Source organism: Phaeobacter italicus (assembly GCF_001258055.1).
GTDB lineage: Bacteria > Pseudomonadota > Alphaproteobacteria > Rhodobacterales > Rhodobacteraceae > Phaeobacter > Phaeobacter italicus.
Window position 1 is genome coordinate 1 of record NZ_CVRM01000006.1, and the last position, 53,030, is coordinate 53,030.

Sequence of the window (53,030 nt, forward strand, 5' to 3'; positions counted from 1 at the left end):
ACATTGGACCAGCGCGCAGCGAACGGCAGCTCTCCGCCCCTCTTGCCTAGAGGCTTCGATGCTGCGAGCGCAAAGATCATGTCCGCTTTGGGCTGTTCGCACCTCAAACCACTCAAAGCACATAGGCCAACCAGCAGCTCCCGGATAGAACTCAAAACAGACCTCCGCAGCCCGCAGGGGGCGTTTTTGGCCTGCGCTGGGGGGCGGGGGTTAGGCGTCTTTTGCGAGGGCCTTGACCAGGTCGGATTTGGACATGGAGGAGCGGCCCTCGATGTCCTGGTCCTGGGCCATGGCGTAGAGGTCGTCTTTGGTTTTCTGCTCCAGCGCGGCGGTGGAGCCTTTGGCGCGGCCGTTTTCGTCGGTGGCGGCGTCGATGGCGTCGAGGAGGCCCTGTTTCGTCATGGAGGCGCGGCCGGTGATGTCGAGATCGCGGGCGCGCTCCATCAGCATGTCCTTGGTTGGACCATCTTCCTTGATCCTGGCGACCTTGTCGCGCACGTCGTCCGGCTGATCGACGAATTGGCTGTCGCCCTGCTTTTTGTCCCTGGTTGAGCGGGCGTATTCGTCTTTGGTCAGCAGCATGCGGACCTTTCGGGGGAGTTAGCGTTCGCCGGATTGCGCGGAGGGGGCGCCGGATTTGGTGCCCCAGTCTTCCTCTGTCCATTGGTGGAGGTCGGTGTCCTCCTGGTCGGGGCTGTCGTCGGTGTAGCCGCCGCCGCGTCTCTTGTATTCCTGCACCGCGAGCTGTGCCTTGCGGGCCGACCATTGGCCCGGCTCGCCGCCCTTGTCGCTGGCGGTGATTTCGTCTTTCACGTCTTCCCACAGGTCGGGGTCGGTTTTTTCGGCTGACGACATTTCAGCTGCCCTCTGCCTGTGCGTCATGCTTTAGCGGGTCGTGGCCCCAGTTCATCAGGGAATAGCGCCAGGGGGAGTGTTCGGTGGCTTCCTGCGGGCCACCTTGCGCGCGGTGACGTTTGATGTAGCCCACGACGGTGGCCATGTGGTCCCACTGGCTGTCGCTCAGCTCTGCCTTGTTGGTACGCTTGATAGAGACGATGCGGCGACCGGATTTGTGGCCGGTGCTTTCGCCGTTGTCTGTGTCGCCGACGGATTTGGAGCGCTCGGTCTCAAGCCAGTCTTCCAGCTCGGCCGGGGCCATGTTGACGAGCGCGCGCCATTCCTCCCAGATCTGGTCCTTGGATTTTGCCGACGACATCACCGTTCTCCTGTTTGGGTCTGCAGGCCCAACGCCCGCCCGGCGGAGGAGTTCCGCGTTTTGCGCCTGTTTTGCGCAAAGATAGCCCTCGGGTCAGGGCCCTAGATCGGCAGGTCGAGCGTGGCCTTTTCGGTAGAGACAACAATCGATGTGCGGAATTTGCGCACGTTCTTGTCGGCAAAGAAAAAGCGATGGGTGAAGGTTTCGTAGTCGGCCATGTCCTTGGCGACGACAATCATCACGAAATCCGCGTCTCCGGCGATGCAGTAGAAATTGGTGACCTGTCGATCTTCGCGGGCCTTGCGCTTGAAGGCGTTGATCTGGTCAAGGCGGTCGCGTTCCAGTTCGACAGAGACGATGGCGGTGACGCCGAAGCCCAGTTTCGCCTGATCGAGGACCGCGACCTCCTTGCGGATAAAGCCGCCGTCGCGCAGCGCCTTGAGGCGGCGCTGCACCGAGGCGGTGGAGGCGCCTATGTGCTCGGCCATGTGCTGGATCGTGGTGCGGGCGTTGTCTTGCAGCAGGGCGAGAAGTTTGTGGTCGAGGTGATCCATGATCGTATGGTGTCCTGATGTGTGCAGTTTGTGATGCTATCAGATCATAATTGACTGAAATGATCTGTTCTGTCGATCACCTGTTCTGCGTAACCTGCGGGGCATGAAACATGGTGTATTTGCAATTCTTCCCCTGGCCTCTGGTGCGGCGGTCTATGGTTTTGCCTTTGGGCTGCTGGCTGCGCAGGTCGGATTCCCCTGGTGGGGTATTTCCCTGATGAGCGGGCTTGTCCATGCAGGGTCTTCGCAGATCGTGGCGGTAGAGCAGTTCGCGGGCAGCTCTGCTGTGCTTGGGGCGGCCTTTGCGGGGGCGGCGCTGAACCTGCGGTATATCGGGATCGTGGCCTCGTTGTCTGACATTCTGAGCGGGCTGTCGCTGCGGATGAAGCTGGTGGCCATCCATATCACCGGCGACGAGAACTGGGCGCTGACCATGGCAGAGCGGGCCAAGACCCCACGTGTTGGGGCAGAGTTCCTGCTGGGCTCGGGGATTGTCATGATTTCGGTCTGGACGGTGTCGACGACATTGGGGGCCGTTGCAGGGGCAAGCCTGCCGGATCTGGACCGGTTTGGTCTTGGGTTTGCCTTTACCGCGGCCTTTATCGCGATGGCGCGGGGGATGTGGCGTGGGGCGCAGAACCTGCTGCCCTGGGCCGTGAGCCTTGCAGGCACCCTTGCCGCTGTCCAGCTTGGGGCGCCAAAGGCCTATGCCATTGTTGCAGGCGCCTGTCTTGGTCTGGTGGTGTCCGGGCTTGTCCGGCGAAAAGAGAGGGTGGTTGCATGACGTTGTCCCATTGGATGTTGATCCTGCTCTTGGCGATTGCGGCATTTTCGATCCGGGTTCTGGGCCTGTTTGCGGGTGATGCCATCCGGACATCCCGTTTTGCGTGGGTGCTGGATGATGTGCCTGGGCTGTTGGTGGTGGCGCTGGTTGCGTCCTCGCTGGCGGGGCAGTCGGCGGTGACATGGGCGGCGGCTGCGGTGGCGCTGGGCGTGGCCTATGTCACCAATCATGTGATCCTGACCATGTGCGTTGGGGGGCTGGCCTATGCTGGCCTGGCGTCTGCGGGGCCGATCTGGGCTGCGCTGCACTGAAGCCACGCTGCGAGAGGCCGGGCGCGGTGGTGGTTTTTGGGGGGAATCAACAGAGGCTGGGCCGCAAATCCGGATCTGGTGGTTCAATTCGCCCGCTTTGGACGGCGCTTGTGCGTCGATATCTTGTGGAAAAGCGGGGCTGAGGCCGGGTGCGGCGAAAAACCGGTTCCACTGCCGCCACTGCCTCGTTATACGGAGCGTCGGTTTCAACCAGCATGCAAAGGACCTGAGATGGCCAATGTTGTGGTAGTCGGCGCCCAGTGGGGTGACGAAGGTAAAGGCAAGATCGTGGATTGGCTCAGCGAGCGCGCTGATGTGATCGCACGTTTCCAGGGCGGCCATAACGCCGGTCATACGCTGGTGATTGACAGCAAGGTCTACAAACTGCACGCGCTGCCGTCTGGCGTTGTGCGGGGTGGCAAGCTTTCGGTCATCGGCAATGGTGTGGTGCTGGACCCCTGGCATCTGATCAAGGAGATCGAGACCGTGCGCGCCCAGGGCGTGGACATCTCTCCTGAGACGCTGATGATTGCGGAAAACACCCCGCTGATCCTGCCGCTGCACGGCGAGCTGGACCGGGCGCGTGAGGAAGCGGCCTCCAAGGGTACCAAGATCGGCACCACCGGTCGCGGCATTGGCCCGGCCTATGAGGACAAGGTGGGCCGTCGTGCGATCCGCGTGGCCGACCTGGCGGATGAGGCGACCCTGGTGGCGCGCGTTGACCGCGCCCTGCAGCACCATGATCCGTTGCGCAAGGGTCTGGGCATCGAAGCGGTTGATCGCGACGGTCTGATTGCCCAGCTGAAAGAGATCGCCAAAGAGATCCTGCCTTATGCGGCACCGGTCTGGAAGGTGCTGAACGAAAAGCGCAAAGCGGGCAAGCGGATCCTGTTCGAAGGGGCGCAGGGCGCGCTTTTGGACATTGATTTCGGGACCTACCCGTTTGTGACCTCCTCCAACGTGATTGCTGGTCAGGCGGCAACGGGCGTGGGTATTGGTCCGGGCTCCATCGATTATGTGCTGGGCATCGTGAAGGCCTATACCACCCGTGTGGGCGAAGGCCCGTTCCCGACCGAGCTGTTGAAGGATGACGGCACGCCGGATGCGGATGGCGAGCGTCTGGGCACCCGTGGTCATGAATTCGGCACCACCACCGGCCGTCAGCGTCGCTGTGGCTGGTTTGATGCCTGCCTTGTGCGTCAGACCTGTGCGACCTCTGGCATCACCGGCATTTCGCTGACCAAGCTGGATGTTCTGGATGGGTTTGAAACCCTGAAGATCTGCGTGGGTTATGAGCTGGACGGCGAGCGTCTGGATTACCTGCCGACCGCTGCCGACCAGCAGGCCCGCTGCACCCCCATCTATGAAGAGATGCCGGGTTGGAGCGAGTCGACGGAAGGCGCGCGCAGCTGGAACGATCTGCCTGCCAATGCGATCAAATACGTGAAACGTGTGGAAGAGCTGATCGAATGCCCGGTTGCGCTTTTGTCCACCAGCCCGGAGCGGGACGACACCATCCTGGTGACGGACCCGTTTGCTGACTGATGTCGGATAAACCCGCATTGAGCTACAAGGCCCGGCGGCGCTGGGCGCTGGTGATCCTGCTGATCGGCATGCCGCTTTATATCGTGCTGGCGGTCAACGTGATCAGCTGGCTTGACCGGCCGTCGCTGCTGGTTGAGCTGGTGGTCTATGTGCTGCTGGGGGTTCTGTGGATCCTGCCGTTCAAATTCGTCTTTCGCGGTGTCGGCAAGGCGGATCCGGATGATCCCGACCAGGATCAGGGCTGAGGCGCGGAGCTGCGCGCGGGGAGAGGGGCGCTGCCCCTCTTGACCTTGCGGTCAATTCACCCGGGAGTATTTCGGGAAAGATGACGGGCGATTGGCCCGGACGTGAAAAAGGCGGCCTTTGAGGCCGCCTTTTTTGCTGTGGTGTTATGGGTCTCAGGGGCAGAGGTCAGCCTGCGGCGCGGTTGCCGGGCTGGAAGCCGATCTGGCCTGACGCGGTGAAGCGGCCGTTGTCGGCGCGTTCGATTTTGCCCTCGCGCAGGAGCTGGCCAAAGCTGCGCAGCCCGTCTTCGCGGTTGAACTCGGTCCCGTCGACGCCGCGGACCTTGTTCATCAGCTGCGGGCGGGAGAAGTGATCGCGCCCTTCGACGAAGCTCATGTAGGCGGCTGCTGCCTCAAGCAGTTCGCCCAGTTCGACGGCGCCTGCCTCTTGTGCGTAGGCGGCAAATCCACCTTCGCTGCCGCTGTTGCGGGGCTCTTCGGCGAGAACGGCAGCAGAGACCCGGCGCGGGCGCACGGGGGCGGCTGCGGGAGTTTCGGTTTCGTCAATGCGTTGTTCCTGCACCAGTTTCAGCGGTGCCGGGCGGCTGATCTGGGCGCCAGGGCGGCGGTCGCTGCCGCTGTCGGCGCGGCTGCCGGGGCGACGGGGACGCACAACGCTGGCAAGATCGTCGCGATAGACCTGCGCGTCATCTTCCTTGTCCAGACTGCCACCGGCAGAGCGTTCGGCAGAGGCTGCCGCCATCACCGCGCGCAGCTGGCTGTAGGTTTCGCGCTGATCGCTGGTTTCGGGGTCTTCCAGCTTGGCATCGGTTGCAGCCATCAGTCGGGCGATGTCGCTGTCGGCGGTGCTGGTCGGGCCGCGCTTGGCGGGTTCATCCAGTGCGGCGGGCTGGCGGCCGGGGATGATGCTCTTGGCGATATTGCCAAGATCGAGCGGCGCGGGGCGTTTGGCGACGGGGGTGTCGTCGTGGGTCTGCTCCGCGTTCTCCTGCATGTCATCGTCGTCATCGAGAGCCGCGAGATCGACGCTGTCGTCGTCAAGATCGTCGAGATCCTCTGCCGCTTCCGCGTCGTGCTGCGCCACATCTGTCAGATCGATGTCTTCGCCCAGCAGCTCGGCCTCGACGGCGGCGAGTTCGGCCATCAGGTCGGCTTCGTCGTCATCGGAGAGGCTGCTGTCTGCGTCAGGCTGCAACTTGGCGCGTTTGCGCGGAGCGGGGGTGTCTTGTTCCGAAACCTCGGGGCTCTGGCTGTCGTCGTCCAGTTCTTCAAGGGCGCCTGCTGCCATTGCGGCCTCCAGATCGGCGCGTTTGATGCGGGCGATCCGGGCGGTGCGGCGGGGGCGCTCTGGGGTGGTTTCGGCGGCAGGTTCTGCGGTGTCCTCGGCGTCGTCCTGCGCCTCGTCCTGCGCAAAGAGGCTGTCGTCTTCGTCGCTGTCATCGTCCAGAACGGAGATGGGATCGTCGGCAGAGAGGTCTTCGTCTTCTGCGTCGTCGAAATCGTCACTGGCCGTGTCGTCGCTGTCCGTGTCGTCGCTGGCGATCAAGCTTGGGCTGTCGGCGAAGAAGGCATCGGCCTCGGCGGGGGCGTTGATTGCAGCGGCGGTGGAGGTGCTGGCCAGATCAATCCGGTCAAGTGCGGCGGCAATGGCGTCATCGGTGGCATCATCAATGCTGTCGTCGCCGTCGAGCTCTTGGTTGGTTTCCGGCTCTGCGTCGATTGCGTGATCGGCGGATAGAGCGTTCTGGATGTCCTGCAGCGCCTCTTCGCGCACCTGGTCGGCGTGCTGGTCTTCGGTGAAGTCATCGCTTGGTGTCTGGGCCACAACCGCACGGATGCGGCGCAGTTTGGCGGCGATGCTTTCGGGAGAGGCGGCGGGTTTCGGGGCCGGTTCGGCGACGTCTTCGGCGACGGGCGTGTTGGCGTCCGCTGTCAGATCCTGGGCCTGATCCTCTGCGATCTCCTCCGGGATGTCCTGTGCTGCGGGCTCGGCCTCTTGTGCCGGGGCTGCGTGCTGGACGGGGGCAGTGGTCTGGACGGGGGTTTCGGCTTGGACTGGGGCGACGTCTTCGATCGGGGCGGGGGCGGCGGCTGCAGGCGCCGGCGCGGCCGCCGGTTCCGGCTGAGCAGGAGCCGGTTGCGGGGCCGCGGGCGCGGGCAGGCCAGTGGCCGCTCGCAGGTGAATGCCTTCGGTGCTGGTGCGCGCTTCGACCTGGCGGGCGATTTCCTTTTGCGCAATCCGTGCCAGCATATCCGCGTCGGGTTGCGGCGGCTCTGCGCCGAAATAGCGGTCGTCTGCGGCCAGATCGCGGAAATACTCTGCGATGGCCTGCATCGTGCCAAAGGAATCTTCGAACCCTTCCAACGTGCAGGAAAAGGTCCCGTAGGAAACCGTCAAAACCTTGTTATTCTGTACCATCGGATAGGTGTCCTCGCCAAAGTCAGTGCCATTCATATTCATGGCGCAGGGGGTCAAATTCCGCCCGAATCCGTGCAATTGATCGTATCATTTTGTGTTCAGATTGTGGTCTGTTTCCTTTTCTGCGAGTAATTCCGCCATGACAGAGGTTATTGTTGATCGTCGCCAGCCGGTGACATTGGTCGGGGCTGGGGCGCTTGGCGCGCAAGATCTGGCGCTTTCGCTGGGGTTGGCGCCGACGTTGGTGGCGGCTGATGGGGGCGCGTTGCATGCGCTGGAGGCAGGCCATCTGCCGGAGGCGGTGATTGGCGATCTCGACTCGCTGCCGCAGGAGCTGCGCGCAGATATCCCGGCGGGGCGGCTGCATCATGTCAGCGAGCAGACCACAACCGATTTTGACAAGGCGCTGCGCATGATCCGCGCACCACTGGTCATTGCTGTCGGCTTCATGGGCGGGCGCATCGACCATCAGCTGGCAGGGTTCAACACGCTGCTTCAGCCCCATCCCAGCCCTTGCGTGCTGCTGGGTGCACAGGAGGTGGTGTTTCACCTGCGCGCGCCTTTCTCGCTGCCGATGGAGGCAGGAGAGGTCGTCTCTTTGTTTCCGATGCAGCCGGTCCGGGGGCGGTCCGAGGGGCTGGAATGGCCGATCGACGGGCTGGAGCTGGACCCGATGGCGCGTATCGGCACGTCAAACCGCGCGACAGGTCCGCTCAGGCTGGAGGCGGACGGTCCGGGGTTGTTGGTGATCTTGCCACGGGCGCGGCTGGCGGATGTGGTGGCCGCGCTGGTCTAGTTGCTGGCGCGGTTGTGCGGGCCGGCTGGGGCTGACGGTCAGACCGCGGGTTGTTCCGGCGCGATGGGCGGATCCTTGAGCAGCAGCACTTCGCGATCCGCGGCGGCTTGTCTCAGCTGGATCTGGCGTTCGCGCAGGATCACAAACAATCCGGCGGCGATGGTGATCAGGATCCCCAGAGCGGCGAGGCCGTTTGGCAGCTCGTCAAAGATCCACAGGCCGATCAGGGCCGCGACGGGGATTTCCAGATACTGCATGGAGGCAAGGGTGGCGGCGGGGGCGTAACGCAGGCTCCATGTCATCAGGAGATGAGCCGCCGTGCCAAGAAGGCCAATGGCCGCCAGAAGGGCCCATTGATCTGCGGTGGGGGAAACGATGGCAAGGATCGGCAGATCCGTCGCCGCGCCCACGGCAAAGACAGGTGCGAGCAGACCGCAGGCCATCGAGCCCGAGACCGCCTGCAGGCTGATCGGGTCGGTGTCCTTGGCGATCTGGCGGGTGACCAGCATGAAGAAGGCAAAGATCACCGCCACCATCAGTGGCCAGAGCGCGTGCCAGCCGACGGCCACAAAGCTGGGCTGGATCACCAGAAGCGTGCCACCAAAACCGACGATGCAGGCCAGCAGGCGCACCATGCCGACCTCTTCGCCCAGAATGAATTTGCCGAGAAACAGCATGATGAAGGGCATCACGAAGGCAATCGCAACGGCATCTGCGAGGGGCAGATACTTGAGACCGGTGAACATCGCGCCGATGCCCGCAATATGCAAGAGCGTGCGCACGAAGGTCAGCCGCAACACCCGGCCCTGCATGCGCCAGACGCGGCCAGTGGCGAGGATGAGCGGCGCCAGCAACAGAACCTGCGCGGCAAAACGGACCAACAGCAGCTGACCCAGAGGGATATGCGCCCCAAGAAGTTTGGCCACCGCATCCCCCATCGGGGCGGTGATACAGAAACCAAGCATCAGGAGGATGCCAAGGGAGGGGCGATCATGTGTCATTGCGCCACGCTAGGGCGCTGGCGGGTGTGGTGCAAGCTGGAGTTGCGGGGAGCGGAGGAACGTTGCGTTCATCGGGCGTGTCGAACGCCGGGCAGGAAGGCGCATTTGCGCCTTCCTCAGGTCACGTCAGGTTCTGACAGGTCGTCGACCTCAGCAGTTGGGTACGTTCACGGCCAGACCGCCAAGCGAGGTTTCCTTGTACTTGTCGTGCATGTCGGCACCGGTCTGGCGCATGGTCTCGATGCAGGCGTCCAGTGGCACAAAGTGCTGGCCGTCGCCGCGCAGGGCGAGCGATGCGGCAGAGACCGCCTTGATCGCCGCCAGGCCGTTGCGTTCGATGCAGGGGACCTGCACCAGACCCTTCACGGGGTCGCAGGTCATGCCGAGGTGGTGCTCCAGTGCGATCTCAGCCGCGTTTTCCACCTGTTCAGGCGTGCCGCCCATCACCGCGCAGAGACCGGCGGCAGACATCGCGGAGGCCGAGCCGACCTCTGCCTGGCAACCTGCCTCGGCGCCGGAGATCGACGCGTTGTATTTTACAAGACCGGCGATGGCGGCGGCGGTCAGCAGGAAGTCCTCGACGTGGCTTTCCGAGGCGCCCGGCACATGGTCAAGGTAGTAGCGGATCACTGCAGGCAGGGTGCCTGCCGCGCCATTGGTCGGCGCGGTGACGACCTGACCGCCGGCCGCGTTTTCCTCGTTCACGGCCATCGCGTAGACGCTCATCCAGTCGTTGATCGTGTGCGGGGCGTTGATGTTCATGCCGCGCTCTGCGAGCAGGGCATCATGGATGCCTTTGGCGCGGCGGCGCACGTTCAGGCCACCGGGCAGGATGCCGTCGCGCGACAGACCGCGGTTGATGCAGTCGTTCATCACCTGCCAGATACGCGCGGTCCCTTTGGCAAGGCTTTCGGGACAGCCGCGTGCGATTTCGTTGGCGCGCTTCATGTCGGCGATGGACTTGCCGCTGGATTTCGCCATCTCCAGCATTTCGGCTGCGGATTTGAAGGGGAAGGGCACCGGGTCGCCTTCGTCGGTGGCCTTGCCTGCGGCGAGTTCTTCCTCGGTCACGACAAAACCGCCGCCGATGGAATAGAACACCTGACGCAGGGTGACGTCGCCCTGGGCGTCGGTTGCCATCAGGATCATGCCATTTGCGTGGCCCGGCAGCGCGTGATCGTAGTCAAAGATCATGTCGGCCTTGGGGTCGAAGTGCAGCTCGCCCAGACCTTCGGGGTGCATTTTGTGGGTTTTGTCCAGCTCTGCCAGAAAGGCCTCTGCCTTTTCGTCGTCGTAGTCCTCGGGCACAAAGCCGCCGAGACCCAGGATGGTGGCGCGGTCGGTGGCGTGGCCGACGCCAGTGAAGGCGAGCGAGCCGTGCAGCGAGGCGCGCAATCCGTGGAATTCAAACGGTGAGGCGCGCATCATGTCGAGGAACCGCGCGGCGGCCACCATCGGCCCCATGGTGTGGGAGGACGACGGGCCGATGCCCACTTTGAACATGTCAAAAACGGAGAGGAACATTAGGTGGCTGATCCTTCTGAGGGATTTGCGTAAGAGGGCTGTGTGAACGGGGTGGGGCCGAGCCCCTCTGCCTGAGCGGCGGTTGCGGTGCTGGGGCGCTGTTCCAGCTGTGCCAGCGCCGCCGCGAGGGCGGGTGTTGCGGTGATGTCAAACCAGCTGCGATCCCACGTGCTGGGATAAAGTGCCATCCAGCGCATCATGCAGGCAAGATACAGCAGCGGCGCAGTGGGCGTGAGGCCATCCTCGGCGTCCCGCCAAAGAAGGTCGGGATTGGCGGTGCACTCACGATCGATGTTTTCCAGATGCACCTTCAGGCGGGCGCAAATGCCGTCTTGCAGCGCGGTCTGTTGGGTAGGGTCGCTGCCGATGTATTTGTCCGGATAGAACAGGATCCGCAGATCGGCGTGAACCGTGTTGGAAAGGTGAAACAGCCACTTGAGCGCATGGGCGCGGCGGGGGCTGTCCGGGGTCGGCATGAGGCCTGCCTCTGGGTGGCGGTCGGCCAGCCACAGCAGGATCGCGGCCGTTTCAAAGATCGCCCCGTCTGGGGTTTCCAGAACCGGGATCAGACCTGCCGGATTGAGCGCCCTGTAGGCGGCTGACTTATGCGCAGCTGCGCGCCGATCGACCAAAGCGGTCTGATAGGGCTGGCCCATCTCTTCCAACGCGAGCCGGATCACCAGCGAGGCGTTGTCGGGGGCATAGTGCAGGCGGTAGCTGTCCATCATGGAACCATTCTAAGGTGTCTGATGGCAGGGGTAACGCCCGTTTCCGACGTTTCCAATAGGAAACACGCATTCTGGCTGCCCCCGGCGCCAATTTGCCGGAGGAGCCTGGGTTTGCAGCCTCAGACCGCAGGGGGCGCCTTGGTGGCGGCGGGTTGCGTCGGTCCGAAGGTTTCAAAGTGGATCCGCCCTGGTGCGATGCCGGATGCCTCAAGCTGTTGGCGCAGGCTGCCGATCATTGCGGCCGGTCCACAAAGCATGAAATCCGCCTCAGTTGCCCCATCGAGCGTGAGCAGCTCTGCTGCGGTGATCCTGCCGTGGTGGTCATAATCGTGCCCCAGTCTGTCGGAGGGGTCGGGATCGCTGAAATAGCGCAGCTGGCGGGCATTGGGGGCGGATGCGATCAGCGCGGCAACTTCGTTTCGCAGGGCGTGGTGGCGTCGATTGCGCGTCCCGTGGATATAGCAGACCGGGCGGTCGGGCTGTTGCGCGAGGGTTTCGTGCAGCATGGCGACCATAGGGGTGAGGCCGACGCCTGCACTGACCAGGAACAGCGGGCGTTCTGACACTGGGCGGGTGAAATCGCCGGAGGGTTTGCCAACGCGCAGGGTGTCACCGGCTTTGAGGGTGTCGTGCAGCAGGCGAGAGACCTGGCCTTGGGGTTCGCGTTTGATCGACAGCCGGTAGTGCCCGCTGGCATCCGACGCGCCAGAGAGCGAATAGCTGCGGCTGGCCGGGATGTACTGGCCCTCGATGTCCACCTCGACAGGCAGATGTTGCCCGGCCTTGAAGGGCGGCAGCGGCTTGCCATCCTTTGCGCCCAGATAAAAGGAGGTGATTTCAGGCGTTTCCTCCTCGCGGCGCAGGACCTGCAGCGCGCGGGTGCTGGTGATCCCGCCGGACCAGCGCAGGGACAGGGCATTGGGCCGTTCCACCACGGCGTCGATGTCCACCTCGATCATGCGCCAGGCGGCGGGGTCGTGGCTGTTTTCCGGGCGCCAGTTGACATGGGCGCGCCCGCTCACATGCAGCAGGCTGCCGGTTTCAAAGTCGACAAAAACGAGACCCACCCGTTCGTCGGTCAGGATATTGCCGATGGTGTTGAAGAAGTTGTTGCCAGAGTAGTCCGGAATGGCGAGCCGGGTGGGGCTGGCGACATGCACAAAACCCGGCGCGCCGCCCCGGTGTGACGCATCATAGCCGCGCGACGGCACGTCTGCGCCCTTTTGATGGCCGGAGCCGATGAACAGCGTGTCGGCGCGGCTGATCTGTCTGATCTGTGCGCTGCGCAAGGTGGCGCTGTGCCGGACCGGTTTTGGCGCGGCAGCGACCCGCCGCCAGCTGCGTTCGTGGATATACTGCGGACAGTTGCCAAAGGTCTGGCGGATGTCGATGCCGTAGCCTGCCGTGGTCTTGCGGATATGACCGCTGAAGCGGTTGCGGCGGCGACTGTGCAATTCGATCCCGACCACGCCAATGTCCGTGCCTGCCTCAAAGGCGGCTGCGAGCGGATCTGCGGGGGCGATATGGGTGTCGAGAGATAAGGATTTGGCATTGGGCGAAGTGATGAAGCCCTCGGCCCCATCGACCAGCGTGACCCAGGTCTGGCCCGCGGCATCGGCGCCAGCCATGACGAGGAACGGCAGGGAGGTATAGAAATCGCGGTGCTGGGCAGGCATGTGGTCGCGGATGAAGCCACCGGCCCAGGCCGCCACATTCCCGGCACCGGCGCGTGCCTGCGCCTCCAGTTCCCCGGCGTGAAAGGGATTGGGGGGCTGGGTCACATTCAGGGCCTTGTCCATTGTCACGTCTCCTGTGGTTTGGGGAGTGTTGCGGGGTGGGGAGTGTTGTGGGGTGGAGGCCCTGTGTCGGACCCAAAGGCGCGGGCCAGACACAGGGGCAGTTTTTGTTGTGGGGATGCCGGGGAAGGATCAGGCCAGTTCCGGCACCTCGGATGCGACCATGGGGACAAAATTGTCCTCTGCTTCGATCCGGTTCAGCCAGGCGCGCAGATTGGGATAGGGGGCCAGATCCACGCCGCCTTCCGGTGCGTGTGCGATATAGCTGTAGCCTGCAATATCCGCGATGGTGATGGTTTCGGCTGCGAGCCAGTTGCGGCCGTCCAGGTGGGTTTCCATCAGTTTGAACAGGTCATGTGATTTGGCGATGGCTGCTGCGTGATCCAGCTGCGCGCCAAACAGAGTGACCAGGCGGGCAGAGCAGGGGCCGGAAAAGATGTTGTCGGCGGCAATGGTCAGCCAGCGCTGCACTTCTGCTGCGGTCTTTGGGTCTTCGGGCAACCAGTGCGACCCTTTTGCGTAGGTCTGGACCAGATAGACCAGAATGGCGTTGGAATCGGACAGGGTATAGCCGCTGTCGTCGATGGCGGGAACTTTTCCGAAGGGGCTGATCTTGAGGTATTCCGGGGCTTTGTGCGCACCATTGGCCATGTCGAGGTCAATGGTTTCATAAGGCAGGCCGAGAAAGGCCAGAATCAGTTCGACACGGTGGCAGTGGCCGGATTTTGGATTGCGGTAGAGTTTGATGGGGGTCATGGGATGTCCTGTTCTTTGAGGTCTTTGGGTCAGCGTTGAAATTCGGCTGGGCCGCAATGTGGTGGCCCCTTGGTGATGGGGGAAAGGTAGTTTGCCCCGATCTGCGAATGAATATACTGTTTGCGAAAGGCATTATTTCGCGAAGTGATGGTAATATGGATCGATTGCAGAGCCTCGAGGTGTTTGTTGCGGTGGCCGAGGCGGAGAGTTTTGCCGCCGGGGCGCGGCGGATGGGGTTGAGTGCTCCGTCGGCGACGCGCGGGGTGAATGCGCTGGAGGCGCGGTTGGGCGCACGCCTGTTTACCCGCACCACCCGCAGCGTGCGTCTGACTGATGTGGGACGCCGCTATCTTGAGGATGCCCGCCACATTCTGGCGCAGATGCAGGCGGCAGATGATGCCGCAACCGGCGCGGCCTCCAATCCGGTTGGTCAGCTGCGCATTACCTGCCCGAATGAGTTCGGCCGCATCTATGTAACACCGATCCTGACCGAGTTTCTGGACACCTATGCAGGTGTCAGCGCCGAGGTGGTCATGGTGGACCGGATTGTGAACATGGTGGAGGAGGGGTTTGATCTGGCGGTGCGCATCGGAGAGCTGCCTTCCTCGGGGCTGACGGCTGTGCGGGTGGGGCAGGTGCATCGGGTGGTCTGTGGATCGCCTGCGTATCTTGCGGCGGCGGGGACGCCCCTGACCCCGGCTGATCTGTTGCAGCACAAGGTGGTGTCTGCCTCGCCCATCAGCCCGGTCTCAGAATGGCGCTTTGGCGGCGAGCTGCGCGATGTGGTGCGGCTGCGCCCGCGTCTTGCGGTGACAAGTGTTGCGGCGGCGATCGAGGTGGCGCGCCGGGATTGGGGGTTGTGCCGGGTTTTGTCCTATCAGGTCGGGCCGGATCTGGAGGCTGGCCGATTGGTGCGGGTCTTGCAGGATCACGAACCGGCGGCGCTGCCCATTCATCTGGTCCATGCAGAGGGGCGGCGGGCGCCTGCCAAGGTGCGGGCCTTTATCGATTTTGCCAAGGCGCGGCTGCAGTCGGTGGCGGTGTTGCGCTAGGGACAGGATGCCAGATCAATGCATCCTGACCCTGGGGGCTGTGCGACAGAAGCGGCGAGGCGGAGGGGAAAGTTCGTCGCCGCGGCGCAAATCTGGCGCAAAAGCCCTGAACCTGCAGGTGCTTGCGCTGTTCCATCTCGCACGATGCACCGAAGTGGCCTATAGGTAAGCCAAGGGAGCCCATGCCCATCTATCCACGGAGACCTGCCATGACCGGAGAGCTGTCGCCCATCGACAAGGCCAAATTTGTCGCTGCCAAACGTGCGGCGGAAATGGTTGAGGATGGTATGCGGGTTGGCCTGGGGACCGGATCAACGGCCGCCTGGCTGGTGCGGTGCCTGGGGGAGATGGTGCGCAGCGAAGGTCTGCGTATCAAGGGGGTGCCGACCTCGACCCGGACGGCAGAGCTGGCGCGCGAGGTCGGGATTGATATCATCTCTCTGGATGAAGCCAAATGGCTGGATCTGACCATTGATGGTGCTGACGAATTTGACGGGGATCTGAACCTCATCAAGGGTGGTGGCGGTGCGTTGTTGCAGGAAAAGATTGTCGCCACCGCCTCGGACCGGATGGTGGTCATTGCCGACAAGGCCAAGGAAGTCGAAACCCTTGGGGCGTTTCCGCTGCCGGTCGAGGTGATCCCCTTTGGCTGGCAGACCACGCAGGCGCTGGTGGAAGAGACGCTGGTTGCGATGAATGTGATGGGGCGCAAGACCACGCTGCGCATGAATGGCGATGCCGCCTTTGTGACGGATGAGGGCAACCACATCCTTGATCTGCACCTCAATCGCATCGGCAACGCCCGCCAATTGGCGCTGGTGATGAACCAGATCCCCGGCGTGGTCGAAAATGGCCTGTTCATCGATATCTGCGATACCGTTGTGGTGGGCTATGGTGATGGCAAGGTCGAAGTGCGCGACATCAACGAGGGCACGATTGAAACTGACCGGCTGGAGTTCATGGAAAGCGACAATCTGTTTGCAGATCTTGGCGACTGAGCCGCCGCGCCTCGACGCTGCGCACTCAATGCATCCCGACCTTAACTCTCTTGCCATTCAGGCAGCGGAAACAGCCGGTCATAAGCCCAGTTAAAGACCAGCGCGTAAACCATGTAGAAGGCCGCAAAAGAGATATCGAGCACAAAGGCCTGCCAGAGGGTGATCTGCAGATACCAGGCAAAGAACGGCATCAGGACCACCAGAAGGCCCGCCTCGAACAGGATGGCGTGCAGGACGCGAACGGGCGGCGATTTCTGGGTAGACCCGCTGATCCGGCGCATGACGCGATCAAACAGCTCGTTATAGGCATAGTTCCAGACCGTGGCGAGGGTCGCCGCCACAATGGTGGCCACGCCGATTGCTTCAACCGGCATGTGAAACAGCCAGGCACCAAGGGGAATGATCAACAGCAGGGCCAGAATCTCAAAGCTGAGGGCGTGGCGGATACGGTCGAGGGGGGATCTCATGACGACCTTTCGATTTTTTCTGCGGGTCGTCCCGATAAAAGATCACATGACCGGGTCGTCCCGATCACGGGCAGACCGGCGCGGTCTGCGGGCCACAAGATGACGCCGGGGCGGGCGGCTTTCAAGAGGGATGTAGGTGTAAAAGCGTAAGGATGGGGCTGAGAAATTTTCACGCGACCTTCACGGTTTCGCGATTAAACCACTCCAAACCATTTGAAACCTCGTCAGAACACCCCACCTGCGAGACTGGCAATTCGCATCGCGCTGTGGGATACCTCGCGCAAGACATAAGAAGGGCGACGGAAATGAGCTTTGATTACGATCTCTTTGTCATCGGTGGCGGCTCCGGTGGGGTACGGGCAGCACGTGTGGCGGCCGCAGGCGGCGCCAAGGTCGCCCTCGCAGAGGAAGACCGCTATGGCGGCACCTGTGTGATCCGGGGCTGTGTGCCCAAGAAACTGATGGTGTTTGCTTCTGAGTATGCCTCTGTGGTTGAGGACGCCCAGGCCTATGGCTGGGACATCACTGCGGGTGATTTCAACTGGGATGCCTTCAAGGGCAAGCTGCACAACGAGCTGGACCGGCTGGAAGGGATCTATCGCAATCTGCTGAAGAACTCTGGTGTGGAGAGCTTTGACCAGCGCGCCAAGCTGGCCGATGAACACACCGTCGAGCTGGCAGATGGCACCAAGAAGACCGCAAAGCACATTCTGGTGGCGACGGGTGGCTGGCCGTCGATGCCTGATATCAAGGGGGCGGAGCTTGGGATCTCTTCGAACGAGATTTTCCATCTCGACAAGTTGCCGGAAAATATCCTGATCGTCGGTGGCGGCTATATCGCCTGCGAATTCGCGGGGATCATGAACGGGCTTGGCGTCAAAACCACGCAATATTACCGCGGCGCGCAAATCCTGCGCGGCTTTGACGATGAGGCGCGGGGCCTGGTGTCCGAAGAAATGTGTCAGGCAGGCATCGATCTGCACCTTGGCACCAATGTCCTGGAGATGCGCAAGGAAGGCGACAAGATCTGGGTCAAGGCGACAAACGGCGACGAGACCCTGTTCGATCAGGTGCTGTTTGCCACTGGCCGCAACCCGAATGCGGACAACCTTGGCCTTGAGGCGCTGGGCATCGAGCGGGACCGGGCAGGGGCCATTGTGGTGGATGACTACAGCCAGACGGCCGTGCCCTCGGTTTATGCGATCGGCGACGTGACCAACCGGGTGAACCTGACGCCCGTGGCGATCCGTGAGGGCATGGCGTTTGTCGAAACGGTGTTCAACGGCAATCCGACCAGCCCCGACCACGACCTGATCCCGACTGCGATTTTCACGCAGCCGGAGATGGGCACCGTGGGGCTGAGCGAAGAAGACGCCGCCGAGCAGGAAGCGATCGAGGTTTACGCAACCTCCTTCAAGCCGATGCAGCAGTCCTTTGCCGGTCGTGCGCAGCGGGTTCTGATGAAGCTGATCGTCTCCAAGGAAACACGCAAGGTGCTGGGCTGTCACATTGTCGCGCCGGGCGCGGGTGAAATGATCCAGCTTGCGGGGATCGCCGTAAAAATGGGCGCAACCAAAGAAGATTTCGACCGGACAGTGGCGGTTCACCCCACCATGTCGGAAGAATTGGTGACGATGAAGACCCCTGTGCGGACGGCTTGATTTTTCAAGAAGAAACCACAGGTACATAACACGAGCCGCGATGGGCGGCGACTAAGGGATTGGAGACATATGGCGGGCAACAATGGTGGCCCCTGGGGGGGCGGAGGCTCTTCTGGCGGTTCTGGCAACAGAGGCAACAATCAGGGCGGTGGGGATGACAACCGCGGTGGCGGCGGACGTCGCCCCGAAGATCCCCAGATCCCCGAGATCGACGAGCTGGTCAAAAAAGGTCAGGAACAGCTGCGCGTTCTGATGGGCGGTCGTAGTGGTGGTGGCAACTCCGGTGGCGGCCGTGGCGGCAACTCTGGTGGGGGTGGCCCCATGTTCACCAAGGGCACTGTTGCGCTTGGTGCGCTCGCGGCAGCGGCGTTCTGGGCCTACATGAGCTTTTACTCGGTCAAGACGGAATCCCGTTCTGTCGAATTGTTCCTCGGTGAATATTCACAGACCGGCCAGCCGGGTCTGAACTTTGCGCCCTGGCCGTTTGTCACCTACGAGGTGATCCCGGTTCTGGTGGAACAGACCGAAAATATCGGTGCTGGTGGTCGTGGCTCTGACGCGGGTCTGATGCTGACCGGGGATGAAAACATCATTGATGTGGACTTCCAGGTGGTCTGGAACATCAATGATCCGGCGAAGTTCCTGTTCAACCTGCGTGATGCGCGCACGACCATTGCGGCTGTGTCCGAATCCGCCATGCGCGAGATCATCGCCCAGTCTGAACTGGCGCCGATCCTCAACCGTGACCGGGGTGTGATCAGCGACCGCCTGAAGGAACTGATTCAGTCCACTCTGGACAGCTACGACAGCGGCGTGAACATTGTGCGGGTCAACTTTGATGGAGCGGATCCGCCGGATCCGGTCAAGGATGCCTTCCGCGAGGTCCAGTCTGCTGGTCAGGAACGCGACCGCCTTGAGAAACAGGCCGACGCCTACGCGAACCGCAAACTGGCTGCGGCACGCGGTCAGGCAGCCCAGACCCTGGAAGAAGCCGAAGCCTACCGCGCCCAGGTTGTGAACCAGGCGCAGGGTGAGGCGTCTCGCTTTACTGCCGTTCTGGAAGAATATCAGAAGGCACCCGAAGTGACCCGCAAGCGTCTGTATCTGGAGACGATGGAAGAGGTTCTGGGCCGCGTCGACAAGATCATCCTTGATGATACTGCCGGTGGCGAAGGTGGTCAGGGCGTCGTTCCTTATCTGCCGCTCAATGAACTGCGTCGGACGGAGAACCAGTGATGAACAAATCGACATTTATTCTGCCGGTCATTGTTGTCGCTTTGATCGCGGCGCTGTCTGCGGTGTTCATCGTGGACGAACGCGAAAAGGCGCTGGTGCTGCGCTTTGGTCGGGTTGTGGACGTCAAAGAAGACCCGGGTCTCGCCTTTAAGATGCCGATCATCGACGATGTGGTGCGCTATGACGACCGTATCCTCAGCCTTGAGGTCGGCCCGCTGGAGGTCACCCCGCTGGATGACCGCCGTCTGGTGGTCGATGCGTTCTCGCGTTACCGGATCGCTGATGTCCAGCGCTTCCGCGAAGCGGTCGGCGTGGGCGGTGTGTCCGCTGCGGAAACCCGTCTGGACAACATCATGCGCGACCAGACCCGTGAGGTTCTGGGTACCGTGAGCTCGAATGACATCCTGTCGTCCGATCGTGCGGCGCTGATGCTGCGGATCCGCAACGGCGCCATCGCAGAGGCGCGCTCTCTCGGGCTTGAGGTGATCGACGTGCGTTTGAAACGGACCGACCTGCCGCAGGCCAACCTTGAGGCGACCTTTGCGCGGATGCGCGCAGAGCGGGAGCGGGAAGCAGCAGACGAGATCGCCCGCGGTGAAGAGGCCGCGCAGCGTGTGCGTGCGCAGGCGGACCGGACCGAGGTCGAGCTGGTATCTGATGCGGAACGTGAAGCCGAGGTCATCCGAGGTGAGGCCGACGCTGAGCGCAACGGCATCTTTGCCCGCGCGTATGGCGCCGATCCGGAGTTCTTTGACTTCTATCGCAGCCTGAACGCCTATGCGAAATCGCTTCAGGGGGGCAATTCCTCTCTGGTGCTGTCGCCGGACAGCGAGTTCTTCAACTACCTGAAGTCCTCGGACGGTGCGGCGCGCAGCGGTCAGTAAGACTGGCAACAGGCGGTCATCAGACCTGACCTTTCGTCAGGCAGACAATACAAGCAGGGGCTGGCCAATGGCTGGCCCCTTTTTCGTGACCGTGGGGTCAGGCCCCGAAACCGGGATTTCCACCTGCAAGTTCAATGGCTAAGCCCGTCGCGTTGGCAAGGGTTTGCTCATCCCACAGTGAATAGTTCCGCAAAGGAAGCTCACTGGGTTTCACTTCAATTTGAATACGTGCAACATTCATTGTGAGGTTTTTTTGGAACACTACATTAACGGCCATAGCCGACATGGTGCGACCCCACTCCGGAAGAGCAGGAAGACAGAGCTCCGGTCCAGGTGATCCCCATGCGGCATGGTCATAATGCGACAACTAAGGAGTAGTTTCGTGCAGCCACAGGTTACATCCAATTCCATCACGAGCGGAGCCCTGCGCCCACTGGCGCTTTTGGGTTCGGCGCGCGTGATGCTGCTGGCAGGGCTCGCCATGATGATGGTGCTGGCGCAGGTTGCCATTGCACAGGCGCGTCCCGATAGTCTTGCGCCACTTGCTGACAAGGTCAGCCCCGCCGTGGTCAATATCACCACAACCACCGTCGTCGAGGGCCGCGCAGGGCCGCAGGGCATCGTGCCCGAAGGATCCCCGTTCGAGGATTTCTTTCGTGAATTCCAGGATCGCAACGGTCAGGGCAACCGTCCGCGCCGTTCCTCTGCGCTGGGGTCCGGTTTTGTGATCTCCGAAGATGGCTATATCGTCACCAACAACCACGTGATCGAAGAAGCCGATGAAATCGAGATCGAGTTCTTTCCGGGCGATGGCCAGCCTGCGCAGCCGCTGCCTGCAAAGGTCGTGGGTACTGATCCCAACACCGATATCGCACTGCTGAAAGTTGACGCGCCGATGCCGCTCAGCTTTGTGAAATTCGGCGACAGCGACATTGCCCGTGTTGGTGACTGGGTGGTGGCCATGGGCAACCCGCTGGGTCAGGGCTTCTCTGTTTCGGCGGGGATCGTGTCTGCGCGCAACCGCGAATTGTCGGGTTCTTACGATGACTACATCCAGACCGATGCCGCGATCAACCGGGGCAACTCTGGCGGACCGCTGTTCAACATGGATGGCGAGGTGATCGGCGTGAACACTGCAATCCTGTCGCCCAATGGTGGCTCCATCGGTATCGGTTTTTCGATGGCATCCAATGTCGTGACCAAGGTGGTCGATCAACTGCGTGAGTACGGTGAAACCCGTCGCGGCTGGCTCGGCGTGCGCATTCAGGACGTCACCAGTGATGTTGCCGAAGCCATGGGCATGGACAGCGCCAAGGGTGCGCTGGTGACTGATGTGCCGGAGGGCCCGGCCAAGGACGCAGGTCTGTTGGCTGGCGATGTGATCCTGTCCTTTGACGGCGCTGACGTCGAAGACACACGGGGTCTCGTGCGTCAGGTTGGCAACACCGAGGTGGGCAAGGCCGTGCGCGTCGTGGTCTACCGCGAGGGCAAGACCGAGACCCTGCGTGTGACCCTGGGGCGCCGTGAAGATGCGCAGCGTCAGGCCGGAGCCGACACCGGTAGCGAGATCGCACCGGACACCCGCGAGAAGGAGCTGCTGGGTCTGACGGTGAGCCGTCTGAGCGATGATCAGCGCAGCGAGCTGAACGTGCCGGAGGGCACCGATGGTTTGGTCATCACCGGCGTTGATGAAACATCCGAAGCCTTTGAAAAAGGGCTGCGTGCGGGCGATATCATCACCGAAGCAGGCCAGCAGAAGCTGTCCACCATTGCAGAGCTGGAAGACCGCATCAGCGAAGCCAAGGAGGCAGGCCGCAAATCGCTGCTCCTGTTGGTGCGCCGGGCGGGTGAGCCACGTTTTGTGGCCCTGAACCTGGCAGAGTAAACCAGCCCAAGGGCATTCGGGGGCAAACCCCATTCATGACACGACAAAAGGGCCGGGCGGCAATGCCTGGCCCTTTTGCGTCGGGGCCTGTGCCGGTCAGGGGCCCAAGTGCCCCCAGCCTTTGATCCTGCGGAATACGGCTATCACGCAGGCAGGATGCGGCCCGGCAGGTCTGGCTGGTGTCCTGCGGATCGCCTCCGGGCACCTGACGGCTGCCCCGAAACCCTGCGCCAGCTGCGGCAACCCGCATTTGGCGAAACTCGTCGGTCTGTTTTGGTCTGTTTGCGGCTGCTGTCTGGGATGCAGCCCCCCCGGCCAAGTCCAAGCGTGCTCTCCCGGCGACGGTCAGTCGGATGCCAGGCGCGTTTGTCTGTGGCGTCTGGCCGATCTGTTTGGCTGTCGTCCCCCATATGAGCCATGTGCCGGGACACAAGTGGCACATGGCTCTAGATGGGACAGGCAACCGTTGGGATGGAACGGATAACGGCGCCTGTGTGGACATTCGCCCATCAGGTGCCTTTGGGTCTGTGACCCAGTTCACAAAGGGTGCATTTTTTTGCCGGGGGCAGGCATGGAGGGGATGGCCCCCGTTTCTGCACACCATTTCAGTACATCTGTGTCAGCCGATATCGGGGTCGGCCAACAGCATCAGCGCCTTGCGGTCCAGAATGGTCAGGCTGCCGCGTCCGATATCGATCACATCGCTGCGTTTCCATTGCGAGAGCGTCTTGGAGACCGCCTCGCGGGTGGCGCCGACGAACTCGGCCAGTTCAGTCTGCGACAGGCTGAGGCGGCCATCTCCGCCATCGGGGGTGAGGTAAAGCAGTTTGCGCGCCAGCCGGACGGGCATCGGCAGGAACACCTGTTCCGACAGCTGAGTGTTCATCCAGCGCATGCGCTGACCCGCCAGGCGCAGGAGATCCCCCGCCAGATCAGGATGGGCCGCCAGCTGGCTGAGAACGTCACGGTTGCGCAGGCGGCGCAGGCGACTTGGTTCAAGCGCAGTGGCCGTCGCGGTGCGGGGGCCGGGATCAAACAGGGCAATCTCGCCAAAGACCGCGCCCGCCCGCATGATATCAAGGGACAGTTTGCGCCCGGCGGAGGAGAGCGTGGAAAATTCCACCGCGCCGCTTACGATGGCATAAAGCGCATCGCCGTCGTCGCCCTGATCAAACAGGATATCGCCAGCCTGCAGCAGCACTTCGCTGGCCTCGCTGTCGAGGATCTCAAGCAGGCGTTCCGAGGCACCGGAGAGAAACCCGCGGTTCGGCAGCAGCCACTTGCGCCGCTTGGGCGCGCTGAGTGTCATGTCAGAGCTCAACAGCAATCAATCCCAGTTTGCGGGCGCTCAGCAATGACAATTCGTCATTTGCAAACCCGTCGAGTTCCTGAAAACGGCGTACCGCTGCGCGGGTGGGGGCATCCATCGTGGCGGTGATCTGCCCGTCATAGAGCCCGCGCACCGCCAGTGCCCGTTGCAGGGAACCGATGAAATAGGGGCTCATCTGATCGGGGCAGGGGGTTTCAAACCAGCTTTCGCGCCGCTCTTCGACGATGCTTTGGCGGGTTTCACGGCGAAACCGCGCGGGCCGTTCGATCGTGCCATCAGGGGCGACGCGGGCAGGATGCGTCATGACCTGAACAGTGACCGTTTCGATCACGGCGGGGCTTGTGTGGGTGGACCAGCAGGTGCCGGGTGGGGCGTCTGCGGGGCTTTGCGGTGGCTGGGTTTCTGCGCGGCCGACCTGCGCACCGAGCGTGCCGGTGGTGCCCGCACAGCCCGCAAGCGCGCCCATCAATAGGCCCGACAGCGCACAGCCGACCAGCAGCCGGTGCCCATGTCTGCGCAGGTTGTCCGCCATGCCGTGTGTCCCGTGGCCCTGTGTTGCGTTGTTCCACCGAAACTATCCCAGATCCGCGCGCGGGCAAAGACCCTGATGCAGCCGCCACATCACAGTGCCAGAGAGGCAAATTCGCACTGGCGCGGCGGTGGCGGGTTGGCTACAAAATCGGACGCGTAGCGAAAAAGGATACAGCTGACGATGGCAAAGATCACTTATGTCGAGCACAACGGCACCGAGCATGTGGTGGACGTGGCAAACGGGCTGACCGTGATGGAAGGCGCCCGTGACAACAATATTCCGGGCATCGAGGCCGACTGCGGCGGTGCCTGCGCCTGTTCGACGTGCCATGTCTATGTCGATGCGGCCTGGGTCGAGAAGCTGCCCGCCAAGGACGACATGGAAGAGGACATGCTGGACTTTGCCTATGAGCCCGACCCTGCGCGCTCGCGGCTGACCTGTCAGGTCAAGGTGACCGACGATCTGGATGGTCTGGTTGTCCATATGCCGGAAAAACAGATCTGATGGTCGGGCCGTGCCCTGCGCAAGGCGAAAGCGCTGCGCGGGCGCGGCGTCTGCCGTCGGATGGTGGGCGAGCGGCCCTGCGCCGCGCGGAGCGAACCGCCCGCCCGGTTGATGGGCAGATCTGTCTGACATGGATGAAGGCGGCTGCTATGGCGGCCGCTTTCGTGTTTGTGCCCTCATTGGGGGGCAAGGGGGCTGTGGCAGAGGTGCTGCCGCAGCTGACCGAGGCGCGGTATGACGCGCCCACCCGTCATTATCCGCATGCTGTCCTGGGCGATGATGTCGAATATTCCGCGCTGGTCCTGCGCGACAGTGCTGGGACCCGTTACCGCGTTGAACTGCCGGCAGACGGGCCGGTGTTTGAGGATCTGCAACCGCGGCTGTGGGATGTGACCGGGGATGGCCGGGCAGAGGTTGTGGTGGTGGAAAGCCACCCGACGCGGGGCGCGCGCCTTGTGGTCTATGGTCTGACGCAAACCGGGCTGCGCGAAATCGCCGCCACGCCCAATATCGGCACCCGCTTTCGCTGGCTGGCGCCAATCGGGGCTGCGGATATGGATGGCGATGGCCATGTTGAAATCGCCTATATCGATCGTCCGCATCTGGCACGGCTGCTGCGGGTGTGGCGCTACAGCGCGGGCGAGTTGACGGAGGTCGCCCAGACCAGCGGGTTGACCAACCACCGGATTGGTGAGGATTTCATCACGTCGGGCCTGCGCGATTGTGGTGACGGGGTCGAGATCATCACGCTCAACCCCGGCTGGAACCGGATCATTGCGACCCGACTGGTTTCCGATGGGTTGCAGACCCGCGATCTTGGCGTGTTTCGGGCTGACCTCGGCCTGGGGGATGTGCTGAGCTGCACCGACCCGCGGTGATTGCTGACCAGCCCGCACTGCAGGGCTGCGTGTATCGCTAAATTTGCAGGCATTTTGTTACCTGTTTCTTGGGAAGTGGGCCCGTCTGTTTGAGGTTTGTTCACCACTTTCGCCGTACCGTCTTGCAACAGACAACTTTCCGAACCGCAGCGGCGGATCTCGTTTGCAAGCAGGAGACAGGCGCGTGACCTTTTCACCCTATGTTCTGGGAACCGGCATTGCCGGCTGGAATTTTCTGGATCGCACCCGGACCCAGCAGCAGCAGATTTTTGAGAAGTCTCCGATACTTGACCGTGCTGTTCAGGATTTCACCAACAAGATCGACAGCATTCAGACCGCAGATCAGCTGTTGGATGACTACAATGTCCTGCAGGTTGCCCTAGGGGCGTTTGGTCTGGAAGAAGACATCGCCAACCGCGCCTTTATCAAACAGGTGCTGGAATCGGATCTGAGCGATCCACGTTCTTTTGCAAACCGATTGAACGACAACCGCTACCTTGGCCTGGCGCAGACGTTCGGTTTTGGCAGCGAGGATGGCCCGCAACTGCCCAGTGCAAGCGCGGAAAAGCCCTATGTCAACGTGGCGAGCCCCGAAGACCTGCTGTCGAACAAGACGCTCCTTAATCAGGCGCTCGATGATTTCGGCCTGCAGCGGTATGCGGGGAATGAGTTCTTTTTGCAAAAGGTGCTGGAATCCGATCTCTCGGACGACAATTCCTTTGTGAACAGGCTCAGCGATACCCGGCTTGCCGATTTTGCCAGCCAGTTCAAATTCAACGCGCCGCCGGAATACACAAGCAGCATGGATGCCATGCTGGGGGAGTTCACGGCCATGAACGATGGCGCGGGGCCTGCCAACGCGGATGAGCTGCTTGGCAATGAAACCCTGCTGAATGCGGTGATCGAGACATTCGATCTGGAATACACCAACCCCATCTTCCTCAAGCGGATGCTGGAAGCGGACCCCTATGACGAAAACTCTGCTGTGCGGCAGCAGGAGGATCCGCGCGTTCTGGCCATGTCGCGGGCATTCGGCTTTGGCATGCCGGATATCAACAGTTTTTCCAGCCCGGACGAGCTGTTTGCGCGCCCTGAATTGCTGGAGGAGGTGTTGGACCAGTTCAACAACAGCAATCCGGGAGAGGATTTTCTGCGCCAGGTTCTGGAATCGGATCTTTCGGATCCGAATTCTTTCGTGAACCAGCCCGGCAACCTTGCGTTTTTCGATCTGGCAGAGGCCTATCAGACCGAATGGACGCCACCGCCCAGCAAGGTAAAGGTTCTGGCAGACGAGGTGGGCACGAAACTGTCCGGCTATGAGAACCCGCGGCAGTTTGTTTTCGACTTTGATGCCTTTGAGGCGGGGCTGGATGTGTTCAACATGAATGAGCGACAGCTGGATTTCAGCTTCATGCTCAAGGTGTTCGAATCGGATCTGTCCTCCGAAACCTCATATGCCAATCTCTACCGCGATCCGAATGTTCAGGCGATGGCGAATGCTTTTGCCTTCAACCCCGGCGGCAATGATCGCACCTATCCGCCCGGTTTTGCCGAAGAGATTGCCGATCTTTATACCGACCGGAACTTTGAAATCGCCATCGGTGAAAGCGACCCCAATATGCGGCTTGCGCTCGCGCTTGAGCGGGAGCTGCAGTCCATCGCGGATGCCGGAGGCAGCGAGGATGCCCATTGGTATGGGATCATTGGCTCGCCGCCGCTGAAGACGGTGTTTGAATCCGCATTGGGCCTGCCATCGAGCTTTGGCCAGCTGGATGTGGATCGACAGGTCAACGAGATGAAAGACCGGGCTTTTGCGTCCTTCGGGACGACCCATCCTGCGGACCTGCTGAAGCCGGACAAGCTGGAGGAGTTCCGCAACCGTTTCCTGTTGCTGAGCGAACTGAATTCCGACACCGCATCGGCGGGCTTCTCTGACCCGATCTTTGCGTTGTTCTGATCCTGTTGCCACCGCGCCAGAGCTGCGCTGAGATATACTTCAGGGCAATCAGGCGCGCAGCCGTGGTCTTGGCAGGCTGACCGGCCTTTTGCGGCGCATGGCAAAAGCCTGCGGTAAGCCCCGGCGCGCCGTGGGTGCGGTTTTGCTCAGGCGGGGGCACGGAGAGGCAGGGGCTGGCAGACGGTGCATGGCAGCCAGAGCATGACAGGCGGGGCATCGCAGGCGGGGTGACGCCAACAGGCTATCTTCGGGATAGCTCCCTTGGTCTAACCGGCACGGTTGGCCCGGCTGGCACGGTTGGCCCGGCTGGCATGTTGGCAGGGTTGGCCCGGTTGGTACGGCGGCAAGAAATGCCGGGCAGGCTCAGGACAGGAAATAGTCGACAGGCTGAAGCGGTGGGGGCACCTCTTGCCCGAGGCGGGGCGCAAGCGTCCGCTCCACGGTTCGGCAGATCGCATCCAGTGGCAGGCCGTTCACGGTTTCCCCAAAGGGTGTCGACAGCTCTTCTGTCACTTCGGCCAGGCCAAAAAACACATAGGCCACGATGCCCACGAATACCGGGGTCAGCCAACCCGCGCCATCAATCAGCGCAAAGGGCAGAAGCAGGCAGTAAAGATAGGTCGTGCGAAACACCAACAGCGAATAGACATAGGGGAGCGGAGTGGTCGCGATCCGCTCGCAGCCGGCCTGGGCCAGAGCCATGCTTGCAATGCGTTCCCCCAGCGCCTTGCGGCCAAACCCGTCATCTGCGGCGCGGCCGACTTCCACGGTCAGGCGGTCCAGCGCAGCGCAGGGCGGATGCGGGGCGGTTGCGAAATCCTCTCCCGCCCAGAACAGGACGGCAGAACGGTCATCTTGGCGGCGCAGATTGATCCGGTGCAGATGCAGAAAACCCAAGGCGAGCCGCAGGATGCGGTGGCGGGCCTCGCTGCTGCTGACAAACAGATCGCAATCGCGGCTGAGCCCGCGCATGTCGGCCACCAGCTGCCCCCAAAGCTTGCGCCCTTCCCACCAGCGATCATAGGCGGCATTGTTGCGAAACCCCAGAAACAGCGAAAGAGCGATGCCGAAAACCGCGAAGGGTGCGGCGTTGGTATGGGGCAGGCGCAGAACCTCGCTATCGATCCACAGGATCAACGCAGAGAGGGCCGAAAGACCGATGATGCGCGGCAAGATCCGGGGCAGAACGGAGCCGCGCACCGCAAACATCAACTGCATCAATCCGGGTTTGTCGCGCAGGATCATCAGGTCACGGGCTCCGTCAGGGTTTTGGGAACGGTCTGGTCAATTGGTCCGGTTCAGTGCTGTCTTGTCCAAATCGAGACGCTTGGGGGGCTTGGGTTATGGTGCCCCTGATATCTTTCAATACCTAGCCTGCCGAAACCGTCGCCACTTCGCAGAAAGCGGCAGGACAGAGGCATTCCCGCCAGCTGCCCTGGTTTTCCGGAAAACCATGATCTGCGTCAGGACCGCCGGGTTCTTGGCGGGTCACTGCCGGGCCTCGAACCGGGATCAACACCCGATCCCTCAACACGGTGCGCTGGTGAAGAGTGGGGCGCAAGGTCGGATGGGATGGTTGGGCAAGGGGGAGGCCTGCAACGAAAAACCGGGCGCATCGCGCCCGGCCACGCCCAACTGTGTGGGGCAATCTTTGATTGGTCCGAAACAGGCGGGAGAGCCTGTCTTTTGGTTACTTCAGCGCGCGCCAGCCGATGTCGCGGCGGAAAAAGCCCTGTGGCCAGTCAACGCCGTCCACCATCGCATAGGCGCGATCGCGGGCCTCTTGCAGGGTGTCGCCACGGGCGGTCACATTCAGCACCCGGCCGCCAACCGCCAGAACCTTGCCGTCTTCGGCCTTGGTGCCCGCGTGAAAGACCATGTTGCTGCTGTCCTCAGGCAGGGTGTCTAAGCCTTTGATCTCGCTGCCTTTTTCATAAGATCCCGGATAGCCTGCGGCGGCCATGACAACAGTGATGGCATGATCATCGGCCCAGTTTACCTGCGCCTCACCCAGACGGCCTTCGGCTGCGGCCTGCATCAGGTCCAGCGCCTGCGCGCCGAGGCGCATCATCAGAACCTGGCATTCGGGATCGCCAAAGCGGACGTTGTATTCCACCAGTCGTGGCTGGCCGTCCTTGATCATCAGGCCCGCATAAAGGACCCCCTGATAGGGCATGCCGCGCTCTGCCATCACCTTCATGGTGGGTTTGACGATTTCTTCCATTGCGCGCGCTTCGATCTCGGCGCTCAGGACCGGGGCGGGGGAATAGGCGCCCATGCCGCCTGTGTTCGGGCCGGTGTCGCCTTCGCCGACGCGCTTGTGATCCTGGGCAGACCCAATCGCCAGCACGTTTTCGCCGTCGACCAGCACAAACAAGGACGCTTCTTCGCCTTCCATGAACTCTTCGATCACCACCTCGGCGCCGGCCCCGCCAAAGGCGCCGCCGAACATGTCGTCGATGGCGTCGATGGCTTCGGCTTCGCTCATCGCGATAATGACGCCTTTACCTGCGGCGAGCCCGTCAGCCTTGACCACTGTTGGCGCGCCGTGCTGACGCACATGTGCCTTGGCGGCTTCGGCGTCGGTGAAATGGCCATACGCTGCGGTTGGCGCATTGGCCGCATCGCAAATTTCCTTGGTGAAGCTTTTGGAGGCTTCAAGTTTCGCAGCCGCCTCGGAGGGGCCGAAAACCAGCAACCCAGCCTCGCGCAGCCTGTCTGCAACCCCGGCCGCCAGCGGGGCTTCTGGCCCGATGATCACGAAATCGATGGCGTTTTCCTCGGCGAAATTGGCCACCGCACCACCGTCTTCGATGTCAAAGGCGGCGCAATCCGCGATCTGGGCGATGCCTGCGTTGCCTGGTGCCACGATCAGCTTGTCGCATTTTGGGTTTTGCATCACCGCCCAGGCCAGAGCATGTTCGCGCCCGCCGCTGCCAAGGATGAGGATGTTCATTTGCGTCTTCTCCGATCTGCCTGAGCCCGTGGCCTCCCACCGCGCGGCGGGGCTTGCCTTGCTTGCAGCGGGTTCTATGCTGCGCGGACCTTCAAAACAAGAACTCAGTACGCGCCCCGGCGCCGCAGGAGAGCAGCCCCAGTATGTCAGACCTGTTTGATGATCCCGCCCCATCCGACCGGCCCGGCCAGAACGCCCCCGAATTCACGGTTTCGGAGATCTCTGGCGAGGTAAAGCGGACGCTGGAAGGGACGTTTGGCCGCATCCGTGTCAAAGGCGAGGTTGGCCGTGTCTTCAAGGCCCGGTCCGGGCATCTTTATTATGACATCAAGGATGATCGCTCGGTCCTGGCCTGTACGACCTGGAAGGGCCAGATCAGCAGCCTGTCGGTGGTGCCCGAAGAGGGGCTGGAGGTGGTTGTAACCGGTCGGCTGACCGCCTTTGGCGGGCAGTCCAAATACAACATGAACGTGGACGAGGTGGCGGTTGCGGGGCAGGGCGCGCTGATGGCGCTCTTGGAAAAACGCAAGAAACAGCTGGAGTCAGAGGGTCTCTTTGCGCCAGAGCGTAAGAAACCGCTGCCCTATCTGCCGCAGATCATTGGTGTTGTCACTTCGCCATCGGGGGCGGTGATCCGGGATATTCTGCACCGGCTGCGCGACCGATTTCCGCGCAAGGTGCTGGTGTGGCCCGTCGCAGTGCAGGGGGCGAACTGCGCCGCGGAAGTGGCGCGTGCAATTGATGGCTTTAACCAGCTCACACCGGGAGGGGCGCTACCGCGTCCCGATCTGATCATCGTGGCGCGCGGCGGTGGCTCAATCGAAGATCTCTGGGGCTTTAACGAAGAAATCGTGGCACGGGCCGCAGCAGGCAGCCAGATCCCGCTGATTTCTGCGGTGGGCCACGAGACGGACACCACGCTGATCGATTTTGTCTCTGACAGGCGGGCGCCCACGCCGACGGCGGCGGCAGAATTGGCCGTTCCTGTGCGACTGGAGCTGCTGGGCTGGGTGGAACAGCAGGGGGCGCGGTTGACGCGCGGGGCTGGCCAGGCGGTGCAAATCCGACGCCAGCGGCTGAACGACCTGTCCCGCGCCCTGCCCAAACCCGATACCTTGCTGGAAACCCCGCGCCAGCGGCTGGACCAGGTGTCCTATCGCCTTCCGGATGCATTGATCCGGGGTGTCGACCGGCGCCGCCTCAAGCTGAGCGAAGCCGCCGCCTCGCTGCGCCCGGCCACCTTGCGCCAGCTTGTGCAGGGGCGTCGGGATGGATTGAAAAACCTGTCTTCCCGGCTCAGCCTGCGCCCGATTGAGCGCGAAGTCGCCCGTCAGGGTGACAGGTTGACCCAACTCGCGCAGCGAATGAACGCATTGCAGAGCCAACGCCTGCAGCAGGCGCGCCGGGGGCTGGATGCCACTGGCAGGCAGTTGGAGATCCTGAGTTATAAAGCCACGCTTGATCGAGGATATGCGGTTGTGCGTCATGGCAGCGACGTGGTGACACGGGCCGCCGGGGCCAGGGGGGCGGATCATCTGCGGATCGAGTTTGCCGATGGCGAGATCGCCGTTCACCCGGACGGCTCTGACGCAGGTGCAAAAACCGTTCAGCAGAGCACCGCGCAAACGTCTGCACCGTCCAAACCTGCCGCGCGCAAGCCAAAGGCGGATCCGGGTCAGGATGATGGCGGGCAGGGGACGCTGTTCTAGGGTCAGGATGCAGTGATTGGGGAAGGTCCGGCGCGGCGGCTGAGAGGCAGCTCTTAGACGCCGACCTCCGGCCCCAGGCAGATCATTTCCTCTTCGACCTCATCGGCCTCGTACAGTTGGGTTTCCTCTGGGTCGCCTTCAAACTGTGCAACCAATCCGCCCTGATCCAGGGTGAAGACCCAGCATTGGGGCGAGCCGATGGTGTCATAGACGAAACAGATCTGATCCCCCTTGGGATACCATTCGCCGTCCTGGCACCTGCCATCCAGAAAAGACCAGATCACACGTCGGCCGGGCAGATACCGCTCAACCCCGTAGGCAACACCATCAAAGCCGTAAAACAGCGTGCGCCCTTGGGTGTAGCGGTCAAATTCCTCGGCACCGAGCGGTGCAGCCTTTGCGTCAGGGCCCATCAACAGGCCCAGAGACAGCGGGAACAAGAGAATCAGTTGCAGGTGTCGCATGGGTCAACTGTGCCAGAGCGGCGCCATTCTGGCCAATTTTGTGCCCTTGTGAGCCGCGGCCCTTTGCGTCGCGTCACCTTTGACCGCGGACATCTACAGGGTCAGGGTGATGTCGTCGGGCAAGTAAGGGACTGAACATCATGGCATTTGACGGGTTTGGGGCGCTTTCGGGTGGGGCGGGGGTGTCCCTTGCGGTGGCGGCCGTGTTTGCGGTGATTTACCTGCCGATGGCGGCGGGGGCCGCTGGTCCTTTCCGCAGTCTCAGTAAAACGCTCTCGGTGGCCTTTCTGGCCCTTGCGGCCGCCCTTGCCGGTGCGCCCTGGCTGTTGGTGCTGGCGCTTGGGCTATGTGCGGCGGGGGATTTTTGCCTGTCACAGGAGGGCGAGACGAGCTTCATGGCCGGTGTCGGGGCCTTTGCTGCGGGGCATCTGGCCTATGTGGCCCTGTTTTTGAGCATTGGCGAAAGTGATCCAACGCGCTTGATCAGCGGTGCCGGACCTGCATTTGTTGCGGGTTTTGCCGTTGTCGGCCTGTTCATGGCCTGGCTTCTTGCACCGCGTGCTGGTGATCTGAAGGTGGCGGTGCTTGCTTATGTGCCGATCATCCTTGCAATGGGGGTGGCGGCGTTGACGCTGCCGCCGGTGGCAGGCCTTGCGCTGGTGCTGCCGGCTGCGCTTGCCTTCATGGCGTCTGACATCACGCTTGCCTTTGAAACCTTCGTGCTGGCAGAGGATCATCCGGCGAGGCGTGCCACGCCCTATGCGGTCTGGCCGCTTTATTGGGGGGCGCAGGCGGCGTTTTTGCTGGCATTTTCCTGACGTGATCTGCGCGTGGTCCTTTGCACTTGCCCCAAAAGGGGATTAGGTGTCCGCAGGTAAAGACCAAGACATCTGAATGCGGAGACCGAGATGGCGTTTTTCTCAAAACTGAAGGATCGGCTGTTCAAGTCGTCAGCCAAGCTTGAGAAGGGGCTGGACGCCATTGTCGAGGAAGGCGCGGAGGCTGCTGTCTCTCAGCCGGATGTGTCGCCGGAACCGGCCCCTGTTGAAACTCCTGTCGAGACTCCTGTCGAAGCCCCGGTTGCACCGCCCGTCGAAGTCCCTGCCGAGACCCCGAAGGAAACCCCAGCCGAAGCGCCCAGCGAAGTGCCGACAGCGCCTGCGCAGGGGGACAAGGTTCAGCCTGCGCCCGTCCGGACGGAGCCGGTGGCAAAACCGATGCCAAAGCCCAGCCTGACCCCGGTTCCAACACCCAAACCAGAGCCGGTTGAGACCCCCAAGGCGGGCCTGCTGGGGCGTCTGATCGGACGGGGCAAGGCAGAAGAGCCGCGCCGCGTGCTGGATGATGAGATGCTCGAACAGCTTGAGGATCTGCTGGTCGGGGCGGATATGGGCGTGGATACCGCTTTGCGTGTGACCGCCAATATGGCTGAGGGACGCTATGGCAAGCGTCTGTCCGCGCGCGAGATCAAGGAACTCCTTGCTGGTGAGGTGGCCCGCATCATGGAGCCAGTCGCCCGCCCGATGCCAATCTACGAAAAAAGCCCGCAGGTGGTTCTGGTGGTTGGGGTCAACGGCTCGGGCAAGACCACCACGATCGGCAAGCTGGCCAGCCAGTTCAAGGCGGCCGGCAAGAAGGTGGTGATTGCGGCAGGTGACACATTCCGTGCCGCTGCGGTGGAACAGCTGCAGGTCTGGGGCGATCGTGCAGGCGTTCCTGTTCTGACAGCGCCAGAAGGGTCTGACCCCGCAAGCCTTGCGTTTGATGCCATGACCCGCGCACAAGAGGACGGTGCGGATCTGTTGATGATCGACACCGCTGGACGCCTGCAGAACCGCGCTGATCTGATGGAAGAGCTGGCCAAGATCGTGCGCGTGATCCGCAAAAAGGATGAAACCGCGCCGCATAATACCCTGTTGGTGCTGGATGCGACGACCGGTCAGAATGCGCTCAACCAGGTTGAAACCTTCCAAAAGCTCGCGGATGTTTCCGGTCTGGTGATGACCAAACTGGACGGAACGGCCAAGGGCGGCGTCTTGGTTGCGCTGGCCGATAAGTTCGGCCTGCCGATCCACGCCATCGGCGTCGGCGAGCAGATTGATGATCTGGCGCCCTTTGATCCAGAGGAATTCGCCGCAGCCCTGACAGGGCTGGAGGGCTCCTGAGCCGGGCCCTATTGGGTCCGACTGTGCCATGACCCAGATCCAGGGGTCTTCGTGATGGCTGAAGATACCCCGTGGGGCAACACAGCCCCGTCGGATCCGTGTTTTTGTAAAGGTATTTGACGTGAGCGATTGGCTGATCTCGCTTGAAGGCACTGAGGCGGGGCATCATGTTGCGCTGGGGCTGGCGCTGATGGCGGCGCTTCTTCACGCGTTGTTTGGGGCGCTGCAAAAAGGGCGTTATGATCCCTGGCTGTCGCGGGGCGCGATTGATTTCTCCTATGGGATGATGGCGATGCCGGTGGCGCTTTTTGTTGTGCCCTGGCCCGAACCCCATATGTGGCCGATTTTTGCGGGTGTCTGGGTGATCCATGTCCTGTACAAGATCTTGCAGGGGCTGGCCTACAGTCGGGGCAGCTATACGGTGGTTTATCCTGTGGTGCGCGGCACGGGGCCGTTGTTTACCGTGTTGGGCGCATCCGTCCTGTTTGACGAGCGTTTCACGGCAGTGCAGTGGCTTGGTGTTGCGGTGCTTCTTGCGGGGATCTTTGGTCTCGCGCTCTATAATTTCCGCAATCTGACCCACAATCGCGAAACCCTGACCAGCGCGCTGGCGCTGGCTGTGGCGACGGGCGTGTTTGTGGCGCTCTACACCACCTATGACGCCTACGGTATCCGTGCGACGGCCGATCCGTTCACCTTTCTGGCGTGGTTCTTCTTTATCGACGGGCTGGCGATGCCCCCTTATGCCTATCTGCGCTGGCGGGCGATGTCGCCGCGGCCTGACCCCAAGCCGCTGATGGCGAAGGGGCTCCTGGGCGGGGTGATCGCCTTTGGCTCTTTTGGTGCGGTGATGCTGGCGACCCGGCTCGACAAGGTGGGTGAGGCGGCTGTCTTGCGGGAGACATCCACGGTGTTTGCCGCGCTCATTGGCTGGTTGGTGCTGAAGGAGACTGTCGGTCCACGTCGCATCGCGCTGATGGCTTTGATCGCGCTAGGCGCCGTGATAGTGGAGATGGGCGGATGATCTGCCCGGACATCACCATCGTATGATACGCAGACAGGTTGAAGACATTGGTCTGGCAACCCAGATTTCGCAGAACGAAGCGCGCCCGCCTATGATCCGCGGGCGCAACAGGCAGGAGATCCCATGGCGGGCAAACCCATCAACCCAACCCTGAAACTGGTGCTGGAATACGGCCCGCTTGTTGCGTTTTTCGCAGGCTACCTGCTGCTGCGTGACGAGGTGTTTCTGATTGGGGGCAGCGAGTATGACGGTTTCATCGTGGTGACTGCCGGGTTCATTCCGATCATGATCGCCTCTACCCTCGCGCTGTGGCGGCTGACCGGGCATATTTCCAAGATGCAGGTGGGCACGCTTGTGATCGTGGTGCTGTTTGGTGGTCTTTCGGTTTGGTTCAACGATGAACGCTTCTTCAAGATGAAGCCGACGATCCTCTATGTGCTTTTGGGGGCGGCCTTGGCGATCGGCCTGATGCGGGGGCAGAGCTACCTCAAGGTGATGATTGACGAGCTGATGCCGCTGCAGGACGCGGGTTGGATGATCCTGACCCGGCGCCTGTGCTATTTCTTCTTTGCGCTCGCGGTCACAAATGAGCTGATCTGGCGCACGCAGAGCACGGACACCTGGGTCTATTTCAAGACCTTTGGGCTGTCGCTTGCGATGTTTGCGTTTTTCATGACCCAGGCCCGCGTGTTCCAGGCCTACGCGCTGCCGGATGCGGACGAAGACGAGGGCTGATCGCCCCAAAGGACCGTGAGCGTTCGGCAAACAGATGGGGTGGGCTGTCACAAATGGCATCTCTGGTGACGCCTCGCGCCCGGTGTTGACGCGGACGTGATGAATTTGAACAGCGCAGCCCCTGCTGTGAGGGTTGCTGGGCTTGACCCAAGGGCTGATTGGGCGTATCCGGCAGACATTGATCGTGGCGATTTGTTACCGGATTGCGGGCCACGTTAAATAATCCCGCTAAAGAGGTCAGGATGTGAAGGACCCCCTTTCGCTTGGCCGAACGGGGGTTTTTTGATGCGCGGATGGCGCAAGGAGTGATGAGATGAGCGAGAGCTGGAACAAACGCACCAAACTGGTTCACGGCGGCACCCGCCGCAGCCAGTACAACGAAGTCAGCGAAGCAATCTTTCTGACGCAGGGCTTTGTCTACGAAAACGCCGAACAGGCCGAGGCACGGTTTATCGAAACCGGCGAGGATGAATTCATCTATGCCCGCTATGGCAACCCAACCGTTGCCATGTTCGAAGAGCGGATCGCAGCGCTTGAGGGGGCAGAAGATGCTTTTGCCACGGCGTCCGGCATGGCGGCGGTCAACGGCGCGCTTACCTCGATGCTGAAGGCGGGCGATCATGTTGTTTCCGCCAAGGCGCTGTTTGGCTCCTGTCTTTACATCCTCGAAAACATCCTGACCCGCTTTGGGGTCGAGGTGACGTTTGTGGACGGCACCGATCTTGACGCCTGGCGCGCGGCGATGCGCCCGGACACCAAGGCTGTGTTTTTCGAATCCATGTCGAACCCTACGCTTGAGGTGATCGACATCAAAGCCGTGGCAGAGATTGCCCATTCGGTCGGCGCGACCGTTGTGGTGGATAATGTGTTCTCAACACCCGTCTTCTCTGACGCGATCGCGCAGGGGGCCGATGTCGTGGTCTATTCCGCGACCAAGCACATTGACGGGCAGGGTCGTGTTCTGGGCGGCGTCATCCTTGGGACACGCGATTTTATCCGCGGGACTGTCGAACCCTACATGAAGCACACCGGCGGTAGCCTCAGCCCGTTTAGCGCCTGGACCTTGTTGAAGGGGTTGGAGACCATCACACTGCGGGTGAATGCACAGGCCGAGAGCGCACTGCAGATCGCCGAAGCACTGAACGGTCACCCGGCGCTGGAGCGCACGATCTATCCCGGTCTGGCAGACCACGCCCAAAACGCCCTTGTCCAAAGCCAGCTTGGCGGCAAGGGGGGCACTGTTTTGTCTCTGGATCTCAAGGGCGGCAAGGAGGCTGCGTTCACCTTCCTCAATGCACTGACCATTCCGGTGATTTCCAACAACCTTGGTGATGCGAAATCCATCGCAACCCATCCGGCGACCACCACGCACCAGCGGCTTTCCGACGTGCAGAAGGATGATCTGGGCATCACACCGGGTCTGGTGCGGTTCTCTGTCGGTCTGGAAGATACGCAGGACCTGATCGCGGATCTGACGCAGGCCCTTGCTGCGGCGTCCGCCTGAAAACGGCCCAGTCGGGGGTGCGGGCTTGCCGCGGCCCCGATTGGCACCAGATAAACCTGTGACGATGAGTGGTGCCATCACTGCGGCGGCGATGCAGCCTGCCTGACCCTGGGTCGGATTTGAAAACCGGGACGGATTGGCGTCAGATACGACGCTTTTGAATGATCTGTTTTGCGATCCTGCGCGTAACACTCTAAAAGCACACCTGCTGCCTATTGGAGGGCGGCATCAGCGGAGGTCTCTGTTTCATGAACTCTCACACGCGTAACCTGTCCAAGGCGCCGGATCGGGCGGATGCGGAGCAGGCGTTGGACCTGCTGCGCCAGTGGGCCAGCACCGCAACAGAGACCGAGATCGCGCAGCTGAACCCGGCTGTGGCCCGCCTGCTGCCGAATGCCCCCCTTGGCAACTACCCGGATCTGTCCCGGAACTACCCCGACGGTTTTGAAGCGGATGCCGCGTATCGCGCGACCCTGCCCGATCTGCAAAACGGCCCCTCCAGCCTGATCCGCGGCGCGCATGAGCAGATCCAGCATGTGGGCATTTCGAACTTTCGATTGCCGATCCGCGTACACACGCGCGACAATGGCGATCTGACGCTTGAGACCAGTGTGACGGGCACTGTCAGCCTTGAGGCTGACAAGAAGGGCATCAACATGTCCCGCATCATGCGGTCCTTCTACAAACACGCTGAGCGGACTTTCAGCTTCGAAGTGATGGAAGCTGCGCTGGACGACTATCTGTCGGATCTCGAAAGCTATGACGCGCGGTTGATGATGCGTTTCTCCTTCCCGATGAAGGTGGAGAGCCTGCGCTCTGGTCTGGCCGGGTATCAGTATTACGATATCGCACTGGAACTGGTGGACCACGGCGGACAGCGCACCAAGATCCTGCATCTGGACTATGTGTATTCTTCGACCTGCCCCTGTTCGCTGGAATTGAGCGAGCATGCCCGCAGCGCGCGTGGTCAATTGGCGACGCCACATTCTCAGCGCTCTGTGGCCCGGATTTCACTTGTAGTGGAAGGGGATACGCCCTGCCTGTGGTTTGAGGACGTCATCGAACACTGTCGCCGCGCGGTTCCGACCGAAACTCAGGTCATGGTCAAGCGCGAGGACGAGCAGGCCTTTGCCGAGCTGAACGCAGCCAACCCGATCTTTGTCGAAGACGCAGCGCGCCTGTTCTGTGAGGCGCTGCAGTCTGATCCGCGCATTGGCGATTTCCGCGTCATCGCGAGCCATCAGGAAAGCCTGCACAGCCACGATGCCATCAGCGTGTTGACCCAAGGCGACACCTTTGCCGCGCAAAGCATCGACCCGAAGCTGTTTGCGACGCTGATCCATCAGGGCTGAGCTGTCGGAAGGGGCTGGCGTGTCCCTCGAACGTTATCAAGATCGTCCGCCCCACCGGCGGGCGATTTTGCGTTTCCGCCGGACGCGATCGTAAAATTTGTGCACCTTCAGTGAATTTCTGCGATGCGGCAAGATTTTTGCTGCAGTGCAGTGCGAATCTGCTAGGCTTTCTGGATATGAGAGGCAGTTTGATCTGCCTCCACCACGGCGCCAGTGTTCTGGGCTGTAGTTGCCCGTGCGTTTGGTCCTGCCATCGATTGGCGGAGGTTCTCCGCCAGATAGGGAGACGTTCATGATTGCCTTTTTCAACTTTTCCGACATGCCCAGAACCCCAGCTGCAATGGCGGGAACCATTGTGGGTCAGAACCTGCGTTTTTGGCGGGGCGCGATCTCAATGATGGGGGCTGTGCCTGCAGCACAGGTCGAGCTGGCCCAATCCGTCTGGGGGCTTGGGGCGTCTGCTGCTGTCGCTGCGCCTGATGCTGTTGCCGTTCAAAAATCGACGACCAAACCCGCAACGAAGCCAGCCGCACGACGCAAGGCCGTGGCCCGCAGCAAGGCAAAACCAATATCGCGTAAGGCGGCGACAAAGCAGGCAACGCCGCAGACTGCACCCGCACGGACCGCAGCCAGCAAGGCTGCGCCTGCAAAGGGAACGTCGGCCAGCAAACCTTTTGCCAGCCAGAGAAAGACGCAGGGCGACCCCGCAGGTGCGACGCCAAACACCGATGCCACACGCCCGTCTGCCGCAGAGGCAAAGCCGAGCCGCCCGACGCCGGTTCGCAGGCGCCACAGGGCACCGTCCAAGCCGGCAGAAATGCCAGCGGCCGCTTCCAGTTTGCAGGCGGAGCAATCCAGCAAACGACAGGCGGTGTCGCCCTCCGCTGCCGCCACAAAGGTCGCAGGCGATATCAAGGCCGCACCCAAGGCTGCGCCCACACCGACCCCGCAAGCGACGGCTGAGACAGGCAAACCTGTGCCACAGGTGAAGAAAACCACCCCGCCAAAGAGTTGATCCAAACCGCGATGGCTTGACTTCACCTGCCGCTGAGGCCAACGCTGCGCCCATGTTGGATCTGCGTCCGGTCGGATATGTCATTGGCCTTTTGGTGGCTATTCTTGGGGCAACCATGGTGTTTCCCCTCGCAGTCGACCTGTATGACGGGCAGGGCGAATGGCCGGTCTTTCTGGAAAGTGCGGTGATTACCATTCTTGGTGGCGGTCTGATCGCCCTGAGCTGTGCCAATGGCGTGCGTGAAGGTCTGACGATCCAGCAGACGTTTCTTCTGACGACGTTGGTCTGGGTGGCGCTGCCGTTGTTTGGGGCCATCCCGCTTATGCTGGGCGCAACCGAACTGCGGTTTGTAGATGCGTTTTTTGAGGCGATGTCAGGCCTGACGACCACGGGCTCTACCGTGATTTCCGGCCTTGATGATTTGCCCCGCGGCCTGCTGTTGTGGCGCGGCATCCTGCAGTGGCTGGGCGGGATTGGCATCATCGTGGTTGCGATGGTGTTCCTGCCCGAACTGCGCGTTGGGGGTATGCAGATTTTCAAGTCCGAAGCCTTTGACACGATGGGGAAAATCCTTCCTCGCGCGCAGGCAATCGCAAAACAGATCTCGCTGATCTATGTCGGGCTGACAGTGGCCTGTATGGTGGTCTATCTGGCACTGGGCATGGAGCCCTTTGACGCTTTGGTGCATGCGCTCACCACCTGTTCGACCGGTGGGTTCTCCAATTATGATGCGTCGTTTGGGACATTCTCTGGCGCACCGGAATATGCAGCATCCGTTTTCATGATCCTCGCGGCCCTTCCGTTTGTGCGCTATGTCCAGTTGATCAACGGTCAGTCCCGTCCATTGGTGCGTGACAGCCAGATCCGCGCATTCCTTGCGACCATCGCCATTTTGGTTGTCGTGACCTCTTGCGTGCTGGTTTACGTCTTTCCCCATCATCCGGAACAGGCCGTCCGCGAAGCACTGTTCAATATCACCTCGATCATTTCAGGCACCGGATACGCCAGCGTGGATTACATGGGGTGGGGCAGTTTTCTTGTCACCATGTTCTTCTTCATCGGTTTGATCGGGGGATGCGCGGGATCGACGGCCTGTTCAGTCAAGATCTTTCGGTACCAGCTGCTGTTTGCCTCTGTTCGGGTCCAGATCCAGAGGATCCACTCGCCGCATGGGGTGTTCATCCCCCGCTACGAGGGGCGCGCGGTCGACAATGAAGTGCTGAGTTCGGTGATCTCGTTCTTCATGTTCTTTGTGGTGACGCTGGGGATCGTGTCCTGGGCGTTGGCTCTGACCGGGCTTGATTTCATCACCGCCGTTTCCGGCGCGGCCACTGCGGTGGCCAATATCGGGCCGGGGCTGGGCGACACCATTGGACCTGCCGGCAATTTCTCGACCCTCAATGATGGGGCCAAGTGGATTCTGAGTGCGGCAATGTTGATCGGTCGATTGGAATTGATGGCCGTTTACGCCATTCTGACGATCCGTTTCTGGCGTAGCTAGTCGATCTGACGAATGCATCGCTGAAGCACGCATCAAAACTGCGTGTCTGCTCGTCAATCTGCCATGTATCATTACAATCGGTAGACTTGCCCTCCGTTGGCCGCTCGCATATGAGGCGGGGAGTTGAAACCCGCAAGCGCACGGAGAGTTTTGCCCCATGCCCGTTCTTGTGATGAAATTCGGCGGCACATCTGTCGCCAACCTTGACCGCATCCGCCGCGCTGCCAAGCGTGTGGGCGTCGAAGTGGCCAAAGGCTATGACGTGATCGTCATCGTGTCTGCCATGTCTGGCAAGACCAACGAGCTGGTGGGTTGGGTCAATGAAACCTCGCCGCTTTATGATGCGCGTGAATATGATGCTGTTGTGTCCTCTGGGGAAAATGTCACGGCCGGTCTGATGGCGCTGACCCTGCAGGAAATGGATGTGCCTGCACGCAGCTGGCAGGGCTGGCAGGTGCCGCTGAAAACCAACAGCGCGCACAGTCAGGCGCGGATCGAGGAGATCCCGACCGACAACATCAACGCCAAATTTGGTGAAGGCATGCGTGTGGCGGTTGTCGCAGGCTTTCAGGGGATCAGCCCGGAAGGCCGGATCACCACTCTGGGGCGGGGTGGATCCGACACCACTGCGGTGGCCTTTGCCGCGGCCTTTGATGCGGAACGGTGCGATATCTATACTGACGTGGATGGTGTCTACACCACCGATCCGCGGATCTGCGACAAGGCTCGCAAGCTTGATAAGATCGCATTCGAAGAGATGCTGGAACTCGCCTCTCTGGGGGCAAAGGTGCTTCAGACCCGCTCGGTCGAGCTGGCGATGCGCTACAAGGTGAAACTGCGCGTTCTGTCCAGTTTCGAGGAACAATCGGACGAGGCCGGAACTCTGGTCTGCGACGAGGAGGAAATCATGGAATCCAATGTTGTGGCCGGTGTGGCCTATTCCCGTGACGAAGCCAAGCTGACCGTCCAGTCGGTTGCAGACCGTCCCGGTATTGCGGCGAACATCTTTACCACGCTGAGCGATGCAGGCGTGAACGTCGATATGATCGTGCAGGATATCTCGGACGAGGGTCGCACCGACATGACCTTCTCTTGTCCGACGGATCAGGTGGCCCGAGCCGAGCAGGCACTGCAGGCGATCAAGGAAAAGGGCGAATTGAACTATGCAGAGCTGCTGGCAGACAAGGATGTCGCCAAGGTGTCTGTCGTAGGGATCGGCATGCGCTCGCAGTCCGGTGTGGCGGCCAAGATGTTCAAGGTGCTTTCTGATGAAGGAATCAACATCAAGGTGATCACCACCTCCGAAATCAAGATTTCGGTGCTGATTGACCGGAAATACATGGAACTTGCTGTTCAGGCGCTGCATGATGCGTTTGAATTGGACAAGGCGGCCTGATCCATTATTGGCCGACTGACACCAGAATTGTGTGAACGGCCCTATGGTAAAAGCGACCGAATCTGAAAGCCGCAACCTGTTGATGCGGTTGCGCGAGGCCATGGCTGGCGATGACGCCGGCCAGGCCCGGCTTGACAAGATCACCCAGCTGATCGCGGACAGCATGCATTGCGAGGTGTGCTCGGTCTATCTGTTCCGCGATGACGAGACGCTTGAACTCTGTGCGACACAGGGCCTGAACGTCGAATCCGTGCACCAGACCCGTATGCGCATCGGCGAAGGCCTGGTGGGGCGCGTGGCGAAGTTTGGCAAGGTGGTGAACACACCTGACGCCCCCAGCGCCAAGGGCTTTCGCTATATGCCGGAGACGGGGGAGGAGCGTTATGCCTCTTTCCTCGGGGTTCCGATCCAGCGTCTTGGCGAAATGCTCGGCGTGCTTGTTGTCCAGTCCAAAGAGGCGCGCGAGTTCTCCTCTGATGCGGTTTATGCGCTAGAGGTCGTGGCGATGGTCATCGCCGAGATGACCGAGCTTGGCGCCTTTGTCGGTGAGGGTGCGGCGTTGTCGCCCCTGCACCAGCAGCCTGTGCTCTTGCGTGCGACCATTGCGCAGGAGGGGGCCGTTGAGGGCCACGTCTGGCTGCACGAACCACGCGTCGTTGTCACCAACCCGATTGCCGATGATCCCCACCGCGAGCTGGAACGCCTGCATGAGGCTGTGGAAGAGCTGCGTGTGGGGGTCGACAAGATGCTCGAAGTCACCCAGACCGGTGACAAGGAGCAGTTGCAGGTTCTCGAGGCCTACCGGATGTTTGCCAATTCCAAAGGCTGGATGCGCCGGATGGAAGAGGACATCGGCCGCGGTCTGAGCGCCGAGGCAGCCGTGGAAAAGGAACAGTCGCAGGCGCGCGCGCGCATGTTGCAGGTGCAGGATGCCTATCTGCGCGAGCGGCTGAGCGATCTTGATGACCTGTCCAACCGCCTGCTGCGTATCCTGACGGGGCAGGGCAGTGCGACCGGGGCAGAAATGCCCGATGACCCGGTTCTGGTCGCCCGCAATATCGGCCCAGGTGAGTTGTTGGAATACGGGCGTTCCTTGCGTGGCATCGTGCTGGAGGAGGGCTCTGTGGGCTCTCATGCGGCGATCATTGCCCGCGCCCTGGCAATTCCATTGGTTGTCCGCACAAAGCGCATCACCAATGAGGCGCTGAACGGTGATCATATCATGGTCGATGGCGAGCAGGGGGTCGTGCACCTGCGGCCAGACGATACCGTTGTCGGCGCATTTCGGGACAAAATCGCGATGCAGGCCAAGGCGCAGGAGCGCTATGCCTCTATCCGTGACAAAAAGGCGATCACCCGTGACGGCTCGCGCGTGCATCTGCTGATGAACGCTGGCCTGATGGCAGATCTACCGTCGCTTGAAAACTCTGGCGCCGAAGGCGTGGGGCTGTTCCGGACCGAACTGCAGTTCCTGGTGCGCAACCAGATGCCCAAGCGGTCTGAACTTGTTGCACTTTATCAGCGGGTTCTGGATTCGGCCGGGGGCAAGCGGGTGGTGTTCCGTACGCTTGATATCGGGTCGGACAAGGTTCTGCCCTACATGAAGCCAACGGATGAGCCCAACCCTGCGCTTGGGTGGCGGGCCATTCGCGTTGGTCTGGACAAGCCGGGCGTGATGCGGATGCAGTTGCAGGCGCTGATCCGCGCGGCGAACGGGCGGCCATTGTCGATCATGTTCCCGTTTGTGGCGCAGTTTGAAGAGTTCCGCGACGCCAAGGCCGAGGTCGACAAGACCATCGAGCGCGAGCGCCGCCTGGGGCATGCGTTGCCGTCCAAGTTGGAAGTGGGCGCGATGCTTGAGACCCCATCGCTGGCCTTTGCTCCGCAGAAATTTTTTGACGAGGTAGAGTTTCTGTCCATCGGCGGGAACGACCTTAAACAGTTCTTTTTCGCGGCTGACCGTGAAAATGAACGGGTGCGCAGGCGCTATGATACGCTCAATGTCAGCTACCTTAGCTTTATCGCCCAGATCGTTGAACGCTGCGAGATTTCCGGCACACCGCTCAGCTTCTGTGGCGAGGATGCAGGGCGGCCGATCGAGGCCGTCTGCCTGGCTGCGATGGGATTGCGGATCCTGTCGATGCGGCCTGCGTCGGTTGGTCCTGTGAAGTCGCTGTTGATGCGTGTTGACCTGGGTGAACTGCGCAAAATCATCACCGATGCCCGTCATCGCGGCGATCAAACTGTCCGTCCGGCGGTGATGCAGTATCTGCGCGAAATCTGATCCAGTTTAGTGAATTTTACGGTAGCGCGAGCCTCTCGGGGCTCGCGCCTTTTCGTTTCTGATGGAGATTTGATTCAATCTATTGGTGTTTATCTTGTAGTTTTCCACGTGGGATCTGCGCCTCGGCTCCTGTCTTGAGTTGTCTTTTCGTGATAAATAGCGCGCGAAAATATGCCGTGTTTCAGCAATGACTTGGGTATAGACTTACAAATATCAACAAAACCAGCGTTCTTCGTCCTGATGCGAAGAATTCTCACTATGATTGAGTGTTCCAGAAAAATACCCAGATTTATCCACAGGGGTGACGGTCCGACATCTTGTCCAGTAACTCTCTGATTTTGCAGACGGCACGATGCACTAATCTGGTCTGAATATGCCTCTGCGGGAGAGGTTCTCTACATCAACTCTGCCCGTTAGGGGTTTGTTAACCGGCGTTAATTTTCCCGCTTCGACCGGCATTCAAACGGTGAGGGGCCTGCGAGAGAGAAACTCCGGCGCAAGGGTTTGGGCAAAACGTGAAGATTTTCTTAAGGCAGAATCCGGCTTAACGGAAAAGCTTCAAGCATGAAATTTTAAACTTGAAATGTATTGCCAGCCGCATATTCTGACTGCAGCCAAGATTGCAGGAGGGAGTGCATCATGAAAATCGCCTGTCTGGGAGGCGGCCCCGCCGGTCTGTATTTTGCGATCTCGACCAAGCTGCGTCAGCCGGATGCTGAAATCACGGTATTCGAACGAAACAAGCCTGATGACACCTTTGGTTGGGGCGTGGTGCTGTCGGATGATGCGCTCGAAAACTTGACCGCCAACGATCCGGTGAGTGCCGAAAAGATCCGCGATAAATTCGCCTATTGGGACGATATCGCAGTGGTTCACGGCGGTGTGCGGACGGTTTCCGGGGGGCATGGTTTCGCCGGGATCGGCCGCAAGGCGATGCTGATCATCCTGCAAGAGCGGGCCCGCGAATTGGGCATTGATCTGCAGTTCGAGACAGAGGTCGGCCCGGCGGCGTCCTATCAGGCGGATTATGATCTGGTGGTGGCCTGTGACGGTCTGAACTCTCGTGTGCGCAGCGAATTTGCGGAACACTTCAAGCCAAACATCGATGTGCGCCCCTGCAAATTTATCTGGCTGGGTACGAAACAGAAATTTGACGACGCCTTCACCTTTATCTTTGAGAAGACCAAGCATGGCTGGATGTGGATCCACGCCTATCAATTTGATGCCGACACCGCGACGGTGATTGTCGAATGCTCTGCTCAGACCTGGGAAAACTGGGGCTTTGAAGCGATGAGCAAGGACGAGATCCTGCGAACCTGCGAGGCGATTTTTGCCGATCATCTGGGTGGCCATGCCCTGATCTCCAATGCGGATCACCTGCGCGGTTCTGCGGTCTGGATCAACTTCCCCCGTGTGTTGTGCGAAACGTGGCATCATGAAAACGTTGTTCTGTTGGGCGACGCTTCTGCCACGGCGCATTTCTCCATCGGGTCGGGGACCCGACTGGCCTTTGACAGTGCGATTGCGCTTGCAGAATTCATCACCACCGAACCAACGCTGGAGCAGGCCTTTGTGCGCTATCAGGAGGAGCGGCGGCTGGATGTGTTGCGCCTGCAATCAGCTGCGCGCAACTCGTTGGAATGGTTTGAAGAGGTCGAGCGCTATCTGGATATGGATCCGGTCCAGTTCAACTACTCTTTGCTGACGCGATCACAGCGGATTTCACACGAGAATTTGCGTCTGCGCGACGCGCAGTGGCTCGCCTCGGCTGAGAAATGGTTTCAGGACGCCGCGAGCGCGCCCAGCGATGCGCCGACCCGCCCGCCGATGTTTGCGCCGTATCAGTTGCGGGACATGCAGTTGAAGAACCGGATCGTTGTGTCGCCAATGGCCCAATACAAGGCCGTGGATGGTTGCCCGACCGATTGGCACCTTATCCACTATGGAGAGCGCGCCAAGGGTGGGGCAGGCCTAGTTTACACCGAAATGACCTGTGTTTCTGCCGAGGGGCGGATTACGCCGGGGTGTCCGGGGTTGTATGCGCCAGATCACGAGGCCGCCTGGACGCGGCTGGTCGATTTTGTCCATGCTGAAACCGATGCCAAGATCTGCTGCCAGATCGGGCATTCCGGGCGCAAGGGTTCGACTCAGGTCGGCTGGGAGACGATGGATGCGCCCTTGACCAGCGGGAACTGGGAGACGGTATCTGCCTCGGCCATTGCCTGGTCCGACGCCAACCCGTCCCCGCGGGAGATCACGCGCGCTGAAATGGACAGCATCAAGGCTGAATTCGTGGCTGCTGCGGAGATGGCTGCACGTGCGGGATTTGACATGATCGAACTTCATGCAGCGCACGGCTATCTGATTTCATCGTTCATCTTGCCAAAATCCAACATTCGCAGCGATGACTATGGTGGATCGCTTCAGAACCGACTGCGCTATCCGCTAGAGGTTTTTGACGCAATGCGCGCTGTTTGGCCTGCGGAAAAACCGATGTCGGTGCGGATTTCGGCAAACGACTGGGTTGGTGACGAAGGCGTGACGCCGGAAGACGCGGTGGAGATCGCGCGGGCCTTTACTGCGGCTGGCGCGGACATCATCGATGTTTCGGCGGGGCAGACCACCACAGAGGCACGCCCGGTCTATGGCCGGATGTTCCAGACGCCGTTTTCGGACCGGATCCGCAATGATGCGGGGATCGCCACAATGGCGGTGGGCAATATCTATGAGGCGGATCATGCCAACTCTATCCTGATGGCGGGGCGGGCTGATCTGGTATGTGTGGGCAGGCCGCATCTGGCCGACCCCTACTGGACCCTGCATGAGGCGGCGCGGATCGGTGACCGTCATGCGGACTGGCCGCTGCCCTATCTTGCTGGCCGTGATCAGGCCTGGCGTCTGGCGGATCGCGAGGCAGAGGTGATCCGGGCATGAGCAGCATGATGGGCAAGCATGTGGTCATCACCGGCGGGGGATCTGGCGTTGGGGCCGCCCTTGCGCGGAGCTTTGCGGCTGAGGGCGCGCGGCTTACGCTTTTGGGGCGGCGGATTGAGCCACTGGAGGAAATAGCGGGAGAAACCCAAGGCCTGCCGCTTGCCTGTGATGTCACAGACGCAGGCGCAGTCAGAGCCGCGCTGGAAACCGCGCGAACGGAACATGGCCCCGTAGCTGTTGCAATTGCCAACGCAGGCGCGGCGCCATCAAAGCCGTTTGCGAAGATGGATGAGAGAGACTTCTCTGCGGCGCTTGCGGTCAATCTCGGCGGTGTGTTCAATCTTTGGCAGGCGGTCCTGGCGGACATGAAATCCGCAGGTTGGGGCAGAATGATCGCTGTTGCCTCGACCGCGGGCCTGAAAGGATACCCCTATGTGTCGGGGTATTGCGCTGCGAAACATGGGGTTGTCGGGCTCACGCGCTCGCTTGCGCAGGAATTGGCGCGCACCGGCATCACCGTCAATGCGATCTGCCCGGGCTTTATCGAAACCCCGCTTCTGGAACGGTCGATCGCAACCATTGTCTCCACCACCGGCATGAGCGAGGAAGAGGCCTCGAAATCACTGCGCGCAGGCAATCCGCAAGGCCGGTTCATTCAACCCGAAGAGGTGGCTGACACCGCGCTGTTTCTGGCGTCTCCTGCCGCAGGATCCATCAATGGGGCATGTTTGCCCCTTACCGGAGGGGAGATCTGATGCAGTCGGAACGGTCCAAGGACAGGCTGCGCCTGTGGCTCAAGGTGTTGAAAGCAACCCGCGCGGTGGAGGCGGAGATCCGCGAAAACCTGCGTCAGGATTTTGCAACCACGTTGCCGCGCTTTGACGTGATGGCGGCGCTCAGCCGTCATCCGGATGGGCTGAAGATGAGCGAGCTGTCAGGTGTGCTGCGCGTGTCCAATGGCAATGTCACGGGCATCGTGGAGCGGTTGGTGGATGACGGCCATGTGCGGCGTGAAAAGGTGCCGGGCGACCGGCGCGCGAGCCGGGTTCTCTTGACACCAGAGGGGCTGGCGGAATTTGGCAGGCAAGCGGCTGCCCATGAAGGCTGGATCGACCAGATGTTCGATGCGGTGCCCGAAGATGCCGTGCACACCCTTTCCGAGGCGCTGGAGCAGGTGGCGCAGCGACTGGACAGCGAAGGATCAGACACATGATTTCAACAGACACCAAACATTTTCTGTGCCGCATCGAGGATGGCATCGCCACCGTTTCGCTGGACCGGCCGGAACGCAAGAACCCGCTGACATTTGACAGCTATGCCGAGATGCGCGACTGGTTCCGCGATCTGCACTATGATGACGATGTGAAGGCTGTTGTGTTTGCCCCCAACGGCGGCAACTTCAGTTCGGGCGGGGATGTGCATGACATTATCGGCCCCCTGACCAAGATGTCGATGAAAGAGCTGTTGGCCTTTACCCGGATGACCGGGGATTTGGTAAAGGCGATGGTCAACTGCGGAAAGCCGATCATTGCGGCCCTGGACGGGGTCTGTGTCGGGGCAGGTGCCATCATTGCGATGGCATCGGATATCCGTATTGCCACCCCTGAGACCAAGACCGCGTTCTTGTTCACCCGCGTGGGCCTTGCAGGTTGTGACATGGGCGCCTGTGCAATCTTGCCCCGGATCATCGGGCAGGGGCGCGCGGCTGAGCTGCTTTATACCGGGCGGTCGATGTCGGCAGAGGAAGGCGCGGCCTGGGGGTTTCACAACAAGGTTGTGGCTGCAGACGAGCTGCTGGCCGAGGCGCAGTCCTGGGCCACACGCATCGCGGCGGGGCCGAACTTTGGGCATATGATGACCAAGACCATGCTGGCGCAGGAATGGTCGATGTCGATCGAACAGGCGATCGAGGCCGAAGCGCAGGCCCAGGCAATCTGCATGCAGACGGCTGATTTCGAGCGCGCATATCAGGCCTTTGTCAAAAAGGAAAAACCGCTGTTTCAGGGTGACTGAGGCGCGACGCTGCCGAAGCCTGTGCCACGGGAGAGGGCAGAGGCCTCCGGCGGGAGTATTTTGGGAAAGATGACAGGGGCTTTGCCCATTTGATCGGGAGATGAGACATGGCGGACAAGACGTTTCTGAGCTGGCCGTTTTTTGAGGATCGCCATCGCTCTCTTGCGGTTGAGCTGGATGACTGGGCTGCAGGGGCTCTTGGCGATGTGGATCACAGCGATACCGATGCCGCCTGCCGTAGCCTTGTCACGGCGCTTGGAGAGGCGGGGTGGACGCAGCATTCCGCCGCCATGACAGGGGAGCGGCTGGATGTGCGCAGCCTGTGTCTGATCCGTGAAACACTTGCACGTCATGATGGGCTGGCGGATTTCGCCTTTGCCATGCAGGGGCTGGGAACCGGGGCGATATCGTTGTTTGGTACGCAGGCCCAGCAGCAGGAATGGCTGCCGCTGACCCGCGCGGGCAAGGCGATGTCGGCTTTTGCCCTGACCGAGCCGCAGTCCGGATCGGATGTGGCGAATTCCACAATGACGGCCACGCTGGATGGCGACAGCTATGTCCTGAACGGTGAAAAGACCTGGATTTCCAATGGGGGCATCGCGGATGTCTACACGCTTTTTGCGCGCACCGGAGAGGCACCCGGCGCCAAGGGGCTGAGCGCCTTTATCGTCCCTGCAGGCCTGCCGGGTTTCGAGGTTGTTGAACGGTTGGACACCATTGCACCACATCCGCTTGCAAGGTTGCGGTTCAGCGATTGTCGTATCCCGAAATCGGCGCTTCTGGGGCAGTCGGGACAGGGTTTCAAGATTGCGATGTCGGTGCTGGATGTGTTCCGCTCCACCGTGGCGGCTGCGGCCCTTGGGTTTGCGCGGCGGGCCCTGGATGAGGCATTGAGCCGGGTCAGCGCACGCCATGTGCAGGGCGCGCCACTGGCCGATCTGCAGATGGTCCAGGGCCATATCGCTGATATGGCGTTGGATGTGGATGCTGCTGCGTTGCTGGTTTATCGCGCGGCCTGGGCCAAGGACAGTGGCTCGGCGCGGATCACACGCGAGGCGGCGATGGCCAAGCTGTTTTCCACCGATCAGGCGCAGCTGGTGATCGACAAGGCTGTGCAGCTTCATGGCGGAGACGGTGTGCGGCGCGGTGAGAAAGTCGAAGAACTGTATCGCGATATCAGGGCGTTGCGGATCTATGAAGGGGCCTCGGACGTGCAGCGCGTGGTGATTGCGCGCCAGACACTTGCAGCCCATCTGGGAGGACAGTGACATGTTGGGACCAAGCGCGCATATTGACACGTTCACGCGGGACAATCTGCCCCCTGCCGACAGCTGGCCCGAATTCCTGATGGAAGGGTTTGACTATCCCGAACGGCTGAACGCCGCGGTGGAGCTGACCGATGCGATGGTCGAAAAGGGCTTTGGCGATCATACCGCGCTGATCGGCAACGGGCGACGTCGCACCTATAAGGAACTGAGCGACTGGACCAACCGGCTTGCCCATGTGCTGAGTGAGGATCTGGGAGTTAAGCCTGGCAATCGGGTGCTGATCCGTTCAGCCAACAACCCTGCGATGGTTGCCTGCTGGCTGGCTGCGACCAAGGCGGGGGCGGTTGTGGTCAACACCATGCCGATGTTGCGGGCAGGCGAGCTGGCAAAGGCCATCGACAAGGCCGAGATCAGCCATGCGCTTTGTGATACGCGGTTGATGGATGAGCTGGTGACTTGTGCAAAGACCTCCGCTTATCTGACCTCGGTTGTGGGCTTTGACGGGACGTCAAATCACGATGCAGAGCTGGACCGGCTCGCCCTTGAAAAACCGGTCACCTATGAGGCGGTCGAAACCGGGCGCGATGATGTTGCGTTGTTGGGTTTTACGTCGGGCACCACGGGCGCGCCAAAGGCGACCATGCATTTTCATCGCGACCTCCTCATGATCGCTGACGGATATGCCGCCGAGGTTCTGGGGGTGACTTCTGAGGATGTTTTCGTAGGCTCCCCGCCGCTTGCGTTTACTTTCGGCCTTGGTGGATTGGCGATCTTTCCGTTGCGATTTGGCGCCTCTGCCACCTTGCTGGAAAATGCCTCGCCACCAAATCTCATTGAGATCATCGAGAAATATAAGGCCACGGTTTGTTTTACCGCGCCCACGGCTTATCGCGTGATGTTGCGCGCGATGGAGGAAGGGGCGGATCTGTCGTCGCTTCGGGCGGCGGTTTCGGCGGGGGAAACCTTGCCAGCGCCGGTCTATCAGGACTGGATCGACAAGACGGGCAAGCCGATGCTGGATGGCATTGGTGCAACGGAAATGCTGCACATCTTCATTTCAAACCGTTTCGATGACCATCGCCCGGCCTGTACCGGCAAACCGGTCACGGGATATCAGGTTCGTGTTCTGGACAGCAACGGGGATGAAGCCCCACGCGGTGAGGTTGGCCGCCTTGCGGTCAAGGGGCCGATGGGGTGCCGCTATCTCGCGGATGAGCGTCAGGCGGAGTATGTTCAGGACGGCTGGAACGTCACTGGTGACAGCTTTGTCATGGACAGCGACGGATATCTTCATTTTGCGGCGCGCAATGACGATATGATCGTTTCGGCGGGTTACAATATCGCAGGTCCGGAAGTGGAGGCTGCGTTGTTGGCACATGAAGCGGTTGCCGAATGTGCGGTGATTGGCGCACCGGATGAAGCGCGCGGCGAAATCGTGCAGGCGCATGTGGTGTTGAGCGAGGGGCACAGCGCATCCGAGGCGTTGGTGAAACTGCTGCAGGATCATGTGAAAGCCACGATTGCCCCCTACAAATACCCCCGTCACATGGCTCTGTTGCACAAATCGGGGTTTGAGCAGACTTCCCCTTCCCCAGACGGACTTATCCTACGGGCTCTGTGATGGGTATGCCAAGGGCCGTGTAGCGATTGA

Annotated in this window: 48 protein-coding genes and 1 riboswitch; of the genes, 30 read left to right on the forward strand and 18 right to left on the reverse strand. The window is 61.2% G+C overall.

The window, feature by feature from the left end; translation table 11 throughout:
- Positions 1-210: 210 nt before the first annotated feature.
- The 4 genes from NIT7645_RS19625 to NIT7645_RS02255 form a co-directional block, all read right to left on the reverse strand.
- Positions 211-582 carry a Rho termination factor N-terminal domain-containing protein gene (locus NIT7645_RS19625; protein WP_242656161.1) on the reverse strand — a complete coding sequence of 124 codons (372 nt, stop codon included), beginning with the start codon at positions 580-582 and terminating at the stop codon, positions 211-213.
- 18 nt (positions 583-600) lie between these two features.
- The gene (locus tag NIT7645_RS19630; RefSeq protein ID WP_242656162.1) at positions 601-855 is read right to left on the reverse strand and encodes a DUF5872 domain-containing protein; all 255 of its coding nucleotides are present in this window, start codon (positions 853-855) and stop codon (positions 601-603) included.
- Between the two features lies 1 nt (position 856).
- Entirely contained in the window at positions 857-1,216 is a 360-nt protein-coding gene (locus NIT7645_RS02250; protein WP_050685993.1) for a DUF3140 domain-containing protein, read from the reverse strand.
- Between the two features lie 101 nt (positions 1,217-1,317).
- Positions 1,318-1,770, reverse strand: a complete 453-nt coding sequence (locus NIT7645_RS02255) for an Lrp/AsnC family transcriptional regulator (RefSeq protein WP_008563287.1) — start codon at positions 1,768-1,770, stop codon at positions 1,318-1,320.
- A 103-nt stretch (positions 1,771-1,873) separates the two neighbouring features.
- On the opposite strand from NIT7645_RS02255, the gene NIT7645_RS02260 reads away from it, so the two are divergent.
- The 4 genes from NIT7645_RS02260 (at position 1,874) to NIT7645_RS02275 (ending at position 4,655) form a co-directional block, all read left to right on the forward strand.
- Positions 1,874-2,554 carry an AzlC family ABC transporter permease gene (locus NIT7645_RS02260; protein ID WP_050685995.1) on the forward strand — a complete coding sequence of 227 codons (681 nt, stop codon included), beginning with the start codon at positions 1,874-1,876 and terminating at the stop codon, positions 2,552-2,554.
- Positions 2,551-2,865, forward strand: coding sequence for an AzlD domain-containing protein (locus tag NIT7645_RS02265; protein WP_050685997.1), 315 nt, complete (start codon positions 2,551-2,553; stop codon positions 2,863-2,865). The genes NIT7645_RS02260 and NIT7645_RS02265 overlap by 4 nt, the downstream gene beginning before the upstream one ends.
- Positions 2,866-3,096: 231 nt before the next feature.
- Entirely contained in the window at positions 3,097-4,410 is a 1,314-nt protein-coding gene (locus NIT7645_RS02270) for an adenylosuccinate synthase (protein WP_050685999.1), read from the forward strand.
- On the forward strand, positions 4,410-4,655 hold the full coding sequence (locus NIT7645_RS02275; protein ID WP_037302156.1) for a DUF2842 domain-containing protein: 246 nt from the start codon (positions 4,410-4,412) through the stop codon (positions 4,653-4,655). Before NIT7645_RS02270 ends, NIT7645_RS02275 begins: the two co-directional genes overlap by 1 nt.
- Positions 4,656-4,821: 166 nt before the next feature.
- Here the strand turns inward: NIT7645_RS02275 and NIT7645_RS02280 are convergent, their stop codons facing one another.
- Positions 4,822-7,074 (reverse strand): hypothetical protein, encoded by a 2,253-nt coding sequence (locus NIT7645_RS02280; RefSeq protein ID WP_050686025.1) that lies wholly within the window; start codon positions 7,072-7,074, stop codon positions 4,822-4,824.
- A 139-nt stretch (positions 7,075-7,213) separates the two neighbouring features.
- Between NIT7645_RS02280 and NIT7645_RS02285 the strand changes: the two genes are divergently transcribed.
- The gene (locus NIT7645_RS02285; protein ID WP_008560252.1) at positions 7,214-7,870 is read left to right on the forward strand and encodes a thiamine diphosphokinase; all 657 of its coding nucleotides are present in this window, start codon (positions 7,214-7,216) and stop codon (positions 7,868-7,870) included.
- A gap of 38 nt (positions 7,871-7,908) precedes the next feature.
- Here NIT7645_RS02285 and NIT7645_RS02290 read toward each other — a convergent pair whose 3' ends face one another.
- From NIT7645_RS02290 to NIT7645_RS02310, 5 genes are all read right to left on the reverse strand, one after another.
- Positions 7,909-8,871: a DMT family transporter gene (locus NIT7645_RS02290; RefSeq protein ID WP_008563159.1), complete on the reverse strand. Its 963-nt coding sequence runs from the start codon at positions 8,869-8,871 to the stop codon at positions 7,909-7,911.
- A gap of 150 nt (positions 8,872-9,021) precedes the next feature.
- Positions 9,022-10,395, reverse strand: coding sequence for an L-serine ammonia-lyase (locus NIT7645_RS02295; RefSeq protein WP_008562126.1), 1,374 nt, complete (start codon positions 10,393-10,395; stop codon positions 9,022-9,024).
- On the reverse strand, positions 10,395-11,123 hold the full coding sequence (locus tag NIT7645_RS02300) for a glutathione S-transferase family protein (RefSeq protein ID WP_037302158.1): 729 nt from the start codon (positions 11,121-11,123) through the stop codon (positions 10,395-10,397). Before NIT7645_RS02300 ends, NIT7645_RS02295 begins: the two co-directional genes overlap by 1 nt.
- Positions 11,124-11,242: 119 nt before the next feature.
- Positions 11,243-12,922 (reverse strand): FAD-binding oxidoreductase, encoded by a 1,680-nt coding sequence (locus NIT7645_RS02305; RefSeq protein ID WP_008562612.1) that lies wholly within the window; start codon positions 12,920-12,922, stop codon positions 11,243-11,245.
- 129 nt (positions 12,923-13,051) lie between these two features.
- Complete coding sequence (locus tag NIT7645_RS02310) at positions 13,052-13,675, reverse strand: glutathione S-transferase family protein (protein WP_050686004.1); 624 nt, start codon at positions 13,673-13,675, stop codon at positions 13,052-13,054.
- Positions 13,676-13,830: 155 nt separating this feature from the next.
- Here NIT7645_RS02310 and NIT7645_RS02315 point away from each other — a divergent pair, with 155 nt between their 5' ends.
- Complete coding sequence (locus NIT7645_RS02315; protein ID WP_008562456.1) at positions 13,831-14,727, forward strand: LysR family transcriptional regulator; 897 nt, start codon at positions 13,831-13,833, stop codon at positions 14,725-14,727.
- A gap of 209 nt (positions 14,728-14,936) precedes the next feature.
- Complete coding sequence (gene rpiA / locus NIT7645_RS02320; RefSeq protein ID WP_008560702.1) at positions 14,937-15,725, forward strand: ribose-5-phosphate isomerase RpiA; 789 nt, start codon at positions 14,937-14,939, stop codon at positions 15,723-15,725.
- Between the two features lie 41 nt (positions 15,726-15,766).
- Here rpiA and NIT7645_RS02325 read toward each other — a convergent pair whose 3' ends face one another.
- Positions 15,767-16,192 carry a PACE efflux transporter gene (locus NIT7645_RS02325; protein WP_008559325.1) on the reverse strand — a complete coding sequence of 142 codons (426 nt, stop codon included), beginning with the start codon at positions 16,190-16,192 and terminating at the stop codon, positions 15,767-15,769.
- A 305-nt stretch (positions 16,193-16,497) separates the two neighbouring features.
- Between NIT7645_RS02325 and gor the strand changes: the two genes are divergently transcribed.
- From gor to hflC, 3 genes are all read left to right on the forward strand, one after another.
- Entirely contained in the window at positions 16,498-17,853 is a 1,356-nt protein-coding gene (gor, locus tag NIT7645_RS02330; protein WP_008560829.1) for a glutathione-disulfide reductase, read from the forward strand.
- 69 nt (positions 17,854-17,922) lie between these two features.
- Complete coding sequence (gene hflK / locus NIT7645_RS02335; protein ID WP_008561643.1) at positions 17,923-19,089, forward strand: FtsH protease activity modulator HflK; 1,167 nt, start codon at positions 17,923-17,925, stop codon at positions 19,087-19,089.
- Positions 19,089-19,973, forward strand: coding sequence for a protease modulator HflC (gene hflC, locus NIT7645_RS02340; RefSeq protein ID WP_008559516.1), 885 nt, complete (start codon positions 19,089-19,091; stop codon positions 19,971-19,973). Before hflK ends, hflC begins: the two co-directional genes overlap by 1 nt.
- Before the next feature lie 97 nt (positions 19,974-20,070).
- Here the strand turns inward: hflC and NIT7645_RS19435 are convergent, their stop codons facing one another.
- Positions 20,071-20,259 carry a hypothetical protein gene (locus tag NIT7645_RS19435; RefSeq protein ID WP_131724140.1) on the reverse strand — a complete coding sequence of 63 codons (189 nt, stop codon included), beginning with the start codon at positions 20,257-20,259 and terminating at the stop codon, positions 20,071-20,073.
- Between the two features lie 174 nt (positions 20,260-20,433).
- On the opposite strand from NIT7645_RS19435, the gene NIT7645_RS02345 reads away from it, so the two are divergent.
- Positions 20,434-21,858, forward strand: a complete 1,425-nt coding sequence (locus NIT7645_RS02345) for a Do family serine endopeptidase (RefSeq protein WP_242656163.1) — start codon at positions 20,434-20,436, stop codon at positions 21,856-21,858.
- A 619-nt stretch (positions 21,859-22,477) separates the two neighbouring features.
- Here the strand turns inward: NIT7645_RS02345 and NIT7645_RS02350 are convergent.
- Together NIT7645_RS02350 and NIT7645_RS02355 are read right to left on the reverse strand one after the other, a co-directional pair.
- Complete coding sequence (locus tag NIT7645_RS02350; RefSeq protein WP_008558718.1) at positions 22,478-23,167, reverse strand: Crp/Fnr family transcriptional regulator; 690 nt, start codon at positions 23,165-23,167, stop codon at positions 22,478-22,480.
- A gap of 1 nt (position 23,168) precedes the next feature.
- A complete protein-coding gene (locus tag NIT7645_RS02355; RefSeq protein ID WP_008561481.1) occupies positions 23,169-23,720 on the reverse strand; it encodes a peptidoglycan-binding domain-containing protein in 552 nt (183 codons plus the stop codon).
- 180 nt (positions 23,721-23,900) lie between these two features.
- Here NIT7645_RS02355 and NIT7645_RS02360 point away from each other — a divergent pair, with 180 nt between their 5' ends.
- The 3 genes from NIT7645_RS02360 (at position 23,901) to NIT7645_RS02370 (ending at position 27,059) form a co-directional block, all read left to right on the forward strand.
- Positions 23,901-24,224: a 2Fe-2S iron-sulfur cluster-binding protein gene (locus NIT7645_RS02360; RefSeq protein ID WP_008559980.1), complete on the forward strand. Its 324-nt coding sequence runs from the start codon at positions 23,901-23,903 to the stop codon at positions 24,222-24,224.
- The gene (locus NIT7645_RS02365; protein ID WP_008560463.1) at positions 24,224-25,102 is read left to right on the forward strand and encodes an FG-GAP repeat domain-containing protein; all 879 of its coding nucleotides are present in this window, start codon (positions 24,224-24,226) and stop codon (positions 25,100-25,102) included. The genes NIT7645_RS02360 and NIT7645_RS02365 overlap by 1 nt, the downstream gene beginning before the upstream one ends.
- A 184-nt stretch (positions 25,103-25,286) precedes the next feature.
- Positions 25,287-27,059 carry a DUF1217 domain-containing protein gene (locus tag NIT7645_RS02370; protein ID WP_008563037.1) on the forward strand — a complete coding sequence of 591 codons (1,773 nt, stop codon included), beginning with the start codon at positions 25,287-25,289 and terminating at the stop codon, positions 27,057-27,059.
- 363 nt (positions 27,060-27,422) lie between these two features.
- Here NIT7645_RS02370 and NIT7645_RS02375 read toward each other — a convergent pair whose 3' ends face one another.
- Positions 27,423-28,304, reverse strand: coding sequence for a bestrophin family protein (locus NIT7645_RS02375; protein WP_008562668.1), 882 nt, complete (start codon positions 28,302-28,304; stop codon positions 27,423-27,425).
- 445 nt (positions 28,305-28,749) lie between these two features.
- Positions 28,750-30,015 (reverse strand): phosphoribosylamine--glycine ligase, encoded by a 1,266-nt coding sequence (gene purD / locus NIT7645_RS02380; RefSeq protein ID WP_008562349.1) that lies wholly within the window; start codon positions 30,013-30,015, stop codon positions 28,750-28,752.
- Positions 30,016-30,158: 143 nt separating this feature from the next.
- On the opposite strand from purD, the gene xseA reads away from it, so the two are divergent.
- Positions 30,159-31,724: an exodeoxyribonuclease VII large subunit gene (xseA, locus tag NIT7645_RS02385; protein WP_008559004.1), complete on the forward strand. Its 1,566-nt coding sequence runs from the start codon at positions 30,159-30,161 to the stop codon at positions 31,722-31,724.
- Between the two features lie 53 nt (positions 31,725-31,777).
- On the opposite strand, the gene NIT7645_RS02390 is transcribed toward xseA, so the two are convergent.
- A complete protein-coding gene (locus tag NIT7645_RS02390; protein ID WP_008562353.1) occupies positions 31,778-32,188 on the reverse strand; it encodes a hypothetical protein in 411 nt (136 codons plus the stop codon).
- Between the two features lie 140 nt (positions 32,189-32,328).
- On the opposite strand from NIT7645_RS02390, the gene NIT7645_RS02395 reads away from it, so the two are divergent.
- The 6 genes from NIT7645_RS02395 (at position 32,329) to folE2 (ending at position 38,968) form a co-directional block, all read left to right on the forward strand.
- Positions 32,329-33,006, forward strand: coding sequence for a lysoplasmalogenase (locus NIT7645_RS02395; RefSeq protein WP_008562854.1), 678 nt, complete (start codon positions 32,329-32,331; stop codon positions 33,004-33,006).
- Between the two features lie 90 nt (positions 33,007-33,096).
- Positions 33,097-34,353 (forward strand): signal recognition particle-docking protein FtsY, encoded by a 1,257-nt coding sequence (ftsY, locus tag NIT7645_RS02400; RefSeq protein WP_050686006.1) that lies wholly within the window; start codon positions 33,097-33,099, stop codon positions 34,351-34,353.
- Between the two features lie 121 nt (positions 34,354-34,474).
- Positions 34,475-35,377 (forward strand): EamA family transporter, encoded by a 903-nt coding sequence (locus tag NIT7645_RS02405; RefSeq protein ID WP_008558740.1) that lies wholly within the window; start codon positions 34,475-34,477, stop codon positions 35,375-35,377.
- A 123-nt stretch (positions 35,378-35,500) separates the two neighbouring features.
- Positions 35,501-36,112 carry an inner membrane-spanning protein YciB gene (locus tag NIT7645_RS02410; protein WP_050673771.1) on the forward strand — a complete coding sequence of 204 codons (612 nt, stop codon included), beginning with the start codon at positions 35,501-35,503 and terminating at the stop codon, positions 36,110-36,112.
- Between the two features lie 174 nt (positions 36,113-36,286).
- Positions 36,287-36,365: riboswitch (SAM riboswitch) on the forward strand.
- A 60-nt stretch (positions 36,366-36,425) separates the two neighbouring features.
- Entirely contained in the window at positions 36,426-37,616 is a 1,191-nt protein-coding gene (gene metZ / locus NIT7645_RS02415; RefSeq protein ID WP_008559693.1) for an O-succinylhomoserine sulfhydrylase, read from the forward strand.
- Between the two features lie 248 nt (positions 37,617-37,864).
- Complete coding sequence (gene folE2 / locus NIT7645_RS02420) at positions 37,865-38,968, forward strand: GTP cyclohydrolase FolE2 (RefSeq protein WP_008559647.1); 1,104 nt, start codon at positions 37,865-37,867, stop codon at positions 38,966-38,968.
- Between the two features lie 492 nt (positions 38,969-39,460).
- Here the strand turns inward: folE2 and NIT7645_RS02425 are convergent, their stop codons facing one another.
- Entirely contained in the window at positions 39,461-39,883 is a 423-nt protein-coding gene (locus tag NIT7645_RS02425; protein WP_131724141.1) for a hypothetical protein, read from the reverse strand.
- A 152-nt stretch (positions 39,884-40,035) separates the two neighbouring features.
- On the opposite strand from NIT7645_RS02425, the gene NIT7645_RS02430 reads away from it, so the two are divergent.
- From NIT7645_RS02430 to NIT7645_RS02470, 9 genes are all read left to right on the forward strand, one after another.
- Positions 40,036-41,484, forward strand: a complete 1,449-nt coding sequence (locus NIT7645_RS02430) for a TrkH family potassium uptake protein (RefSeq protein ID WP_008560669.1) — start codon at positions 40,036-40,038, stop codon at positions 41,482-41,484.
- A 157-nt stretch (positions 41,485-41,641) separates the two neighbouring features.
- Positions 41,642-42,880, forward strand: a complete 1,239-nt coding sequence (locus NIT7645_RS02435; RefSeq protein WP_008562354.1) for an aspartate kinase — start codon at positions 41,642-41,644, stop codon at positions 42,878-42,880.
- A gap of 43 nt (positions 42,881-42,923) precedes the next feature.
- Entirely contained in the window at positions 42,924-45,164 is a 2,241-nt protein-coding gene (ptsP, locus tag NIT7645_RS02440) for a phosphoenolpyruvate--protein phosphotransferase (protein ID WP_008563053.1), read from the forward strand.
- A 639-nt stretch (positions 45,165-45,803) separates the two neighbouring features.
- The gene (locus NIT7645_RS02445; protein ID WP_050686021.1) at positions 45,804-48,098 is read left to right on the forward strand and encodes a bifunctional salicylyl-CoA 5-hydroxylase/oxidoreductase; all 2,295 of its coding nucleotides are present in this window, start codon (positions 45,804-45,806) and stop codon (positions 48,096-48,098) included.
- 5 nt (positions 48,099-48,103) lie between these two features.
- Complete coding sequence (locus tag NIT7645_RS02450; RefSeq protein ID WP_008561823.1) at positions 48,104-48,853, forward strand: SDR family NAD(P)-dependent oxidoreductase; 750 nt, start codon at positions 48,104-48,106, stop codon at positions 48,851-48,853.
- Positions 48,853-49,311: a MarR family winged helix-turn-helix transcriptional regulator gene (locus tag NIT7645_RS02455; RefSeq protein WP_037302163.1), complete on the forward strand. Its 459-nt coding sequence runs from the start codon at positions 48,853-48,855 to the stop codon at positions 49,309-49,311. Before NIT7645_RS02450 ends, NIT7645_RS02455 begins: the two co-directional genes overlap by 1 nt.
- A complete protein-coding gene (locus NIT7645_RS02460; RefSeq protein WP_008561512.1) occupies positions 49,308-50,111 on the forward strand; it encodes an enoyl-CoA hydratase family protein in 804 nt (267 codons plus the stop codon). The genes NIT7645_RS02455 and NIT7645_RS02460 overlap by 4 nt, the downstream gene beginning before the upstream one ends.
- A gap of 107 nt (positions 50,112-50,218) precedes the next feature.
- On the forward strand, positions 50,219-51,379 hold the full coding sequence (locus tag NIT7645_RS02465) for an acyl-CoA dehydrogenase family protein (RefSeq protein WP_008561439.1): 1,161 nt from the start codon (positions 50,219-50,221) through the stop codon (positions 51,377-51,379).
- A 1-nt stretch (position 51,380) separates the two neighbouring features.
- Positions 51,381-53,000: an AMP-binding protein gene (locus NIT7645_RS02470; RefSeq protein ID WP_050686023.1), complete on the forward strand. Its 1,620-nt coding sequence runs from the start codon at positions 51,381-51,383 to the stop codon at positions 52,998-53,000.
- Positions 53,001-53,030 lie beyond the last annotated feature (30 nt).

What these genes read in the sequence shown, in the direction of transcription:
- NIT7645_RS02460 (WP_008561512.1), top strand. Translation starts at nt 49,308, where the DNA reads ATGATTTCAACAGACACCAAACATTTTCTGTGCCGCATCGAGGATGGC.
- NIT7645_RS19630 (WP_242656162.1), bottom strand. Translation starts at nt 855, where the DNA reads ATGTCGTCAGCCGAAAAAACCGACCCCGACCTGTGGGAAGACGTGAAA.
- hflK (WP_008561643.1), top strand. Translation starts at nt 17,923, where the DNA reads ATGGCGGGCAACAATGGTGGCCCCTGGGGGGGCGGAGGCTCTTCTGGC.
- metZ (WP_008559693.1), top strand. Translation starts at nt 36,426, where the DNA reads ATGAGCGAGAGCTGGAACAAACGCACCAAACTGGTTCACGGCGGCACC.
- hflC (WP_008559516.1), top strand. Translation starts at nt 19,089, where the DNA reads ATGAACAAATCGACATTTATTCTGCCGGTCATTGTTGTCGCTTTGATC.
- NIT7645_RS02270 (WP_050685999.1), top strand. Translation starts at nt 3,097, where the DNA reads ATGGCCAATGTTGTGGTAGTCGGCGCCCAGTGGGGTGACGAAGGTAAA.
- gor (WP_008560829.1), top strand. Translation starts at nt 16,498, where the DNA reads ATGAGCTTTGATTACGATCTCTTTGTCATCGGTGGCGGCTCCGGTGGG.
- NIT7645_RS02375 (WP_008562668.1), bottom strand. Translation starts at nt 28,304, where the DNA reads ATGATCCTGCGCGACAAACCCGGATTGATGCAGTTGATGTTTGCGGTG.
- NIT7645_RS02275 (WP_037302156.1), top strand. Translation starts at nt 4,410, where the DNA reads ATGTCGGATAAACCCGCATTGAGCTACAAGGCCCGGCGGCGCTGGGCG.
- NIT7645_RS02395 (WP_008562854.1), top strand. Translation starts at nt 32,329, where the DNA reads ATGGCATTTGACGGGTTTGGGGCGCTTTCGGGTGGGGCGGGGGTGTCC.
- NIT7645_RS02250 (WP_050685993.1), bottom strand. Translation starts at nt 1,216, where the DNA reads ATGTCGTCGGCAAAATCCAAGGACCAGATCTGGGAGGAATGGCGCGCG.
- NIT7645_RS19625 (WP_242656161.1), bottom strand. Translation starts at nt 582, where the DNA reads ATGCTGCTGACCAAAGACGAATACGCCCGCTCAACCAGGGACAAAAAG.
- folE2 (WP_008559647.1), top strand. Translation starts at nt 37,865, where the DNA reads ATGAACTCTCACACGCGTAACCTGTCCAAGGCGCCGGATCGGGCGGAT.
- NIT7645_RS02290 (WP_008563159.1), bottom strand. Translation starts at nt 8,871, where the DNA reads ATGACACATGATCGCCCCTCCCTTGGCATCCTCCTGATGCTTGGTTTC.
- NIT7645_RS02300 (WP_037302158.1), bottom strand. Translation starts at nt 11,123, where the DNA reads ATGATGGACAGCTACCGCCTGCACTATGCCCCCGACAACGCCTCGCTG.
- NIT7645_RS02280 (WP_050686025.1), bottom strand. Translation starts at nt 7,074, where the DNA reads ATGGTACAGAATAACAAGGTTTTGACGGTTTCCTACGGGACCTTTTCC.
- NIT7645_RS02445 (WP_050686021.1), top strand. Translation starts at nt 45,804, where the DNA reads ATGAAAATCGCCTGTCTGGGAGGCGGCCCCGCCGGTCTGTATTTTGCG.
- NIT7645_RS02455 (WP_037302163.1), top strand. Translation starts at nt 48,853, where the DNA reads ATGCAGTCGGAACGGTCCAAGGACAGGCTGCGCCTGTGGCTCAAGGTG.
- NIT7645_RS02465 (WP_008561439.1), top strand. Translation starts at nt 50,219, where the DNA reads ATGGCGGACAAGACGTTTCTGAGCTGGCCGTTTTTTGAGGATCGCCAT.
- NIT7645_RS02310 (WP_050686004.1), bottom strand. Translation starts at nt 13,675, where the DNA reads ATGACCCCCATCAAACTCTACCGCAATCCAAAATCCGGCCACTGCCAC.
- NIT7645_RS02365 (WP_008560463.1), top strand. Translation starts at nt 24,224, where the DNA reads ATGGTCGGGCCGTGCCCTGCGCAAGGCGAAAGCGCTGCGCGGGCGCGG.
- NIT7645_RS02355 (WP_008561481.1), bottom strand. Translation starts at nt 23,720, where the DNA reads ATGGCGGACAACCTGCGCAGACATGGGCACCGGCTGCTGGTCGGCTGT.
- NIT7645_RS19435 (WP_131724140.1), bottom strand. Translation starts at nt 20,259, where the DNA reads ATGTCGGCTATGGCCGTTAATGTAGTGTTCCAAAAAAACCTCACAATG.
- NIT7645_RS02345 (WP_242656163.1), top strand. Translation starts at nt 20,434, where the DNA reads ATGCTGCTGGCAGGGCTCGCCATGATGATGGTGCTGGCGCAGGTTGCC.
- NIT7645_RS02305 (WP_008562612.1), bottom strand. Translation starts at nt 12,922, where the DNA reads ATGGACAAGGCCCTGAATGTGACCCAGCCCCCCAATCCCTTTCACGCC.
- rpiA (WP_008560702.1), top strand. Translation starts at nt 14,937, where the DNA reads ATGACCGGAGAGCTGTCGCCCATCGACAAGGCCAAATTTGTCGCTGCC.
- NIT7645_RS02390 (WP_008562353.1), bottom strand. Translation starts at nt 32,188, where the DNA reads ATGCGACACCTGCAACTGATTCTCTTGTTCCCGCTGTCTCTGGGCCTG.
- NIT7645_RS02350 (WP_008558718.1), bottom strand. Translation starts at nt 23,167, where the DNA reads ATGACACTCAGCGCGCCCAAGCGGCGCAAGTGGCTGCTGCCGAACCGC.
- NIT7645_RS02470 (WP_050686023.1), top strand. Translation starts at nt 51,381, where the DNA reads ATGTTGGGACCAAGCGCGCATATTGACACGTTCACGCGGGACAATCTG.
- NIT7645_RS02430 (WP_008560669.1), top strand. Translation starts at nt 40,036, where the DNA reads ATGTTGGATCTGCGTCCGGTCGGATATGTCATTGGCCTTTTGGTGGCT.
- NIT7645_RS02435 (WP_008562354.1), top strand. Translation starts at nt 41,642, where the DNA reads ATGCCCGTTCTTGTGATGAAATTCGGCGGCACATCTGTCGCCAACCTT.
- purD (WP_008562349.1), bottom strand. Translation starts at nt 30,015, where the DNA reads ATGAACATCCTCATCCTTGGCAGCGGCGGGCGCGAACATGCTCTGGCC.
- NIT7645_RS02325 (WP_008559325.1), bottom strand. Translation starts at nt 16,192, where the DNA reads ATGAGATCCCCCCTCGACCGTATCCGCCACGCCCTCAGCTTTGAGATT.
- ftsY (WP_050686006.1), top strand. Translation starts at nt 33,097, where the DNA reads ATGGCGTTTTTCTCAAAACTGAAGGATCGGCTGTTCAAGTCGTCAGCC.
- NIT7645_RS02295 (WP_008562126.1), bottom strand. Translation starts at nt 10,395, where the DNA reads ATGTTCCTCTCCGTTTTTGACATGTTCAAAGTGGGCATCGGCCCGTCG.
- NIT7645_RS02410 (WP_050673771.1), top strand. Translation starts at nt 35,501, where the DNA reads ATGGCGGGCAAACCCATCAACCCAACCCTGAAACTGGTGCTGGAATAC.
- NIT7645_RS02285 (WP_008560252.1), top strand. Translation starts at nt 7,214, where the DNA reads ATGACAGAGGTTATTGTTGATCGTCGCCAGCCGGTGACATTGGTCGGG.
- NIT7645_RS02450 (WP_008561823.1), top strand. Translation starts at nt 48,104, where the DNA reads ATGATGGGCAAGCATGTGGTCATCACCGGCGGGGGATCTGGCGTTGGG.
- NIT7645_RS02360 (WP_008559980.1), top strand. Translation starts at nt 23,901, where the DNA reads ATGGCAAAGATCACTTATGTCGAGCACAACGGCACCGAGCATGTGGTG.
- NIT7645_RS02255 (WP_008563287.1), bottom strand. Translation starts at nt 1,770, where the DNA reads ATGGATCACCTCGACCACAAACTTCTCGCCCTGCTGCAAGACAACGCC.
- NIT7645_RS02265 (WP_050685997.1), top strand. Translation starts at nt 2,551, where the DNA reads ATGACGTTGTCCCATTGGATGTTGATCCTGCTCTTGGCGATTGCGGCA.
- xseA (WP_008559004.1), top strand. Translation starts at nt 30,159, where the DNA reads ATGTCAGACCTGTTTGATGATCCCGCCCCATCCGACCGGCCCGGCCAG.
- ptsP (WP_008563053.1), top strand. Translation starts at nt 42,924, where the DNA reads ATGGTAAAAGCGACCGAATCTGAAAGCCGCAACCTGTTGATGCGGTTG.
- NIT7645_RS02315 (WP_008562456.1), top strand. Translation starts at nt 13,831, where the DNA reads ATGGATCGATTGCAGAGCCTCGAGGTGTTTGTTGCGGTGGCCGAGGCG.
- NIT7645_RS02260 (WP_050685995.1), top strand. Translation starts at nt 1,874, where the DNA reads ATGAAACATGGTGTATTTGCAATTCTTCCCCTGGCCTCTGGTGCGGCG.